This window comes from Pseudomonas sp. P9_2, assembly GCF_034008255.1.
Classification (GTDB): domain Bacteria; phylum Pseudomonadota; class Gammaproteobacteria; order Pseudomonadales; family Pseudomonadaceae; genus Aquipseudomonas; species Aquipseudomonas synxantha_A.
Genome location: NZ_CP125376.1, coordinates 5808690 through 5865749 on the forward strand (window position 1 = coordinate 5808690; position 57060 = coordinate 5865749).

At 60.5% G+C, this 57060-nt stretch carries 49 protein-coding genes, 4 tRNA genes and 2 pseudogenes (2 of these 55 running past the window's edge); 24 read left to right on the forward strand and 31 right to left on the reverse strand.

Annotated elements, in window-relative coordinates:
* The 4 genes from QMK52_RS25410 to QMK52_RS25425 all read right to left on the reverse strand — a co-directional run.
* Positions 1-499, reverse strand: partial view of an ABC transporter permease gene (locus QMK52_RS25410; protein WP_005786689.1) — the 5' portion only. It extends 281 nt beyond the left edge of the window; the window shows 499 of its 780 coding nt (coding positions 1-499); the start codon lies at positions 497-499; the stop codon falls past the left edge of the window.
* Complete coding sequence (locus QMK52_RS25415; RefSeq protein WP_005786687.1) at positions 496-1428, reverse strand: ABC transporter ATP-binding protein; 933 nt, start codon at positions 1426-1428, stop codon at positions 496-498. Before QMK52_RS25415 ends, QMK52_RS25410 begins: the two co-directional genes overlap by 4 nt.
* 135 nt (positions 1429-1563) lie before the next feature.
* Positions 1564-2181 (reverse strand): glutathione S-transferase family protein, encoded by a 618-nt coding sequence (locus tag QMK52_RS25420; RefSeq protein ID WP_005786686.1) that lies wholly within the window; start codon positions 2179-2181, stop codon positions 1564-1566.
* A 56-nt stretch (positions 2182-2237) separates the two neighbouring features.
* On the reverse strand, positions 2238-2897 hold the full coding sequence (locus QMK52_RS25425) for a transglutaminase family protein (protein ID WP_320403621.1): 660 nt from the start codon (positions 2895-2897) through the stop codon (positions 2238-2240).
* 191 nt (positions 2898-3088) lie between these two features.
* On the opposite strand from QMK52_RS25425, the gene QMK52_RS25430 reads away from it, so the two are divergent.
* Entirely contained in the window at positions 3089-5536 is a 2448-nt protein-coding gene (locus QMK52_RS25430) for an acyl-CoA dehydrogenase (protein ID WP_005786682.1), read from the forward strand.
* A 75-nt stretch (positions 5537-5611) separates the two neighbouring features.
* Positions 5612-6019, forward strand: coding sequence for a PA2817 family protein (locus tag QMK52_RS25435; protein ID WP_003190109.1), 408 nt, complete (start codon positions 5612-5614; stop codon positions 6017-6019).
* A gap of 86 nt (positions 6020-6105) precedes the next feature.
* On the opposite strand, the gene QMK52_RS25440 is transcribed toward QMK52_RS25435, so the two are convergent.
* Positions 6106-7053: a LysR family transcriptional regulator gene (locus tag QMK52_RS25440; RefSeq protein WP_194440382.1), complete on the reverse strand. Its 948-nt coding sequence runs from the start codon at positions 7051-7053 to the stop codon at positions 6106-6108.
* Positions 7054-7142: 89 nt separating this feature from the next.
* Here QMK52_RS25440 and QMK52_RS25445 point away from each other — a divergent pair, with 89 nt between their 5' ends.
* Positions 7143-7823 carry an alanyl-tRNA editing protein gene (locus tag QMK52_RS25445; RefSeq protein ID WP_194440381.1) on the forward strand — a complete coding sequence of 227 codons (681 nt, stop codon included), beginning with the start codon at positions 7143-7145 and terminating at the stop codon, positions 7821-7823.
* Between the two features lie 65 nt (positions 7824-7888).
* Here the strand turns inward: QMK52_RS25445 and QMK52_RS25450 are convergent, their stop codons facing one another.
* Both QMK52_RS25450 and QMK52_RS25455 read right to left on the reverse strand, forming a co-directional pair.
* Positions 7889-9463 carry an alkaline phosphatase D family protein gene (locus tag QMK52_RS25450; protein ID WP_194440380.1) on the reverse strand — a complete coding sequence of 525 codons (1575 nt, stop codon included), beginning with the start codon at positions 9461-9463 and terminating at the stop codon, positions 7889-7891.
* Positions 9460-10014, reverse strand: a complete 555-nt coding sequence (locus QMK52_RS25455) for a GNAT family N-acetyltransferase (RefSeq protein WP_005786672.1) — start codon at positions 10012-10014, stop codon at positions 9460-9462. The genes QMK52_RS25450 and QMK52_RS25455 overlap by 4 nt, the downstream gene beginning before the upstream one ends.
* A gap of 190 nt (positions 10015-10204) precedes the next feature.
* Between QMK52_RS25455 and QMK52_RS25460 the strand changes: the two genes are divergently transcribed.
* The 6 genes from QMK52_RS25460 (at position 10205) to QMK52_RS25485 (ending at position 17437) form a co-directional block, all read left to right on the forward strand.
* Positions 10205-10612 carry an ExbD/TolR family protein gene (locus QMK52_RS25460; RefSeq protein ID WP_005786670.1) on the forward strand — a complete coding sequence of 136 codons (408 nt, stop codon included), beginning with the start codon at positions 10205-10207 and terminating at the stop codon, positions 10610-10612.
* Positions 10613-10614: 2 nt separating this feature from the next.
* Positions 10615-11346 (forward strand): energy transducer TonB, encoded by a 732-nt coding sequence (locus tag QMK52_RS25465; protein ID WP_005786668.1) that lies wholly within the window; start codon positions 10615-10617, stop codon positions 11344-11346.
* Between the two features lie 24 nt (positions 11347-11370).
* Positions 11371-13656: a TonB-dependent receptor gene (locus tag QMK52_RS25470; protein ID WP_320403622.1), complete on the forward strand. Its 2286-nt coding sequence runs from the start codon at positions 11371-11373 to the stop codon at positions 13654-13656.
* A gap of 24 nt (positions 13657-13680) precedes the next feature.
* Positions 13681-14328: a MotA/TolQ/ExbB proton channel family protein gene (locus QMK52_RS25475; RefSeq protein ID WP_005786664.1), complete on the forward strand. Its 648-nt coding sequence runs from the start codon at positions 13681-13683 to the stop codon at positions 14326-14328.
* A gap of 56 nt (positions 14329-14384) precedes the next feature.
* Positions 14385-15602, forward strand: a complete 1218-nt coding sequence (locus tag QMK52_RS25480) for a phospholipase D-like domain-containing protein (RefSeq protein WP_320403623.1) — start codon at positions 14385-14387, stop codon at positions 15600-15602.
* 95 nt (positions 15603-15697) lie between these two features.
* Positions 15698-17437 (forward strand): dipeptidase, encoded by a 1740-nt coding sequence (locus tag QMK52_RS25485; protein WP_320403624.1) that lies wholly within the window; start codon positions 15698-15700, stop codon positions 17435-17437.
* A 177-nt stretch (positions 17438-17614) separates the two neighbouring features.
* On the opposite strand, the gene QMK52_RS25490 is transcribed toward QMK52_RS25485, so the two are convergent.
* A complete protein-coding gene (locus QMK52_RS25490) occupies positions 17615-19276 on the reverse strand; it encodes a M24 family metallopeptidase (protein ID WP_194440375.1) in 1662 nt (553 codons plus the stop codon).
* A 78-nt stretch (positions 19277-19354) separates the two neighbouring features.
* Here QMK52_RS25490 and QMK52_RS25495 point away from each other — a divergent pair, with 78 nt between their 5' ends.
* Both QMK52_RS25495 and QMK52_RS25500 read left to right on the forward strand, forming a co-directional pair.
* Positions 19355-20845, forward strand: coding sequence for a PLP-dependent aminotransferase family protein (locus QMK52_RS25495; RefSeq protein WP_005786658.1), 1491 nt, complete (start codon positions 19355-19357; stop codon positions 20843-20845).
* A 113-nt stretch (positions 20846-20958) separates the two neighbouring features.
* Complete coding sequence (locus tag QMK52_RS25500) at positions 20959-23139, forward strand: hypothetical protein (protein WP_194440374.1); 2181 nt, start codon at positions 20959-20961, stop codon at positions 23137-23139.
* A 60-nt stretch (positions 23140-23199) separates the two neighbouring features.
* On the opposite strand, the gene QMK52_RS25505 is transcribed toward QMK52_RS25500, so the two are convergent.
* Both QMK52_RS25505 and QMK52_RS25510 read right to left on the reverse strand, forming a co-directional pair.
* Positions 23200-23487, reverse strand: a complete 288-nt coding sequence (locus QMK52_RS25505) for a hypothetical protein (protein ID WP_005786654.1) — start codon at positions 23485-23487, stop codon at positions 23200-23202.
* Positions 23488-23535: 48 nt separating this feature from the next.
* The gene (locus QMK52_RS25510; protein ID WP_005786653.1) at positions 23536-24639 is read right to left on the reverse strand and encodes a polyamine ABC transporter substrate-binding protein; all 1104 of its coding nucleotides are present in this window, start codon (positions 24637-24639) and stop codon (positions 23536-23538) included.
* A gap of 136 nt (positions 24640-24775) precedes the next feature.
* Between QMK52_RS25510 and QMK52_RS25515 the strand changes: the two genes are divergently transcribed.
* The gene (locus QMK52_RS25515) at positions 24776-25567 is read left to right on the forward strand and encodes a helix-turn-helix transcriptional regulator (RefSeq protein WP_194440373.1); all 792 of its coding nucleotides are present in this window, start codon (positions 24776-24778) and stop codon (positions 25565-25567) included.
* A gap of 78 nt (positions 25568-25645) precedes the next feature.
* Here the strand turns inward: QMK52_RS25515 and QMK52_RS25520 are convergent.
* The 4 genes from QMK52_RS25520 to QMK52_RS25535 form a co-directional block, all read right to left on the reverse strand.
* Positions 25646-25721, reverse strand: a tRNA-Gly gene (locus QMK52_RS25520).
* A gap of 3 nt (positions 25722-25724) precedes the next feature.
* Positions 25725-25800: transfer RNA gene (locus QMK52_RS25525), tRNA-Glu, on the reverse strand.
* A gap of 105 nt (positions 25801-25905) precedes the next feature.
* A tRNA-Gly gene (locus QMK52_RS25530) sits at positions 25906-25981 on the reverse strand.
* Positions 25982-25984: 3 nt separating this feature from the next.
* A tRNA-Glu gene (locus QMK52_RS25535) sits at positions 25985-26060 on the reverse strand.
* 369 nt (positions 26061-26429) lie between these two features.
* Here QMK52_RS25535 and QMK52_RS25540 point away from each other — a divergent pair.
* Both QMK52_RS25540 and QMK52_RS25545 read left to right on the forward strand, forming a co-directional pair.
* Positions 26430-27188 carry a hypothetical protein gene (locus QMK52_RS25540; RefSeq protein WP_320403625.1) on the forward strand — a complete coding sequence of 253 codons (759 nt, stop codon included), beginning with the start codon at positions 26430-26432 and terminating at the stop codon, positions 27186-27188.
* A gap of 136 nt (positions 27189-27324) precedes the next feature.
* Positions 27325-28137 (forward strand): alpha/beta hydrolase, encoded by an 813-nt coding sequence (locus QMK52_RS25545; protein WP_320403626.1) that lies wholly within the window; start codon positions 27325-27327, stop codon positions 28135-28137.
* A gap of 36 nt (positions 28138-28173) precedes the next feature.
* Here the strand turns inward: QMK52_RS25545 and QMK52_RS27490 are convergent, their stop codons facing one another.
* The 4 genes and pseudogenes from QMK52_RS27490 to QMK52_RS25560 form a co-directional block, all read right to left on the reverse strand.
* Entirely contained in the window at positions 28174-29091 is a 918-nt protein-coding gene (locus QMK52_RS27490; RefSeq protein ID WP_413817854.1) for a methyl-accepting chemotaxis protein, read from the reverse strand.
* Positions 29080-30174 (reverse strand): annotated as a pseudogene (locus QMK52_RS27495) (HAMP domain-containing protein); the annotation flags it as partial. The gene QMK52_RS27490 and the pseudogene QMK52_RS27495, both read right to left, overlap by 12 nt.
* A gap of 80 nt (positions 30175-30254) precedes the next feature.
* The gene (locus tag QMK52_RS25555; RefSeq protein ID WP_320403628.1) at positions 30255-31667 is read right to left on the reverse strand and encodes a PLP-dependent aminotransferase family protein; all 1413 of its coding nucleotides are present in this window, start codon (positions 31665-31667) and stop codon (positions 30255-30257) included.
* A gap of 200 nt (positions 31668-31867) precedes the next feature.
* Positions 31868-32629 carry an SDR family oxidoreductase gene (locus tag QMK52_RS25560; RefSeq protein WP_194440372.1) on the reverse strand — a complete coding sequence of 254 codons (762 nt, stop codon included), beginning with the start codon at positions 32627-32629 and terminating at the stop codon, positions 31868-31870.
* Positions 32630-32857: 228 nt separating this feature from the next.
* On the opposite strand from QMK52_RS25560, the gene QMK52_RS25565 reads away from it, so the two are divergent.
* Entirely contained in the window at positions 32858-33865 is a 1008-nt protein-coding gene (locus QMK52_RS25565; RefSeq protein WP_005786638.1) for an NADP-dependent oxidoreductase, read from the forward strand.
* Between the two features lie 361 nt (positions 33866-34226).
* On the opposite strand, the gene pyrF is transcribed toward QMK52_RS25565, so the two are convergent.
* The gene (gene pyrF / locus QMK52_RS25570; RefSeq protein ID WP_005786636.1) at positions 34227-34925 is read right to left on the reverse strand and encodes an orotidine-5'-phosphate decarboxylase; all 699 of its coding nucleotides are present in this window, start codon (positions 34923-34925) and stop codon (positions 34227-34229) included.
* Positions 34926-35182: 257 nt separating this feature from the next.
* On the opposite strand from pyrF, the gene QMK52_RS25575 reads away from it, so the two are divergent.
* Together QMK52_RS25575 and QMK52_RS25580 are read left to right on the forward strand one after the other, a co-directional pair.
* Positions 35183-35947 carry a response regulator gene (locus QMK52_RS25575; RefSeq protein ID WP_320403629.1) on the forward strand — a complete coding sequence of 255 codons (765 nt, stop codon included), beginning with the start codon at positions 35183-35185 and terminating at the stop codon, positions 35945-35947.
* The gene (locus QMK52_RS25580; protein WP_005786632.1) at positions 35947-36981 is read left to right on the forward strand and encodes a sensor histidine kinase; all 1035 of its coding nucleotides are present in this window, start codon (positions 35947-35949) and stop codon (positions 36979-36981) included. Before QMK52_RS25575 ends, QMK52_RS25580 begins: the two co-directional genes overlap by 1 nt.
* Positions 36982-37492: 511 nt before the next feature.
* On the opposite strand, the gene QMK52_RS25585 is transcribed toward QMK52_RS25580, so the two are convergent.
* The 9 genes from QMK52_RS25585 to QMK52_RS25625 form a co-directional block, all read right to left on the reverse strand.
* Positions 37493-38557: an AI-2E family transporter gene (locus QMK52_RS25585; RefSeq protein WP_005786630.1), complete on the reverse strand. Its 1065-nt coding sequence runs from the start codon at positions 38555-38557 to the stop codon at positions 37493-37495.
* Positions 38558-38629: 72 nt separating this feature from the next.
* Positions 38630-39448, reverse strand: coding sequence for a DUF4892 domain-containing protein (locus QMK52_RS25590; protein ID WP_005786628.1), 819 nt, complete (start codon positions 39446-39448; stop codon positions 38630-38632).
* A 102-nt stretch (positions 39449-39550) separates the two neighbouring features.
* Complete coding sequence (locus QMK52_RS25595) at positions 39551-40405, reverse strand: alpha/beta hydrolase (RefSeq protein WP_122733908.1); 855 nt, start codon at positions 40403-40405, stop codon at positions 39551-39553.
* Positions 40402-41205 (reverse strand): alpha/beta fold hydrolase, encoded by an 804-nt coding sequence (locus QMK52_RS25600; RefSeq protein WP_122733907.1) that lies wholly within the window; start codon positions 41203-41205, stop codon positions 40402-40404. The genes QMK52_RS25595 and QMK52_RS25600 overlap by 4 nt, the downstream gene beginning before the upstream one ends.
* Before the next feature lie 97 nt (positions 41206-41302).
* Entirely contained in the window at positions 41303-41746 is a 444-nt protein-coding gene (locus QMK52_RS25605; RefSeq protein WP_078820736.1) for a hotdog fold thioesterase, read from the reverse strand.
* Positions 41747-41776: 30 nt separating this feature from the next.
* Positions 41777-43426: an AMP-binding protein gene (locus tag QMK52_RS25610; protein WP_320403630.1), complete on the reverse strand. Its 1650-nt coding sequence runs from the start codon at positions 43424-43426 to the stop codon at positions 41777-41779.
* A 496-nt stretch (positions 43427-43922) separates the two neighbouring features.
* Positions 43923-44378, reverse strand: coding sequence for a phosphohistidine phosphatase SixA (gene sixA / locus QMK52_RS25615; protein ID WP_005786617.1), 456 nt, complete (start codon positions 44376-44378; stop codon positions 43923-43925).
* On the reverse strand, positions 44375-44722 hold the full coding sequence (locus QMK52_RS25620; RefSeq protein WP_005786615.1) for a DUF4389 domain-containing protein: 348 nt from the start codon (positions 44720-44722) through the stop codon (positions 44375-44377). The genes sixA and QMK52_RS25620 overlap by 4 nt, the downstream gene beginning before the upstream one ends.
* A 10-nt stretch (positions 44723-44732) precedes the next feature.
* Positions 44733-45758, reverse strand: coding sequence for an NAD(P)H-dependent glycerol-3-phosphate dehydrogenase (locus QMK52_RS25625; protein ID WP_320403631.1), 1026 nt, complete (start codon positions 45756-45758; stop codon positions 44733-44735).
* A gap of 195 nt (positions 45759-45953) precedes the next feature.
* On the opposite strand from QMK52_RS25625, the gene QMK52_RS25630 reads away from it, so the two are divergent.
* The 5 genes from QMK52_RS25630 (at position 45954) to fabB (ending at position 52903) form a co-directional block, all read left to right on the forward strand.
* On the forward strand, positions 45954-48077 hold the full coding sequence (locus tag QMK52_RS25630; protein ID WP_320403632.1) for a TonB-dependent receptor plug domain-containing protein: 2124 nt from the start codon (positions 45954-45956) through the stop codon (positions 48075-48077).
* Between the two features lies 1 nt (position 48078).
* A complete protein-coding gene (locus tag QMK52_RS25635) occupies positions 48079-49008 on the forward strand; it encodes an ABC transporter substrate-binding protein (RefSeq protein ID WP_005786610.1) in 930 nt (309 codons plus the stop codon).
* Positions 49005-50906 carry an ATP-binding protein gene (locus QMK52_RS25640; protein ID WP_005786609.1) on the forward strand — a complete coding sequence of 634 codons (1902 nt, stop codon included), beginning with the start codon at positions 49005-49007 and terminating at the stop codon, positions 50904-50906. The genes QMK52_RS25635 and QMK52_RS25640 overlap by 4 nt, the downstream gene beginning before the upstream one ends.
* Positions 50907-51155: 249 nt before the next feature.
* Positions 51156-51671 (forward strand): 3-hydroxyacyl-[acyl-carrier-protein] dehydratase FabA, encoded by a 516-nt coding sequence (fabA, locus tag QMK52_RS25645; RefSeq protein WP_003210552.1) that lies wholly within the window; start codon positions 51156-51158, stop codon positions 51669-51671.
* An 11-nt stretch (positions 51672-51682) separates the two neighbouring features.
* Entirely contained in the window at positions 51683-52903 is a 1221-nt protein-coding gene (fabB, locus tag QMK52_RS25650; protein WP_005786601.1) for a beta-ketoacyl-ACP synthase I, read from the forward strand.
* A gap of 187 nt (positions 52904-53090) precedes the next feature.
* Here the strand turns inward: fabB and QMK52_RS27500 are convergent, their stop codons facing one another.
* From QMK52_RS27500 to QMK52_RS25660, 3 genes and pseudogenes are all read right to left on the reverse strand, one after another.
* Positions 53091-53954, reverse strand: coding sequence for a methyl-accepting chemotaxis protein (locus QMK52_RS27500; RefSeq protein ID WP_413817855.1), 864 nt, complete (start codon positions 53952-53954; stop codon positions 53091-53093).
* Positions 53946-54716 (reverse strand): annotated as a pseudogene (locus tag QMK52_RS27505) (MCP four helix bundle domain-containing protein); the annotation flags it as partial. The pseudogene QMK52_RS27505 and the gene QMK52_RS27500, both read right to left, overlap by 9 nt.
* A 96-nt stretch (positions 54717-54812) precedes the next feature.
* Complete coding sequence (locus tag QMK52_RS25660; protein WP_005786598.1) at positions 54813-55835, reverse strand: amidohydrolase family protein; 1023 nt, start codon at positions 55833-55835, stop codon at positions 54813-54815.
* Positions 55836-55972: 137 nt separating this feature from the next.
* Here QMK52_RS25660 and QMK52_RS25665 point away from each other — a divergent pair, with 137 nt between their 5' ends.
* Positions 55973-56389: an OsmC family protein gene (locus tag QMK52_RS25665; protein WP_005786596.1), complete on the forward strand. Its 417-nt coding sequence runs from the start codon at positions 55973-55975 to the stop codon at positions 56387-56389.
* 64 nt (positions 56390-56453) lie between these two features.
* A protein-coding gene (locus tag QMK52_RS25670) for a pirin family protein (protein WP_005786595.1) crosses the window boundary here: on the forward strand, positions 56454-57060 show its 5' portion. Its footprint extends 260 nt past the window's final position; the window shows 607 of its 867 coding nt (coding positions 1-607); it begins with the start codon at positions 56454-56456; the stop codon falls past the right edge of the window.

Here is a 57060-nt window from a genome sequence, read left to right on the forward strand (position 1 = left end):
CGAACACGGCGTTGATAAAGCCCAGCAGCGAGAAAATCGTCGCCGTGAGCACCACCACCAGAATGGTGACCCCAAGGTGATGCACTTGCAGGTGGGTAAAGAACAGTGACAGCAACGTCACGATCACCCCGACCATCAGGCCACGCAGCACACCGCCCAGCGTATAGCCGATCAGGATGGTGTGCGGTGACACCGGCGAGACCATCAGTTCTTCGATGGAACGCTGAAACTTGCTGCCGAAGAAACTGGAGACCACGTTGCCGTAGGAGTTGGTGATCACCGACATCATGATCAGGCCCGGCACGATGTACTCCATGTAGGTGAAACCGCCCATGTCGCCAATCTGCCGGCCAATCAGGTTACCGAAGATCACGAAATACAGAACCATGGTGATCGCCGGCGGCAGCAGGGTCTGCGGCCAGATCCGGGTAAAGCGTTTCACTTCGCGATAAACGATAGTTTGCAGCGCGACAAGGTTGGGTTGCAGTTCGGAACTCATACCGCCACCTTCGCCAGATTTTTCTCCACCAGGGACACAAACAACTCCTCAAGGCGATTGGTTTTGTTACGCAGGCTCAACACTTCGATGTTCTGAGTCGCCAACTGGGTGAACAGCGCGGTGATGCCCATGGCTTTGTCCACCTGCACCTCCAGGGTGTGGCTATCTACCAGGCGGCTTGGGTAACCCAGCAGGTGCGGCGCCACCGACAGATTGTTCTTCAGGTCGAGCAGGAAGGTTTCCACATGCAACTGGCCCAGCAGGTTGCGCATGCTGGTGTTCTCGACAATGGTGCCGTGGTCGATGATGCCGATGTTGCGGCACAACTGCTCAGCCTCTTCCAGGTAATGGGTGGTGAGGATGATGGTGATGCCCTTCTCGTTCAGCTCGGTGAGGAAGGCCCACATCGAGCGACGCAGTTCGATGTCTACACCTGCAGTGGGTTCGTCGAGGATCAGCAGGCGCGGCTCATGCACCAGCGCACGGGCGATCATCAGACGCCGCTTCATGCCACCGGACAGCGAGCGCGAAGGCACATCGCGCTTGTCCCACAGGCCCAGTTGGGTCAGGTACTGCTCGGCGCGTTCCTTGGCGATTTTCGCCGGGATGCCGTAATAGCCGGCCTGGGTCACGACAATGTCGAAGGTCTTTTCGAACTGGTTGAAATTGAATTCCTGGGGCACCACACCGATGGAGCGCTTGAGCGCCGCCGGGGACTTGTCCAGGTCGTGGCCGAAGATGTTCACCGTGCCGCTGGTCTTGTTGACCAGGGTGGAGAGAATGCCGATGGTGGTGGATTTGCCGGCGCCGTTGGGGCCGAGCAAGGCGAAGAAATCACCTTCGGCGACGTCCAGATCGATACCACTCAGGGCCTGGAAACCGTTGCCGTAGGTTTTGGTTAGCTGCCGGATGGACAGAGCGGAACTCATATCGGAATACGCACCAAAGAAGGGAATAGAAAGAATAGATGAGGGCGCAGCGCAGGTAGTTCAACCGGCGATGCAATGCAGGCATGGTGCTTGCCCATGCCGCACAAGTACAGTCACCCGTATTAATAGTGTGTATTAAGTCAACGCGGTCATCACCGCTTTGCGATACGCCGGGCGCTGTTGCAGGCGCTGGTACCAGGCCTCCAGATGGGGCATGGCCGGCCGCTCGATGGGCATCTCGAACCAGGCATAGATGAAGCAACCCAGAGGGATATCACCCATGCCGAACGCCTGACCGGACAGGTAGGGTTGCTCGGCAAGGGCCTGGTCGACGGTTTTGAGCGCGTCGATACAGGCTTGGCGCCCGGCATTGATACTGTCCCAGTTTTGCCTGTCAGCCGGGGTGCGCACGATCCCCCAGAACACCGCCTTGAACGGGTCGGCGAGCGTGGAGGTGGTCCAGTCCATCCACTTTTCGGCATTGGCCCGGGCTTGCAGGTCGCTGGGGTAGAAGTCCGATGCCTGTTTGGCGCACAGGTAGCGCACGATGGTGTTGGATTCCCACAGCACAAAATCGCCATCTTCGATCATCGGCACCCGGCCATTGGGGTTCAGCGCCCGGTATTGCGGGGTGTCGACCACACCAAAAGCCCCGCCCGCATCAATTGCCTCATAGTCCAGGCCGAGCTCCTCGGCGCACCACAGTGCTTTCCTGACGTTTGATGAATTTTTACGACCCCAGATTTTCAGCATGACCGCGCCTTATTGTGGATGAACTTGGCTGGATGAAGGCAGCAGCATACGCCGGATCAGCCACGGCTTAAATCGCCCTGCAGATCGCCCAGCAGGGTCGGCGCATTGTCGGCAAACAAGTGCGGGTAACACTGGCGGATATGCGCGAAAAAGAATGCCTCGGGGACGTCAGCAAATTGCCCGTGATCCACCACATATTCCATTGAGCGACGGCCCTGGCGATTGAACGCGTGGAAGACACTGTCATGCAAGCCATCGAATTCCAGTGGCGGCACATCAAACACGTCGCACAGTTGCTGATTGAACGCCGGAGTCGCTTTGACCCAGCGACCGTTCAGGTACAGCTCGGTATAACCGTGCATGGCGAACACGTCACTTTTGAGCAGGGCAAGCAGGCGCGGTGTGGACAGGTGGTTGCGCACGTCTGCCAAGCCAATGCGCGCGGGGATGCCACAGTGACGGGCGCAGGCGGCCAGCAAGGTGGCCTTGGGCACGCAATAACTTTCGCCGGCAGCCAGGGCGAAGCTGGCATTCAATGTATTGGGGTCGCGGCTGAAGGTGTAGGGGTGGTAGCGAATCGCCTCACGTACGGCGTAATAAAGACTGACTGCCTGGTCACTTAAATCCGTGCGGGTTCCGCGATGTTTTTCGGCGAACTCCACCACCGCAGGGTGGTCACTATCGATGAAGCGGCTGGGACTCAAGTACGCATTCATAAGCTTGATCTCCGAAGTGAGCCTGGAGTTTAACGACAGGCCTGCCACAGAGATAACGACGATTACGCCAAATGTCGGCGCCTGCTGATGGGTATCCCCAGTACAACTTGTAACACCCTGATCACCCGGCTTGTTCGGATGCGGACTAAGCTCCCTGGTGGTTTCGCCCCTGGTTTCACGGAGGATTGCATATGCTGTTGTTGTGGATACTGGTGCTGGTGGTCGGCATTGCCTACCTGGCACACCGCCGAACTGCCCCCCTTCCCGCCCTGGGCGTGGTCGCCGTCTACCTGCTGGCGATGGGCGCCTGGAGCCACGCGCCGGGCTGGCTGCTGCTGATCTTCTGGGTGCTCATCGCCGTGGTGGCCGCGCCGTTGCTGCTGCCTGACCTGCGCCGCCAATACTTCACCAAGCCGCTGTTCAGCTGGTTTCAGAAAGTACTGCCACCGATGTCCGAGACCGAACGCGATGCGATCGATGCCGGCACCGTCTGGTGGGACGGCGAACTGTTCAGCGGGCGCCCCGACTGGGATAAATTGCTGGCCTACCCCAAGGTTCAATTGACCGAAGAAGAACAGGCGTTCATCGACGGCCCCACCGAAGAACTCTGCGCCATGGTCAGCGACTGGGAGATCGGTCAAGCCATGGACCTGCCGCCAGCGGCCTGGGAGCACATCAAGACCCACGGATTCTTCGCCCTGATCATTCCCAAGGAGTATGGCGGCAAGGGCTTCTCTGCCTATGCGCACTCTCAGGTTGCGATGAAGCTTGCGACCCGCAGCGGTGACCTTGCGTCCACCGTGATGGTCCCCAATTCCCTGGGCCCGGCCGAGTTGCTGCTGCACTACGGCACCGAAGAACAACGCAACCACTACCTGCCGCGCCTGGCGCGTGGCGACGACATCCCGTGCTTTGCCCTCACCGGCCCGCTGGCCGGTTCCGATGCAGGCGCCATGCCCGACACCGGGGTGATCTGCAAAGGCGAATGGCAAGGCAAGGAAACCCTCGGCCTGCGTCTGAACTGGGAAAAACGCTACATCACCCTCGGCCCGGTCGCGACCTTGCTCGGCCTGGCGTTCAAGGCCCACGACCCGGACCACTTGCTGGGCGAAGAAGAAGACCTGGGCATCAGCCTCGCGCTGATTCCAACCGATACGCCCGGCGTAGAAATAGGCCGTCGTCACCTGCCGCTTGGCGCCGCCTTCATGAACGGCCCCAACTCCGGCAAGGACGTGTTCATTCCCCTGGAATACCTGATCGGTGGCCAGGAGATGCTCGGCAAAGGCTGGATGATGCTGATGAACTGCCTGTCGGTCGGCCGTTCGATCTCCCTGCCTGCCGTCGGCACCGGCGCCGCCAAGTTCACCAGCCTGGTGACCGGGCAATACGCGCAGGTGCGCGAGCAGTTCAATGTGCCACTGTCAGCCTTCGAAGGTATCCAGGAAGCCCTGGCGCGCATCGGCGGCAATGCCTGGCTGATGGACAGCGCGCGTATGCTCACCGCCAATGCCGTTGACCTGGGGGAGAAGCCCTCGGTGTTGTCGGCGATCCTCAAATATCACCTCACCGAGCGTGGCCGCGAGTGCATCAGCCACGCCATGGATGTGCACGGTGGCAAGGGCATCATCATGGGCCCTAACAACTACCTGGGCCGCAGCTGGCAAGGTGCGCCGATCTTCATCACCGTGGAAGGCGCGAATATTCTCTCGCGCAACCTGATGATCTTCGGCCAGGGTGCAATTCGCTGCCATCCTTTCGTGCTCAAGGAAATGGCCCTGGCCGGTCGCGAAGACCATGACCAGGCGTTGAAAGAGTTCGACGGCCTGCTGATGCAACACATCGGTTTTGCCGTGAGCAACGCCGCCAGCACCCTGGTGCTGAACCTGGGCTTCGGCCATTTCGAAAAAGCCCCCGGCAACCGTTTGAGCCAGGGCTACTTCCGTGCCCTGAACCGCCAGGCGGCTGCATTTGCCCTGCTGGCCGACCTGAGCATGATGCTGCTGGGTGGTGAGCTCAAGCGCCGCGAACGCTTGTCCGCCCGCCTGGGTGATGTACTGAGCCATATGTACCTGGCGTCCGCAGCGCTCAAGCGTTATCACGACCTGGATTCGCCAGACCATCTGGAGCCGCTGTTTGCCTGGGCCATGGAAGAGAGCCTGGGTGAATCGGAACGCGCACTGGATGAACTGCTGAGCAACTTCCCGAACAAGGTACTCGGCTGCCTGCTGCGGGTAATCGTATTCCCGTTCGGGCGTCGGCATACCGGGCCGTCCGATGCGCTGGATGCCGAAGTGGCGGCGGTGATCGGTCGGGCCAAGGGCGACCCGACCCTGGAAGAACTGCTGGCCGGGTGCTACCGCCCGCAAGCGGCGGAAGATCCAGTAGGCGCCCTGCAACATGCCTACGATTTGCTCGGCGCCAGCCATCCGTTGCAGAAAAAACTGCATACCGCGCTTAAAAGCGGGCAGGTCAAACCGACTGCCGGTGAGTCTGCCATCGATGCCGCGCTGCACGCCGGCGTGCTGCAACCGGGTGAAGCGCAAACCCTGCGCGATGCCGAAGCGGCACGGCGCAAGGTGATCGACGTGGATGATTTCAGCAAGGAAGAGCTGATGCAGGCTGAGGGTAAAGTCCGCTGATACCGGCGGTCATATAAAAACGGGCGCGAGAGGCATATACTCTCGCGCCCGTTTTTGCTTTAGAGGACTTATCTCGTGTCCAACGTCGTTGCCGATCATCTCGTCTTGCTCGACCACTTGCGCAGCATCCTGGTTGCCGTCGGCGAAGCCGAACAGGTACCCGAGGAAAGCCACTCGCTGTTCCTGGAGCGTTTCGACGAACTGCGCGCCCTGTTGCCGATCGATCCGATCGAAAGCCAGTACCTGGGCCAGGACCTGATGAGCCAGGTCATCCTGCGCTACCCGCAAATCGCACACTTGGTGCCACGCGACCTGCTGTGGTTCTTTGGCGGCGACTGCCTGCACTTCATGCCCGACGAAGAACTGGACCTGTACCAGGCCCTGGAAGAACGTCGCTATGAGGCCGAACAGAACGACGAACCGTTCGACTGGAACCAGGAAAAGCAACTGCTGGCCATGCCCCAGGACCAGAGCAAGCACTGACTTTTCAAGCACTGAGATTCAAATGTGGGAGGGGGCTTGCCCCCGATAGCAGTGGGTCAGTCAACGTAAGGGTGACTGACAGAGCGCTACCGGGGGCAAGCCCCTCCCACATTTAGCTTTGGCTCCTTGGCCATGCATTCCACCAGATAATCGATAAAGACCCGCAACTTCGGCGGCAGGTACCGCGTCGGCGAATGCAGCAACCACGCCTCGCCATGGTACGAGGCAATAAAATCCCACCCCGGCAACACCTGCACCAACTGCCCCGCCTCCATGGCATGCCGCGCCGTGAAATACGGCAAGCTGCCAATCCCCACATGCTGCAATACCGCATCCAACCGCACCCCAGTGTGGTTCGCTGCATAACGCCCGCGTACGCCAACCGTCACCGCCTTGCCGGCCTGGCGAAATTTCCAACGCGAATCGCCCGGGGTTTCCCCCAGGTAGATGCAACTGTGTTCAAGCAAATCGTGGGGATGGCATGGGGTGCCATGCTCGGCCAGGTACTGCGGCGTCGCGCACAGCAGGTGTTCGATGGGCAATAGCTGGCGCCCGACCAGGCCGGGAGGTGGACTGTCAGTGATACGAATGCTCAAGTCGACATTGTCGTCGATCAGATCCACATGCCGATCTTCAAGGATCAATTGCACATCCACCTTGGGGTAGCGCCGCAGAAATTCCGGCATATGCGGATGCACCACGAACCGCCCCACGGCCTTGGGCACGCTGACCCGCACCAGGCCCTCGGCTTCATGGTTGAACTGGCCACTGATTTCCATCACAGAGCGCGCCGCGTTGACCATCTCCTGGCAACGCTTGAACACCTCTTCACCGCCCTCGCTCAGGCGCAATTTGCGCGTGGTGCGTTGCAGCAAGCGCGTGGCCAGGGCCTGCTCCAGGCGTGAAATGCTGCGGCTTACAGCCGAAGGTGAAACGCTCAGTTGCCGCGCCGCTTCAGAGAAGCTGCCGGCTTCCACGACCTTGACGAAAATCGCCATTTCACCCAACAACGGCAAAGGAAGATTGATGCTCATGACGCACAGGTCCATTGATAATTGAGCGGATTATCACTCATCTGCGCACTATTTATACTGCCCACAGAACCCTGATGCGGATGTAGACCATGACCGAGCGCCTGTTTTTTACCCATGACCACCTGACAGCCGAGCTGGAAGTGCTCAGTTGCACCCCGCATGAAGAGCAATTCGCCGTGATTGCGCAGTCGACGATTTTTCATCCCCAAGGCGGCGGCCAGCCGTTCGACACCGGCTGGCTCGGCGATAGCCAGGTACTGCGGGTCGTGCAGGAAGCCGAACAGGTGGTGCATTACGTCGACAGACCTCTGGAACCTGGACCGGCCATTGCACGAGTCGACGCACAGCGTCGCGCCTTGCACAGCCGCCTGCATTCGGCGGGCCATTTGATCGGCAACGCCGGCGAACGTCTGGGCTGGATGCCGATCAAGGCCCACCACTGGCCAGGCGAAGGCAAGATCACCTTTATCCGTGGCCAAAGCGCGCAAGACATGGATGCGCAAACGCTCCAGCAATGGGTCAACCAGTGGATCGCCGCTGACTATCCACGGCATATGACGCTGGATGAAGGCACCCGCGAAGTCGGCTTCGGTGAATTGCCGGCTTACGCCTGTGGCGGCACTCATGTGCAAGCGTTGAGCGAGCTGGGCCAGGTGACGATCCTGGCGCTATCGGAGAAAAAGGGCGCATTGTCGGTGCGCTATGAAATTGAAACTAATGTGGGAGGGGGCTTGCTCCCGATAGCGGGGTGTCAGTCAGCTTACCTGTAACTGATCCACCGTTATCGGGAGCAAGCCCCCTCCCACAGTGGACCGATGCGCCACAGAGAAATAGGCTAGACGGCAATCGCCCCAGCCCTGCCCGGCTCGACCACGAACGACTTCAACGTCGACACCGTCGCCGCCGGGTCACGCGGGTCACTGATCGCCCGAAAATTCGTCAACATGCTGTCGGCCGCCAACTCCACCGACACATACCCGCGCTGGCGGCTGTCGAAGAACTTCACATGGGGGTTAAGCGGCATGATCTTCATGAACGCGTCATAGGGTGGGCCGTCGGAGGTCACCGACGAGCCAACGAACTCGGTGGCAACCACCGCCGAGTCCGGGTTGTCGGCGTTCGCATGCAGGTCAGTGGCCCAGAACGAATGAATGTCCCCGCCCCAGAACACCGGGTTCTTCACGCGATTGCGCACAATCGACGCCAGCATCCGTGAGCGGTTAGCCATGTAGCCATCCCACCCATCGGTCCAGCGCCCCGGCTTGTGGTTGGTGAGATCGCGCTGGATCAGCGGCGCCACCAGCAAATCCTGGGCGATCACATTCCATTGCGCCTTCGACTGGGCAAAACCCTGGTCCAGCCAGGCTTCTTGTTGCCAGCCGAGCAACGTGCGGGCGGGGTCGCGCAAGTTGCTGCAAGGGGTGGTGACAACATGCCCCTGGTGGCTGCCATTGGCTGCGATGCACGGTTGCTCGGAACGGTACTGACGCCCGTCGAGCACATGGAAACGTACAAGCCGGCCGTAGTCCAGACGTCGATAAATACGCATGTCCGCGCCCTTGGGCACGCTACTGGCGCGCAAGGGCATGTGTTCGTAAAACGCCTGGTAAGCCGCCGCCCGTTGCTGGAGAAACTGCGCCACCGCAACCTTGGGATCCTGGGACCAGCGGTTGGCATAGTCATTCTGCACTTCATGATCGTCCCAGGTCGCCACGCTGGGTGCGGCGGCGTGCAGGGCTTGCAGGTCCGGATCGGTCTTGTACAACGCGTAGCGGTTGCGATAGTCGCTCAGGCTTCGCGCATTGCCACTGCCGTGAGAACGAAAAACCTTGCCAGAATCCGCCGCGTAGGAGCTGTCGTAAATATAGTCGCCGAGGAAAAACACCAGGTCGGGCTGCTCCGCGGCGAGGTGTCGGTAGGCGCTGAAATAGCCGCGTTCCCAGTGCGAACAAGAGACAAACCCCAACCGGGCCGAGGCCATGGCGTGCGGCGCTGGCGTCGTGCGCGACTGGCCCACCGCGCTCTGCGCACCAAGCCCTTCAAACTGGTACCAATAGGGTCGGTCCGCCGCCAGCCCTGCCACTTCGACATGCACTGCGTGAGCGAAACGCTGCGTCGCCAGCACCTCCCCCTGCCTCACAATACGCGTCATCGCCGCATCGCTGGCCACCCGCCAACGCACTGGCACTGAGCGACTCAGGCCGCCACGGCCATCCGCGGCGTTGAACAACGGCGCCAGGCGCGTCCATATCACAAAGCCATCCGGCAACGGGTCGCCGGAAGCCACGCCGAGGGTGAACGGATAATCCACCCCGGCACTGCGCGCAAACGGGCTGAGGATCGAAAACGCGGTAGCGACCGCCAGCCCGCCAAGTATCCGGCGCCGGTCGTGGTCTACCCCGCCGCTCACAGACAGCGCTCCCAGTCGTCACGTACGGTGGCAAACCCGAGCAAATCCTCATACACGCCGTTCTTTAGAAACGCTTGGCGCATGCAGCCTTCATAGCGCAGGCCGATCTTTTCCATGACCCGCGCCGATTCCTTGTTGCGACCAAAGCACTGGCTGCCCACGCGCTGCAACCCCAGCTCGCCGAAGCCGAAGTCCATCACCGCGCTTGCCGCTTCTGCCGCATACCCCTGGTTACGGCAGTGCGCCGCCACCCAGCCACCCAAGTGCCCATAGTGATGCCGAGCATTGATGCGCAGGCTGACCATGCCAATCAACTCGTGTGTGCCCAGCACATGCATCCCCAGGTTCAGCAGTTCACCAGTGCGGTATTTATCGGCAATCCCTGCAATAAAATCCTCGGCGGTTTCCAGAGTGTAGGGCGATGGAATATTCGCCGTGTTGTCAGCAATTTTCGGGCCGTTGGCGAGCGTGAAAAGCAACTGGGCCTGGTGCATTTCCAATGCTCGCAACAGCATCCGCGGGGTAGTCAATTGAGGCAATGCTGTGTCCATGGACGCTGGTTCTCAAGATAAATTTCTCAAGCATGTCCGCCCCGAGTGTCAGTTTCATTACGTGCCATAACTGACCGGTAAGTTTTCTGAAATCCCCGTCCTAGAGCCTTTAAACCGTCAATTAAAGTTAACCATTCGGTCATTTTTGCTTGCTAGCGTGTTGCCCCTAATTCAATAACGGGGTAACGGAATGAGAACCTGGGACGAACCCAAGAAACGCAAGGCGCACATCGAACTGATCCCGATGATCGACGTGATGATGTTCCTGCTGGTGTTTTTCGTACTGGTGAGCCTGAACGTGATTCCCGCGCTCGGCATGAAGACCCAATTGCCCAGCGCCAGCAGCTCGCAGCAGCTCAAACCGCAAAACAAATTCATCCTCACCCTGGGCCTGGAAGGCCAGTTGCAACTGGACGGCAAGGACCTGACGGTGGATGCCCTGGTGCCGGCCTTGAAGGCGGCCGAGAAGCCCGACACCAAGTCGACGATCATCGTCAACAGCGACAAAGGCGTAGAGGTTTCGCGCCTGGTGGAAGTGATGGACACCCTGCGCCTGGGTGGCTTCACCTCCGTGTCCATTGCTACGCGTAAGTCTTGATCATGTACGTTCTGTTTCGTGCGCGTCAGCTGCTGGGCAGTGTCCCGGCCCTGATCGCCCTGGTGCTGATTGCACTGGGTATCCAGTCCCAGACCTTGAAGGTCGAGCCGGTGTATGACGAGTCGGCGGTCGAATTGGCCTTGGTCGAGCCGGAACCGGAAGTCATACCGGAACCGGTGGTGGAACAAGAACCGCCACCGCCGGTAATAGAAGAGGAAGAGGCCGCGCCGGCGCCACCGCCACCGCCCAAGCCGCTGCCTAAACCCGAACCCAAACCCAAACCCAAGCCAAAACCTGTGCCCAAGCCGGCGCCCGTGGTCGCCAAGCCCGCGCCAACGCCGCCACCGGTGGCCGCCAAGCCAGCCCCGGCCGCCGTCGCCCAAACGGCACCGACGCCCGCCCCACCGGCGCCACCGAAGGTCGATGGCCAGGCCCTGGAAGGCGGTTACCTCAAAGGCTTACGCAACGAGTTGGACACCTACAAGCAGTACCCCACCGGGCGCCAGGCGTCGCTCGAACGCCCCAGCGGCGAGGTGGTGGTGTGGTTGCTGGTGGACCGCCAGGGCCGTGTGCTCGATTCCGGCTTGCAGACTCAGGCCTCAAGCATGTTGCTCAACCGGGCCGCCACCAACAGCTTGCGTCGCATCAAGCAAGTCAAGCCGTTCCCCGAACAAGCCTTCGGGGGCCGCAATGAGCAGCGCTTCACCGCCACCTTCAACTACAGCGTGCAATAAGCACCCGACATCAGGACGACAGTGATGAAGTTCACCCGCATTCATCTGGCACTCGTTGCCGCGACCAGCATGAGCCAGGGACTGGTCATGGCAGAGACCAGCGACAGTGATGTCGGCACCATTGGGGTACAAGGCAAGGCGAGCGCAGGGGGCGGTTACATGGTCCCGGAAGAAAGCATCAAGGGCCGCTCCACGGTGACCAAGGAAGCACTGGACAAGCAGGCAGCAACGGGCAATGCCATCGATAAGCTCAAGTACACCCCAGGCTTGAACATCTCCAGTGAAGACAACACCGGCCTTTCGGGTTTTCGCTTCACCATGCGCGGCATGAACTCCGACCAGGTGGGCATGTCGGTGGACGGCATGCCGATCAACGACTCCGGTAACTACGCGCTGTACTCCAACCTGCTGGGCGACCCGGAAAACATCGACCAGATCTTCGTCACCCAGGGTGCCTCGGAGGCCGATGGCCCGCACATCGGTTCCAGTGGCGGCAACATCGGCATCGTGACCATTCGCCCGACCAAGGAAACCGGCGCGTTTGTCAAACAGGTGGTCGGCAGCAACGCCACGCGCAAGACCTTCGCCCGCCTCAATACCGGTGAAATCAACGGCCTGAGCAACTGGCTGTCGGTGTCCCATACCGAAGGGCAGATGTGGCGTGGCTCAGGCGCGGTGCGTGCAGACAAGGTGGAGTGGAACAGCTTCTTCGACGCCGGCAACGGCAACACCGCCAACCTGATCCTCAAGTACCACGAGCAGGACAACAACAGTTATAGCCAGTTGACCAAGGCGCAGTTCCAGCAGAACGGCCGCAAGTACGATCCCTACCCGGCCACGCCGAGCGTGGGCAGCAACGGCAAATACAACAGCTACTACGCCCTGGCGCAGAACCCGTTCCAGACCTTCACCGCCGTGCTCAACACCCAGTTCAAACTGGCCGACAACCTGGCGCTGTCGGTGATCCCGTATTACTACTGGGGCAACGGCAGCGGCGTCGGCTCGTCCGCCTACGCACTCAACCGTGGCTCCAACCAGGGTGGCGTGTTCGACCTCGGCAACCTACCCACCGCCGCCCAGTACAACGCCGATGGCACACCGAACAGCGGCGTGTACTACCGCCCTTCTCGCACGCAAACCTGGCGGCCGGGCATCACCACCAAACTGACCTGGGACCTGGGCGACCACAGCCTGCAATTCGGCTACTGGTACGAGCGCGCACGCCAGAGCCAGACCCAGCCGTTCATTCCCCTAAAGAGCAACGGCAAGCCGGTGGACACCTGGCCGGATTCCAACAGCGCCATCGTCGATGCCAACGGCAATCAGGTCCAGGGGCGCGACCGCTTCACCGTGACCCCGGCGCAAAAGGTCTGGGCCCAGGACACCTGGTACATCAACCCGGACTGGACCTTCATCGCCGGCCTTGCCTACATGAACGTCGAGCGGGACGGTACCAACCACGGCAGCCTCAACGAGCGTCCGGAAAAACGCAACCAGACCTATAACAAACTGCTGCCCAATGTCGGCCTCAAATACCAACTGGACGAGCGCGACCAACTGTTCTACAGCCTGTCGCGAAACATGCGCGTACCGCAGAACTATGCGCTCTACGACAAGGGCGTTGATTCGATCAACCTCGAGCCGGAAACCAGCTGGAACCATGAACTGGGCTGGCGCTACAGCGGCGACGACATGACCCTGGCCGCCACCCTGTTCTACATGGACTTCAAGAACCGCCAGGTCTCATCCAAAGACATCAACGGCGACGCCGCCGACATCAACGTCGGTGCCGTGACCAACAAAGGCCTGGAGCTGGAATGGAGCGGCCAACTGCCCCACCACTTCAACTACTACACCTCCTACACCTACACCAAGGCCGAGCAGCAAGACGACATGACCGTCTACAACGCCGGCAAGCCCATCGTGCTGCCCACCAGCGGCAAGCAGTTCGCCAACGTGCCCAAGAACATGCTGGCGGCCAACGTTGGTTACGACGACGGGCGCTTCTACGGCACCTTCGGCGGCAAGTACACCAGCAAGCTCTATGGCGACCTGACCAACGACGAAGCCATTTCCGGACGCACCGTGTTCAACCTTGGCGCCGGTATCTACCTGCCGGTGGACAAGAAAGTCGTCAAGGACGCGACCCTGCGCCTGAACGTCGACAACCTGTTCGACAAGAAGTACCTGGACGGCGTGTACACCACCAAGACCAACGCGGCCAGCTACAGCGGTTTTCGCGATGGCGACCCGGCCTACATCGTTGGCCTGGACCGCACCGTAACGGTTTCGCTGGAAGCGAATTTCTAAGACTGACCCAAGAGGAACACCAGCATGGATATGAACCTGCTCCACGACGTCACCTTCTATGTGATGTACGCGGCGATGGCCATTGCGATCTTCATCGCCATCGAACGCGGCATCTACTTTGCCTACGTGCGCCGCCAGGCTCGGGCGTTGATCGACGCCCTCGGCGCCCCCGTGCACAGCGAGCGTGACCTGCCGGAAAACCTGAGCCGTCGCGACAGCCTGCCGCTGAACATGATCCTGCCGGTGCTGGCGCAGAAAGCCTCCAACGGTTCACGCAAGGACCTGGACGACGAAATCGACACCCAATACCTCAAGACCCGTGCCCCGCTGGCCCGCAGCCTGTGGATCATCGAGACCATTACCACCGCCGCCCCGCTGCTGGGCTTGCTGGGTACCATCCTCGGCATTATCGACACCTTCAAGGCACTGGCCACGGCGGGTGTTTCCGACCCAGGGCAGATTTCCGGTGGTATCGGCACGGCCTTGTTCGCCACCGGCCTGGGTATCGCCATCGCGCTGTTCTGCGTGGTGTTCCACAACTTTTTCCAGGACAGCCTGGAACGCATCAACGACCAGTTGAAGATCCTGTTGATCCGCGCGGCCAGCGGAGCCCGCGTACAAGGCGAAGTGCCGCACCTTGTACCCACCTCCTTGCACAGCCGCACAGCGTGATCCGTCGGGCGGGCGCGTAATACGCCCGCCCCTTTGTTTTATCCGATGAGACGCCTATGTCCCTTTCGATGAAGTTGCGTATCGCCAGCCTCGCCGGCGTGTTGCTCAGTCCGCTGGCCCAGGCGGACTTTTCCATTCCGGGGTTTGAGCTGGTGCACACCGTGCCGGTGGATACCGCCCTGGGCACCGCCGATCTGCGCCAGACCGGCCCGGTATGGATCGAGCTGTTCGACAGTGCGAAGAGCCGCATTGATATCGGCCAGTTCTACGCCGTCGACCATCCCGGCTCGGTGATGGACACGGTCATCGAACGCCTTGAGGCTGCCGGCAAGCGCGGCGTGAAAATTCGTTTTTTGCTGGAAGAAAAAGGCATCAGGCTGTCGGAAGCTGCCACCCTGGAACGCCTGCGTGCGATCCCCAACCTGACCTTGCGGGTGCTGCCCTACGGGCAACTGAGCGGCGGCATCATCCACGCCAAATACCTGCTGGTGGATGGCACACAGGCGTTTATCGGCAGCCAGAATTTCGACTGGCGCTCCCTGGAACATATCCACGAAACCGGGCTGCGTATCAGTGATGCAGCCGTCGTGGGCCAGGTGCAGGCGATCTTCGATCAAGACTGGCAAGCCCAGGCTGCGCTCGCCGATAAGCAACCGGTGCCTCTGCCGGCCACCGGCCAGGCGCCCGCACGCACCGGCAACTACCTGGTGGCCAGCCCGCAACGCTACAACCCGCCAGGCGTAGGCGACTCACAGCTGGAACTGCCACGCCTGCTAAGCGAAGCCAAAAAAGAAGTGCGTGTGCAATTGCTCGATTACGCGCCACTGTCCTACGGGCCTGATCGAACCCGCCCGTACTACGCGGTGATCGACAACGCCGTGCGTGCCGCTGCTGCCCGCGGGGTGTCGATCAAACTGATGGTGTCCAACTGGAACACCGACAAGCTGGAACTGCCCTACCTCAAGAGCCTGGCGGTATTGCCCAACGTCGAAATCAAGATCGTCACCCTGCCCGAAGCCAGGCAAGGCTTTATCCCTTATGCCCGAGTGATCCACAGCAAGACCATGGAGATCGACGGGCAAGTGGCGTGGGTCGGCACCAGCAACTGGTTGGGCGGTTACCTGGATAACTCGCGCAATCTGGAGGTGGTGATGCGCAGTGAAGCGATGGCCAGGCGTGTAGGGCAATTGCATGAGCAACTGTGGGACGGGCCCTACGCCAGAGCCTTGAGCGTGACGGATGAATACCCTGAGCCCCATCCTGGCCAGCATTGACCTTGGGCACCTGAGTAGTGGTAGTGTGTGGAAATGTTTCCGACTTACCTGTCAGAAACACCCTACTCACTACCTGCAAAGGAATGCCTTAAACAATGCACTTTCCACTCAAGCAATTGGCAGTTGCCACCCTGTTCGCGGCTAGCCTTTCGGCCCTCTCCACCCCCGCTTTCGCCAACATCAGCGCAGACCAAAGCGCGGCGATTGTGAAGAGCTTCAGCGAGACATCGGTCACCGATTTCCGCAGTTTCCTCGGCAACCTGGCCAAGGGCGAGCTGGGTAAATCGGCTGACGTCGGCCCGGCTATCAGCGCCTTTCTCGACAACAAAACCCTGAACGCCGAGCAGCAGAACGAGATCAATCGGCTGCTCGGTATCTACACCCGTGTGAAGTACGGCAAGGCTGCCCTGGAAACCTTGCGCGAGCTGGTGGAGATTCCGACCTTCAACGTAGACGGGCTGCCACAGTACAAAAACCCGGAATTCCTCAAGATCGCCGACAAGATCCAGGCCCTGGCCAAATCTTTCAACCTGAACTTCCGTAACGTCGATAACCGTGTGTACGAAATCTCCCTGGAAGGCAGCGGTGATGAAGTCGTCGGCGTACATGCCCATGCCGATGTGGTGCCGGTCACGCCGGAAAACTGGGTGCTGCAAGACGGCACCAAGCTCGACCCATTCAAGGTCACGCTGATCGGTGATCGCATGTATGGCCGTGGGACCGAAGATGACAAGAACGGCATCGTCGTGGCGATGTATGCCATGAAGGTGATCAAGGAAGAAAAACTGCCGCTGGCGCGCACGTTCAAGCTGCTGGTGGACACCACCGAAGAAACCGCCGGTGACGCGATTCCCTACTACTTCGAACGCAACCCGGTGCCGCAATACAACCTGGCGCTGGATGGCGGCTACCCGGTGGTGATCGCAGAGAAAGGCTCGGGAACCGTTATGGCGACCTTTCCGGTGCGCAAAGGTGAAGGCACAGGCGCAGAAATCATCGCAATGACCGGCGGCAAGGCCACCAACCAGATTCCATCGGTTTCGGTGGCCACGCTGGTCAGCGATAAGCCTGCTGAGTTAGCGGCCAGCCTGCAGCAGGCCGGTAATGACTATGCCAAGCGCAACGGCGGCAATTTCCAGGTCAGCGCCAAGGTCGATGGCAAGGACGTCAAACTCACTGTCACCGGCGTATCCGCCCACTCCTCCGAACCCGAAACCGGGGTCAACCCGGTGGCTCGTATGCTGGAACTGATCCACGGCGTGGACGGCAAGATTGCCCTCAAGCACAATCACATCACTGATGCGGCGCGTTATGCAGCCGACAACTGGGGCCTGGATTACCTGGGCGGCAAATTGGGCGTGGGCTTCGCCGATGACTTCATGGGGCCGCTGACCACCTCGCCGACCTTTGTCGGCCTGGATGACAAAGCCTTCAAGCTGGCGGTGAACCTGCGGGCGCCGAAGGGTAAAACCCCGGAGGCACTCAAGGCACAGATCGAACAGAAACTGAATGCCTGGAACCAGCAAGCCAAGGTCAACGTGAGCTTCGCCTATTCGCTGGATACACCGATGTACCGCAACCCTGAAGGTGAGTGGGTCAAAGCCTTGCTGGCGGTCGCCACGGAAAACCTGGGCATGCCGCACAAGTTCGGCACCTCGGCCGGTGCAACCTCGGTGCACGACTTGCCCAATGGGGTGCAATTTGGCCTGGCCCGTCCGGAAGAGAAGTACACCGGGCACACCGACAGTGAGTTCAAAACGGTTGAGCAGTTCCTGCTGGACCTGCAGATCGTCACTGAAATGATGGGCCGCGTCGGGCAGTTGCCGAAGCTCTGACCCATGTGAAACCCAAGCGAGGCTGCGATGGCGGCGGCACAGGCAACATTTTCATCGCCTGAACCACCGTTTTCGCAGCCTCGCTGAAGCTCGACAGCTCCCACAGGAGATCGGCAGTGCTGGGTTGATCTCGGTTCATCGCGACAAGCGCACTTCTCGGCAGCAATGGCAGGCTCTTCAGGCTTGCAACATCAGCATGTCTTCAAAGAACCCACCCACTGGCTCAGTGGGATGGCACAACTGGATCTCCAGCACCCAGGCCATTTCGCTCGGTGGGATCTCCAGGTCAGCCAACTCCTTGCTTTCGAACAAGGCATGGGGGAAATCCGCAAGGCGATGCCCCGCCAGATTGCGTGCCAGCCTCCAGCCCTTCGACACGGCGCTCTGTTCGGCGAAGTCGTAGAGCTCGCGCCCGGTCAGCCCACGCAGCCACGCTTGGCGGGTCTCATCGAACACCTCATGCAACGCAGTCCTGCACGCCAGATGCAGCGGTAACTCACCGAAGATGAACGTGTCGCCGTAGTCCCCTTCATAGCCGTCCCATACCGGCCCCAGGTCGACCACGACGATATCGCTGGCACGCAGTTTGCGCTGACGATCAACACCCTCGCGGGAGGGCCGGATGGTGTCGGGGCCAAAGCGAATGTAGGTCGGATGCCAGGTGTGCGAGGCGCCCATGGCCGTGAGTTGCTGGGCGGCCATCTCCAGGGCTTCGCCGGTGGTCATGCCGACCGTCAACCGGCTGGCGATGGCCGCCAGGGCGCGTATGGATTTTTCTCGCGCCGCCAACATGCCGTCCAGGGAATACCGTGGGCCGACTTTTTCCCAGATCGGGTCGAACGACAGCAACACCGTTTGCGCGCTTGACCGGCCACTGGCGACAAACGCCTCCGCGACAAACCGATGGCTCGGCAACCCCGCCTCGACGCAATGGGCACGCACCTGGCTAAGCATGGTGCCGTTACCACACGCATAGACCTGCGCCGCCTCCCAATGATGCCCGTGGCTCAATGCAACCTCCTGCACCCGCCCCTCGGATGATCGCACCGAGTGCCAGCGAAAACGGGGGTGCTCAAGCATCGATTCATCCAGAAAGGCGCCGTCATAAAAGTCGGTTGACTGCGCGCCGCCCCAATACAACGTCACCTGGACATTACGTTTGAGCGCGGTCAACAGGATCGGCTTGATGCCCGCGTAACCGGTACCCGTGGCAAACAGCACGACGGGCGCTGCGTCATCGTCCTGCCAGGTGCAGGCGCCAAACGGTCCTTCCAATTGCATGCGCGCCCCCACGACCAAGCCATCCAGAACGCCTTCGGAAAAGTATCCGCCGCTCACCCGACGAACCTGGAAGACCAAACGCCCCTCGTTCTCGGCTGGCAGGTTGGCAACCGAGAAGCAACGCGTGTCGCCGTCTGCCAGGTAGAACTTGAGGTATTGACCAGCTCGCACCTTCAAAAGTGTATCGGGCTTGAGTATCAACTCAATGACATCGGGCCCGAGCGCGCGCTTGCCAATGACCTGAGCGCCAACGACCAACGCAGGTGTATCCAGGGACCAGCCGGGAATCTCCAGGCGCATGTCGGTGCAGGCATGGCTCTGGCAAAGCAACATTTCATTGGCGGCCAGGGGGTAACACGGCGCCGGCGCATCCGGCGCCAGGCGCTTGGCCCGGTACTCACCTGCGGCGACCACCACCTTGCACGAGCCGCACGCACCACGGCGGCACGAGAACGGCACAGCCAGGCCGCTGGCAAGCATGGCGTCGAGCAACAGTTCGTCGCCGATCTCCAAGGTTTTTCCCGAGGGAGACAGTTCGATGACATGGCGTGTGTTCATAAAGACCTCGGGGTAAGTGAGGCCTGGATTGTTACGCTAGACTAGGACCATTAAAACCTCCAGATTTGGATACTTCAGATGGTCCAGTTGCGTAAATGGCACCCCCTGCTCAAACTCGACGAAGACACCCGCCAGGCGTCCTATCGCAAGATTGCCGAAGGCTTGGTCACCGCGATTGTCGAAGGGCGCCTGCCGCCAGGGACGTTGCTGCCGGGCACACGAGAGATGGCACAACTGCTCGACGTCAACCGCAAGACAGTGATCCTGGCTTATGAGGAAGCGATGACCAAAGGCTGGCTGATCAGCGAGCCGCGCCGTGGCACATTCGTCAATGCGCAATTGGCCCCAAAGCCCCTGCCCTGTGCGGCGCAACCGTCTTTCGCCCCACTGCTGCTGGACCAGCCGGTGGTACCGTATTTCACCCATAACGCCCAGGTGGTCGCGCTTCAGCATCGGCACAGTGCGCTGTTCTTCGACAATGGCACCAGCGACCATCGCCTGCTGCCCCAGGCCGTTTTGCATCGCTACTATCGCCATGCGCTGCGCAACAGCTTTGCCTCCAACACGGTGCGCTACGGCAGTGAGGGCACCGGCTATCAGTTGCGCTGCGCCCTGGCCGAGATGCTGCGCAATAACCGCGGGCTGACAGTGACTGCCGAGAATATTTGCCTGACCCAAGGCACGCAGATGTCCCTGTATCTGAGCGCCAGCCTGCTGATCAAGCCTGGCGACGTGGTACTGGTGGAGCGTTTGAGCTACCCGCCGGCGTGGGAAATTTTCCGCAAGCTCGGCGCGCAGTTGGTCACGGTCGACATCGACGATGAAGGTTGCCGCACCGACCAGGTCGAGCGCTTATGCCGCGAGCATAACGTGCGCATGATCTACCTCACGCCCCACCACCAATTTCCCACCACCGTGAGCCTGCATGCCGCACGTCGACAACACTTGCTGGCATTGGCCGCGCAACATGACTTTTGCGTGATCGAAGAAGACTACGACCACGAATATCACTTCAGCGGCCGCCCTTACCTGCCGCTGGCCAGTGACCGTGCCCAGCGCCATGTGATCTATATCGGCTCGTTATCCAAGGTGCTGGGCTCGACGTTTCGTTGCAGTTACATCGTGGCCCCCACGCAGGTGATTGAAGCCCTGCAGCGCAATGCCGCACTGATGCTGGGCGACGCCGATGCGGTCGCACAGACCATGCTGGCGGACTTGATCAATCACGGTGAGTTGAAAAAACACCTGCGCCGCGTCTCCAAAGAGTACCTGGCGCGCCGGACCGTGTTGCGCGAATGTCTGGACCAGGCATTCGGTGAGCGCATACAGGTGCGCGAGCCCGAAGGTGGCTTGGCGCTCTGGGTACGTTTCGAGGATAGCGTGAACGTGGATCGCTTGGTGCACACCGCCCTGGAGCATGGGCTGGTGGTACGCAGCGGTCGTCAGTTTTCACCCGACGACCAAGCGGAAAACGCCCTGCGCCTGGGCTTTGCCTCCCTGGACCGGGATGAGATCCATCACGCAACACAACGGCTGGCCCAGGCTATGAAAGCGATAGATAGGCGCTGAACGCGTGATGGCCCGGTGCAACGGTTCCTTTCCCGCTTACCTAGCCGTTCGGTCAGTTACCACACCGCCCCCTTTAACGTACCTTGGCCTCTGAACCTGTCGGAGCACTCGGGATGTCGCTGATCAACGCTGTCGAACGCGCCTGCACACGCCTGGCTCCCACCGGCTGGCGTGATCTGTTGCTGCACCATGGCTTGGACATAACCTCGACAACCCTGCGCGATGAACTCGCCAAACCCCTGCTCATCGATCGTACCCAGCCCGGCTTTGAGGACTTTTCGGCCGATGGCATACGTGGCGTTGAGCCTGGGCACCCAGCCGCCAGCCTGCTGTTTCATGCATTCGCCTCGCCGAATGTGAACCTCGGAATCAACGGCAGTACACTCACAGCCTTCCCTACCCCTGCTGAAACCGAACACATCCTTAATTATGTCTACGGTGCCAATCCTCCCAGCATGGAGGTTTTGCAACTGGCCGCCGGTGATGCAGAGCTGGCGATTGCCGTGTTTGCCTATGAATACCGCCCCCGCCCCGAGACCGTGCATGGGCGCCAGGCCGACCTGTGCTTTTCCCGCACCGGAATCGCCCGGGTCGGTACGGCGCCAGCGCTGTATGACCCGCAACGCAGGGGCTTTTTGCCCTTTGTCGAGGACCAGCCCAATCAGATGCGCGTTATCCCGGCGCGCTACGGCGCGTTCATAGCGGCACGGCATGTGGGTCAGCCCGAGCGGTTCGGCCCGATGAATGCTCAATCCATCGACCATGATCTTGAGTTCTGGGTGCCCTTGCATAAGGTATTCGATGGCGATGAGTGCGTGGCGGGGATGGACCTGAGCGTTCAGTTGGTCAATCACCAGGTCAATGAAAAGATCGGTCAAATCCACAGACGCTTTCGCAATACCGGTTGGCAAGAGCCTGACATTCTCAACGCACCTTTCGTCATTACCGAGGGGTTATGTCATTGGGCGGATATCGATGGCTTTGCACCTGGCTTGCTGGTGCCCGACGCCAAGGAGCGGCTGGTGCAGCTGGCTCACTACCAAGGTCGTCCGCTGTCCTTCATGATGCCCCCGGGCACCGGCGGCCTGGTGCATGGGCGCCATCATGTGCGTGACGACGGCTCGATTGAAGACCTGAATCAACGTGAGGATGTCGATGCCATCGTCAAGGCCGGAGGCTACCGAGCCCTGCACTATCAGGACGCAATGGCCGATGGCTGGGTGCGCGCACTCTGTCCAGCACTGCAACTGCAGAGCATCGCCGCCTATTCGATTATCGGAGCACCGGATTTTTACCCGTTGTGTGGACAACGGGAACTCAAGCAATGGTCCAGCGACCCGCAGGTTTTTCCTTGCCCTACCCCACCCTGTCCGCAGGTATGGCACACGCGAGTCAACCCACTGTCCGATGTGCGTTTTTTCATCAATCAGTCGCTCAGGGGAGGTTATTTTTCCGCTGAAGACCGCGGCGCCACTGCGATCGTCTCGCACCCCCAAACGTCCACGACTCCAAGCCCCGGACATCCGGCGGCCTATGCCCAGCGACAATCCTGGCTGCCGGATTTCGCCAGCGGGGTCTTCGGGCCTGGCTGGGAAGTCGGCCGTGGCTTGGTAGATGCCCCATTCACCAATATGCTGTGTGGCTATCAGTTGGCCAGCCCGTTCACGGAAGATGCACGCATCTGTGCTGCGCTGGGTTCGTACTGGCCAGGGGTGGCGCCTGATTCAACCCGTACGTTCGAACCGCGCAATGTCTCTGCTACGGTCATCCCGCTGACTGACAACGAAATCGGCCTGCTAGACCAGCCTGCCTGGGATGGGCGTAGCGGCCCCTCACTGATCGAACTGGAGGGGCGCACGCTGGTTCAATACCAGGCTTATGAATACGGCGACTACACCCAGGCCGCGCTGGATGGCCGGATCTCACTGGCCGCGACCGGGCAGACCAGCACCAAGCAGTACCATCAGCGCGTCCTGGGCATGCGCCGCGCATATCAAGCAGTCGGTGCGGGCTCAGACACCGAGCAACGAAAACGCTGGCCGCTGCTGTCGTTTTTTCAGGTGCAATTACCGGACGAAGCTTTCGAAGTCGCACAGCAAGAGGCCGGTTTGCGACTGGAAGGCGAGGTGGCGTACTACAGGCTTTACAAACACGGCGCGATCAGCACCCCAGCGCACGACTTCAAACTTCGTCATGTGGAAATAGAGCAAGAGATCGAACTGTATATGAGCCAGGACGCGCTGCTTATCCGCCGGGACGGGGAACCCTGGCGACACCTCGATGAGTCACTTTGACGTCGTTGTTGTCGGCGGCGGCCCGGCTGGCTGCGCTGCCGCAATCCACTGCGCAGGGAGTTATCCACGATGCCTGCGCAACAAAGGCCAGTTGGACGCGAGTGCTCCGGGCTCATAGTCTCGGCCCCTGACCCGTACCAGGTCGGGGAATTCAAGCAACAAGGCGCGATTCCCCCTGCCGATGTGCTCCATCACCGCCAGGGTGATGTTTTCTCGCACCATGCCCGTCGAGACGTAATACATGGCCCAGGCTTGTTCCGGCGTGCAGAGGCCGATCTGCTCTTCAATCTCTTTGTACGCTTTGTAGTCGTCTGACTCCAAATAGCACTGATCACCGCCTTGGCGCATGCTGTTGCCCTCCCCGGCCCCTGGGTCAACCGCCCAATAGGCCTACACTCACGTACCGCTCTTGACCTTGGTCCAGACCCGGGTGCGAATACGCTCCGCCTTCAACGGCAACGGCTCAAGCGGAACCAGCGTGGCCATGGTCTTTTTATCGGGATAAATCCACGGGTTATCGCGCAACTTCTGCTCGACGAACTGCGTGGCATCTTTATTGGCGTTGGGATAGAGCATGTAGTTGGAAGTCTTGGCAATCACCTGGGGGCGCAGCATGTAATTAATGAACTCCAGCGCGGCCTTGGGGTGTCGAGCGTCTTTGAGCAGTACCCAGTTTTCAGACCAGACCAATGCGCCTTCTCGAGGCAGGCTGTAGGCAATCTTGCGTCCGCTGTTGGATTTTTCATTGATCGCCTGCGCAGCCAGCGCACCATTGGCCCAGCCTACAACTGCGCAAATATTGCCGTCAGCCAAATCGGTGTCGATTCGCGAGGAATCGAAATAGAGCACGTAGGGACGGATTTTTAGCAACAGGGCCTGGGCCTTCTGGTAGTCCAAAGGGTTGGTACTGTTGCTGGGCAGCCCCAGGTAGTGCAAGGCGATCGAAATGATTTCGCTGGGCGAATCGAGCATGGCCACGCCACAGGCCTTGAGCTTGCTGATATTTTCTTCTTTGAAGATCAGGTCCCAGCTGTCCACCGGGGCGTCATCACCCAGGGCGGCCTTGACCTTGTCCACATCGTAGCCAATGCCGGTGGTGCCCCAGACGTAGGGTACGGCGTAGCGATTGCCGGGGTCATTGACCGCCAGCAGAGACAGGATATCGGGATCGATATGCGACAGATTACTCAGTTGCGAGCGGTCCAGCTCTTGCAACACCCCCGCCTTGATCAGGCCGGGCAGCACATTGGAAGTAGCCACGACCAGGTCATAACCGGTGCGCCCGGCCATGACTTTGCTCTGCATGGTTTCGGCGCTGTCGAAGGCATCCATATGCAGCTTGATCCCGCTTTCCTGCTGGAACTCCTTCGGGGTTTGCGGCTCGAGAAACCCGAACCAGTTATACAGATACACCGAAGATTGCGCGGCGCTGGCCGGCGTGCTGATGGCGGCGCCAAGCAGCGAGGCTAAAAAAATAGCTCGCAAGTGTGATCGACTCATATGACTATCCCTGTTACCCGAAGCGCCTTCATGGCTATCGTAAGCTCGGGGTGAATATACCGGGCGTTGTCGAATAGTAAATACCTACAAGTACTTAGCCCTGGCCTGCAAATCCCTAACCCTAAAGGGGTAGAACATGTCGCTTGACCTTCACAACCTGGCTTGGCACCGATCGGTTGGCAAACTGATCATGCAGCTTGATCGACCAGAGTTCTGGAGCTCATTGATTCGCGTATTGAATGAATATGTGCAGATAGACAACTGGGTTGTGCTGGTTTTCAGCGATCACGCCGTGCGGGTGATCAGCCTGCCGGAGGTGGCAGACAGCGAAGAAGTGGATGCCTTTATTCATCGGTATGTGAAAGGTCTTTACCTGCTGGACCCGTTTTATATCGCTAATCGGGAAAACCCGCAGAGCGGGTTCTTCCATCTGCTCGATATTGCGCCGGAACACTTTCTTGAAACCGAGTACTACCAGCAATATTTCGCGCAATACATCTCGGTCGATGAGGCGCAGTACAACGTGCAACTCGATGCCGACAGAACCCTGTGCATGTCGTTCGGCAGTAACGTGCGCTTCACCCAGGCGCAAGTCACGCTACTGGACATGATCAAGCCATGGGTGACGGCAATGATGCATCAACGCATGTGCTTTGAAATTGACCCGCAAAAGAACTTCGCCGAACCGGCCTCATGGACTGAGGCGCTGACCCAGTTGGACACACAAATAACAGCACGCGAGAAAGACGTGCTGAAGTTGCTGCTCAGCGGTTTTTCCAACAAGGAAATCGCCGGGAAGCTGGCGCTGTCGACTGAAACCATCAAAGTCCACCGCCGCAACCTCTACAACAAGCTCAATATAAAATCGCAGTCCGAACTGTTTGCCCGGTTTTTTATGCCAAGGCCGCAAGCCCATGCGGCCATTTGAACGCGGCAAAACCGTATCGGGCCAAATTCAGCACAAACAAAAACGCCGATCATTGCTGATCGGCGTTTTCGTTAAATATGGAGCGGGAAACGAGACTCGAACTCGCGACCCCGACCTTGGCAAGGTCGTGCTCTACCAACTGAGCTATTCCCGCAAATGGCGTCCCCTAGGGGACTCGAACCCCTGTTACCGCCGTGAAAGGGCGGTGTCCTAGGCCACTAGACGAAGGGGACACGCTACTGAAACACATGGTGTGTATTTCAGTGCCCAGAGGCCTCGTCCGAAGACTTGGTCCTGGTTTCACTCAATGCCGCCCGAGGGCCACACTGCTTGTAAATTGGAGCGGGAAACGAGACTCGAACTCGCGACCCCGACCTTGGCAAGGTCGTGCTCTACCAACTGAGCTATTCCCGCATATGGCGTCCCCTAGGGGACTCGAACCCCTGTTACCGCCGTGAAAGGGCGGTGTCCTAGGCCACTAGACGAAGGGGACACACGTACAACATTCACTCCCTACCGCGTTTCGCTGTGTGCTTTACGCTGTAAGTGGCGCGCATTCTATGGATGGATTGAAAGGTCGTCAACCCCCAAGGATAAATTTATTTAAATCAATGACTTCGCCATGGTTTGCCGGCCCGTGCGGGCATTGTCGCCGCTGGAGCCTTGGCGCCTATATTCTGGCGTTCAACAAGGCGTTATAGTCTGCCTGGGCAAATGATGGCAATGTGCACCCATTCGGAAGCGCTTACCTATACAGAAGAAACTACCCGGGCAACTGGTCGATCGGTCCTATCCGCCGGATGCCTCAGTCACTACACTCCACAGCAAACCCTATAAAGAGGTCACACCGGTGACACCACTCATGATCACCCTGCTGGTAATAGCCGGGATCGTAATACTGATCGCCATTGGCTACATGAACCACGTGGTGGAAAACAACAAGCTGGAAAAGAAGCGTACCGAGATCGAGCTTAATGATCGGCTGCGTCGCTGCGGTGAAATCACCGAGACTTTCCCCGGCCAACTGATGACCCCGGCGCTCAAACTGTTGCTGGCTCGCCTGGAACTGAACGTCAACCAGCGCCTGTTGAACCTCAATAAGTCCAGCGCGCCAATCAAGGCACGTATCAGCGAACTGAATGCGCTGATCGCCCAGGGCGAATCGATTCCGGTGGCCAACCCACCTGCGCCGATCCAGACCGAAGCCAAGGCCAAGGACGTGCGCTTTTTGCTCGAAGCCCTGCACGGCCAAGTCACCCGTGCAGCCCAGGACGGTTTCCTGCCATCCAATGAAGCCAAGCACTGGATCAAGGAAATCCGTCATATCCTGGTACTGCTGCATATCGAGTTCTTCAACAACCTCGGCCAACATGCCCTGCTGCAAGGCCAGCCCGGCCAGGCGCGCCTGGCGTTCGAACGCGGCGTGCAGTACTTGCGCAAGCAACCGGAACCGGTGCTCTACAGCGCACAGCTGCAACTGCTGGAGTCACAACTGGCCCGCGCCAACTCCACGGTGCTGACCAACAGCCAACCGGCAGAAGACGAAGTCAATGAGCTGACCGAAGGTTTGAAGGTCGTCGATGCCGACGCCGAGTGGAAAAAGAAAGCTATCTACGACTGACAGCCCAGACAATAACGTGGGAGGGGTGTCAGTTGGATGGCAACCCTCACACCATATGCCATCACTTTGCATCTATCCCCCCGCCCCCGACTAGCGTAAAAAAGTGCCCCTCACTCCGTGAAGTTAGAGGCCTGCTATGCCTGTTGCCGTGATTGATGGACAACCGCTGCATTACCTCGACCAGGGCAGCGGCCCGGTCGTATTGCTCGGTTCAAGTTACCTGTGGTCTGGCGACATGTGGACGCCGCAGATTGAAGCGCTGTCCCAGCAATACCGGGTAATCGTCCCCGAGCTGTGGGGCCATGGCGAGTCGGGCCCGCTGCCCACGCAAACCCGGTCCCTGGATGATCTGGCTCGCCAGGCCCTGGCGCTGCTGGATCACCTGGACGTCGAGCAGATCAACCTGGTGGGCCTGTCGGTCGGTGGTATGTGGGGTGCGCGCCTGGCACTGCTGGCACCCGAGCGCATCAACAGCGTGGTGCTGATGGACACCTACCTCGGCGCCGAACCCGAAGCAACGCGCCAGTATTATTTCTCGCTGTTCAAGATGATCGAAGACGCTGGCGCCATCCCCGAGCCGCTACTGGATGTGATCGCACCGATCTTCTTTCGCCCGGGCATCGACCGTGAATCGGCGCTGTATCAGGACTTTCGCAAATCCCTGCAGGGCTTCCCCCGCGAACGCCTGCTCGATAGCATCGTACCGCTGGGCCGCTTGATCTTCAGCCGTGAAGATATCCTGGAGCAATTGCCGCGCCTGGACGCCGACACCACCCTGATATTGTGCGGCGAGCAAGACAAACCCCGCCCACCTGCCGAATCCGAGGAAATGGCCGGGCTGATTGGTTGCGACCTGATCCTGATCCCGGAGGCCGGGCATATCTCAAGCCGCGAAAACCCGGACTTCGTCAACGAAGCGCTGCTGACCTTCCTCGCCAACAACGCCTGACCACCCTTCGCCTTGCTCGCCGCACCCCAGCGGCGATCACAGGCGGAAATGCCCCACCATCCCCTTGAGCTCCACGCCCAACTGCGCCAGTTGGACGCTCGATGCGGCATTGCCTTGCATACTCAACGCCGAATGATCGGCACTTGCCCGAATACTGGTGACGCTGCGGTTGATCTCTTCGGCCACCGAGCTTTGTTCCTCGGCGGCGGCGGCGATCTGTTGGTTCATTTGCTGGATCAGTGACACGGCGGCCGCAATGCTGCCCAAGGCACTTTCGGTTTGCAGGGCATCACCGACCGCCAGTTTCACCAGTTCGCCACTTTGCTGGATCTGCTGCACCGACGACTGCGCCGCACTGCGCAAGGTGCTGACCAGCCGTTCGATCTCCTCAGTCGATTGCTGGGTGCGCTTGGCCAGGGCCCGTACCTCGTCGGCCACCACGGCAAAGCCACGCCCCTGCTCACCGGCGCGCGCCGCTTCGATGGCGGCGTTCAAGGCCAGCAGATTAGTCTGCTCCGCCACGCTGTTGATCACACTCAGCACGGTGCCAATGTTCTGGATCTCTGCGCTGAGGCTTTCGATGCTCGCGCTGGCACTGTTGCTTGACGTGGCCAGCAATTCGATACGCTGCAAGCTCATGCGCACCACCTGCTGGCCGCTGTCGACCTTGGCATCCGCCGTCTGTGCAGCTTGCGCCGCTTGCTCGGCATTGCGCGCCACATCGTGCACCGTGGCGGTCATCTGGTTCATCGCCGTGGCAACCTGTTCGGTTTCTTCCTTCTGGCTGTTGACCTCGTGGTTGGTCTGTTCGGTAACGCTGGACAGCAAATGCGCGGAACTGGCCAGTTGTTCAATGCCGGCCTGCAACCCGCTGACCATCTGGCTCAAACCGCTGCTCATCTGCTGCATGGCTTGCATCAATTGGCCAATTTCATCGCGGCGGCTGACCTCCATGCGCCCGCTCAGGTCACCCGAGGCAATCTGCTGGGCCACAGCGATCACGCTGCGCAACGGCGCAACGATCAAACGGGTAATCAGCCAAGCAGCAATCAAGCCCACCAGCAACGCCAAGGCCGAGGAAGCGATGATCAGCAGCGTGCTGTGCTGCAACTGCGCCTGCATGGACTGATCTTCAGCGGCGTATGCCTGATTGACCTGGCTGACCACTTGCTCGGCGCGATCATGCAGTTGCGTATAGACCAGCTTTTCCTGGGCCAGCAGCCCGGTGTACTCGCCGAGCTTTTCACTGAATGATGCGATATGCCCGCTGACTTCGTTGAGTACGGTCTGGTAGCCCGCGTCCTTGACGCTGGTTTTCAGCTTCTCGACCTCGGCCAGGGCCTGGTCGGCCTGCTCGATCTTGCCCTGGCCGACGTCGTCTGCCTCAGCCTTGCGGCTCTGGTCCAGGCGCACTCGCGCTTCGTTCATGGCTTGCAGCATCAGGCGCGACACCTGGCTGACCTGCCCCGCCTGCTCGATAAACTCGGCGCCCTCCTTGCCCTGGCTTTCCTTGAGGCCATAAGCGCCGTCGTCGGCGAGGCCGGCTTGCAACACGTCCAGGTTATTCGCCACGCTGGATACAGACCAACTGGCCATTTCCAGCGCCAGGTCCTTGGCCTGGGTCAAGTCGACGAACTCATCGAACGCCTTGCGATAGGCAATCAAAGCTTGCTCGACATCACTCATCACCCGCTCGTTGACAGCGGACCGGGCCTTGAGGCTGATGGCCTGGGCCAGCAATGCGTCAACACTGTTATGCAGGGCGTCAACGGCCTGGGGGTCGGCGTGCAGCGCGTAGTTTTGCTCGATCACACGCACCTTGAGCAACTCGCTATTGAGCGAAGACATCTGCTTGAGGCCATCAAAGCGCTGGCCGACGGTGTGCAGGGCCCCCACACCGATCGCCGCTACCAGGGCCGTCAGAAGGAGTACCAAGGTAAAACCCAAGCCCAGTTTTTTTGCCATGCCAAGGTTGGCGAATTGTCGTTGCACGCCCCAAATCATTGCACTTGATCCTCTTGCAATGGCAGATGCCATAAGCCAGGTTTACAAGCAGCGAGAGTGGCAACCCCAGGGCACTGAGCACAAGCCGCTGGCGCCGCAATAATGGCAAAAAGCTACATGCTCGTCGTTTTCAGAATGGTCGAGGTCGATCTGGTCGGCCCCATGGCACGGAACAACGCCAGTGCGCGCTGATCCGCCGCGTAGGCCACGTTGATGCGTAGCCAGTCGCTACGCTCTCCGGTGGGACTGAACAGCGCCCCGGGCGACAGCAGCACGCCGAGCCGCCGGGCACAGGCTTGCAGTCGCGACGGGTCCGGGATGCCCGGTCGCGCCCACAGGAACATGCCCCCAGCGGGAACGGCAAAGACCTGCCACTCTTCATCCTCAAGCACCTGCAACGTTGCAGCCATCTGCGCATTCAGGTGCTTGCGCAGGCGCTGCACCCACTTACGGTAAGTGCCGTTGCTCAACAACGTTGCCACCATTGCTTCGGCAAAGCGCGAGGTGCCGATGCCCGTCAGAGTCTTGAGATGGGCCAATTGCTCAATGAGCGTGGCACTGGCACAGAGGTAGCCCACGCGCAGGGCGCTGCTCAGGGTCTTGGAAAAACTCGACACATAGATCACCCGGTCACCGTGGTCCAGCGCCGACAAGCGCGTGCAACTGGCATGTTGCAGGTCGCCGTAGACATCCTCTTCGATGATCAGGAAATCCCACTCTCGCGCCAGTTCCAACAACCGCTGCGCCACCGAACGGCACAGGCTGGTGCCGGTGGGGTTGTGATAGAGGCTATTGATGAACAGGCACTTGGGCCGATGGGTTTGCAGCAGCGTTTCCAAGGCAGGGATATCCGGGCCGCCACGGGCGCGCGGGACCTCCAGCAGGGTCACACCCTGAAAGGCCAACTGGCGATAGAGGTTGCCATACCCGGGTGTTTCCACCACGACCTCATCACCGGCCTTGAGCAAGGTGCGTATCAGCAGGTCCTGGGCATGACTGGCGCCATGGGTGGTGAGAATACAGTCCAGGCGGGTGGCTATGTGAATCTGGGTCAGACGCTTGAACAGTTGTTCACGCAGCGTCGGCAGCCCCAAGGGCGTACTGTAGCTGAACAAAGCCCCGGTATCGGTACGACTGAGTTCGCGAATTGCATAGCTGATGTCATCGCTTTCGCGCCAGTCGTCCGGCAGCCAGCCACACCCCAGTTTCAACTCGCCGACGGGACTGTCGGTAAAAGCGCCCCATCCCTGCTCCGCGCCTTCATACCAGTGGTGTTCGTGGGTCGCTGCAGGTTGCGCCACCACGAAGCCCGAGCCGTGCCTGGAGGCCAGCAGCCCCTGGGCCACCAGCCGTTCGAACGCCTCAATCACGCTGGACTGGCTCAGCAGGTTGTCGAGGGCCAATTGCCGAATGGACGGCAAGCGCGTTCCGGGGCTCACCCCTTCCTTGCGAATCCAATGCGCCACCGCGCTGACGATTTGCTGAACAACCGGTACCAGGGCTTGTCGATCGATCCCTAAATCCATGAGCCACTCACTTCAACTGTCTGTTAACCCAAAACAGTTAAGCACAGAAGCTCACCAAAATTTGCCGGGAAGATTTATTAAAGTATTGATTTTATTAGATTATTTACCTACTGATACATATTCGGGCACGGCCCACTGCCCGCTATGGAAACGCCCCACAGCACCTCGCCCTGTTTTCGAACGCGGTGCGACTTGCCGTCCTAGATGGCTGTCGCGCCGCCATCCACCGCCAGGGACTGGCCGGTGGTAAAGGCGGCACCATCACTGCACAGGTACAACACGGCGCTGGCAATTTCCTCCACCTTACCGATGCGCCCGACCGGGTGCATGGCCGCCGCGAATTCGGCTTTGCGCGGGTCGGCCTCGTAGGCGCGGCGAAACATGTCGGTATCGATCACGGCAGGGCAGACCGCGTTCACGCGGATCTTCTTTTTCGCATACTCAATGGCTGCCGACTTGGTCAGGCCGATCACTGCGTGTTTGGACGCCGCATAGATGCTCATCTTCGGCGCCGCCCCCAGCCCGGCCACCGATGCCGTGTTGACGATTGCTCCGCCGCCCTGGGCCAACAACAGCGGCAACTGATACTTCATGCACAACCAGACGCCTTTGACGTTAACCCCCATGATGGCATCGAACTCATCCAGGCTGCCGTCGGCCAGCTTGCCTTTCTCGATCTCAATCCCGGCGTTGTTGAAGGCATAGTCCAGTCGTCCATAGATGGCGACCGTCTGCGCCATCAATTGCTGTACGTCCGTTTCGAGCGTGACGTTGCAACGCACAAACACCCCTTCGCCGCCGGCCTGGCGGATCAGCGCAACAGTGCCCTCGCCCCCCGCCACATCGAGGTCGGCAACGACCACCTTCAAGCCTTCGGCCGCGAACGCCAGCGCAGTGGCGCGACCAATACCCGCGGCGGCGCCGGTTACCAGGGCGACCTGGCCAGAAAATGTCATGCTCATGGGAACTGTCCTATGGGAGTGGTAACGGTGGCGCGAGTCTAGCCAACACAGGGATTAGCGCGTCAGCACTATCAGACGGCGGGTTAGCGCTGCATGAATCGCAGTGATAAGTCTACCGGGATGGTTATCAGCGATGCCTATCGACGGGCATTCGCCTCCCGCAGGCAACCTTGCCCTGGCGTCACTGAAGGGCTATCACTCATGATTCATTTCCAAAGAGTCCTTGCCATGACCGCCCAGACCAACCGCCAATTCCTGCTCGCCAAACGCCCGGTCGGTGCGGCCACGCGAGAGACCTTCACCTACCAGGAAGTGCCGGTGGGCACGCCTGCCGACGGCCAGGTCCTGGTACGCAATGAATACCTGTCCCTCGACCCGGCCATGCGTGGCTGGATGAATGAGGGCAAGTCCTATATCCCGCCGGTCGGCATCGGCGAAGTGATGCGGGCGCTGGGCGTCGGCAAGGTGATTGCCTCGAACCATCCGAACTTCGCGGTGGGGGACTACGTGAATGGCGCCCTGGGCGTGCAGGACTACTTCCTCGGCGAGCCCCGTGGTTTCTACAAGGTCGACCCCAAGCTTGCGCCCCTGCCCCGTTACCTGTCTGCCCTGGGCATGACCGGCATGACGGCTTACTTCGCCCTGCTGGAGACCGGTGCGCCGAGAGCCGGTGACACCGTGGTCATTTCCGGCGCCGCGGGTGCCGTGGGCAGCATCGCCGGGCAGATCGCCAAGATCAAAGGCTGCCGCGTGGTGGGGATTGCCGGCGGTGCCGACAAGTGCAAGTTCCTGCTCGATGAGCTGGGCTTTGACGCCGCCATCGACTACAAAAGCGAAGACGTACCTGCCGCCCTCAAGCGCGAATGCCCGAAGGGCGTGGACGTCTATTTCGATAACGTCGGCGGCGATATTCTCGACGCCGTGCTCAGCCGCCTGGCACTCAAAGCCCGCGTGGTGATTTGCGGCGCGATCAGCCAATACAACAACAAGGAAGCCGTCAAAGGCCCGGCCAACTATTTGTCATTGCTGGTCAATCGCGCGCGCATGGAAGGGTTTGTGGTGATGGACCACGCGGCGAACTTCGCGGCGGCCGGGCAGGAAATGGCCGGCTGGATGGCCCAGGGCAAGCTCAAGAGCAAGGAGGATATTGTCGAGGGGCTGGAGACATTCCCGGAAACGCTGATGAAGCTGTTCAGCGGCGAGAACTTCGGGAAGTTGATACTAAAAGTCAGCTGACACACGGCAGATCTAAATGTGGGAGGGGGCTTGCCCTAGGCTTTTGTAGGAGTGAGCTTGCTCGCGAAAAACTCACAGGCACCGCGTTCATTCAGACAACACGCGTTATCGTCGACGTTTTTCGCGAGCAAGCTCGCTCCTACAGAGGGCGATGTACGCTTGACTGACTGGCATTAGGGCTTGCCCACGATGACCATGCTGACTCGCTGCTTGCTCTTGCTCTTGCTCTTGCTCTTGCTCTTGCTCTTGCTCTTGCTCTGCTTTTGATCTTAGGCGCCCCGTTAAACCACGCTGGCCGGAATTCGACAGGGATTTGGGGGGTAAGCCCCCTCACACATTTTTTACCGTGTTCCCCTGAGAATCAGGCGATTTCGGCAACCACCGCGGCCAACGCTTTGGCCGGATCCGCCGCCTGGCTGATCGGACGGCCGATCACCAGGTAGTCCGAACCGGCATCCAGGGCCTGGCGCGGGGTCAGGATACGGCGTTGGTCATCCTGCGCGCTGCCCGCCGGGCGAATACCCGGCGTCACCAGTTGCAACGACGGGTGGGCGTTTTTCAGGGCCTGGGCTTCCAGGGCCGAGCATACCAGGCCATCGAGGCCGGCTTTCTGCGCCAGAGCCGCCAGGCGCAATACCTGCGTCTGAGGCTCGATATCCAGGCCAATACCGGCCAGGTCTTCGCGCTCCATGCTGGTCAGCACGGTCACGCCGATCAGCAGCGGTTTGGGGCCGCTGCGCTGTTCCAGCACTTCGCGGCACGCGCTCATCATGCGCAAGCCGCCGGAGCAGTGCACATTGACCATCCACACGCCCATTTCGGCCGCAGCCTTCACGGCCATTGCCGTGGTGTTGGGGATGTCATGGAATTTCAGGTCCAGGAACACTTCGAAGCCTTTGTCCCGCAGGGTGCCGACGATTTCCGCCGCGCAACTGGTGAACAGTTCCTTGCCGACCTTGACCCGGCATAGCGTGGGGTCCAACTGGTCAGCCAGCTTCAGTGCGGCGTCACGAGTGGGGTAATCCAGGGCGACGATGATAGGAGTCTGGCAGACGGACATTGGAATGGGCTCTCAGGCAAGTCGAAATCGGCGCGGATTGTAGCGCAAGCAGCGCCGTTGCGGGATCCGATGATCGGTAAATACTGATCAAGTGCCCGATACACGCGATTTCGAGCACTTGTTTCAAAGTCGATACATTCACGACACGCCCTCAACACGCCGCCCGGCTAGCCTCGCACACTATCGCACGCCCAGCATTTCCAGCCACGGCGCTGGGCGCCTATGCTGACAGCACTACTCAGGCAGATGATCGCACTATGCAGACCCCTTCCGTCCCCGTAAACGAAGAGCCTAAAGGCACGACGATCGCCGAAGACAAGCGCTGGACCACCCGTGCGCTGATCGTCGACGACGACGTGCCGATCCGCGAACTGCTGATCGACTACCTGGCGCGCTTCAATATTCTGGCCTTGGGCGTCACCGACGGCGCCGCCATGCGCCAAGCCATGCAAGCGGAAACCTTCGATGTGGTGGTACTGGACCTGATGCTGCCGGGCGAGGACGGGTTGTCGCTGTGCCGCTGGCTGCGTGCCGAGTCGGACATTCCGATACTGATGCTCACGGCCCGCTGCGAACCCACCGACCGCATCATCGGCCTGGAACTGGGCGCTGATGACTATATGTCCAAACCGTTCGAGCCCCGGGAGCTGGTGGCCCGTATCCAGACCATCCTGCGCCGGGTGCGCGATGACCGCACCGAGCAACGGGCCAACATCCGCTTCGACACATGGCGCCTCAACAGCGTACTGCGCCAGTTGGTGGCCGATGACGGCCTGGTGGTGCCGCTGTCCAACGCCGAGTTTCGCTTGCTGTGGGTGTTCATCGAACGCCCGCGCCGCGTATTGAGCCGCGAGCAACTGCTGGATGCGGCCCGTGGTCGCTCCATCGAAGCCTTTGATCGCAGCATCGACTTGCTGGTATCACGCCTGCGCCAGAAACTGGGGGATGACCCCAAGGCCCCGCAGTTGATCAAGACCGTACGCGGCGAAGGCTACCTGTTCGACGCCCGGGATATCGGTTGATGCGCGCCACCTTCAATACGCTGTTCGGGCGACTGTTCGGCCTATTGCTGGTGGCCATTGTACTGGCCCACGTGCTGGCGCTCTTCTGGTTCCACCACTACGGCCGGCCACCGCCTCCGCCTCCCCAGGCATTCGTCGAACAACCGGACGGCACCCTCAAACCGCTGCGCAAGGAACCTCGCCCTTGGTTTGGTGGCCCGCTGGTACCGCTGACGTTTCAATTCATCTCGCTGATCATTGCCGCCTGGTACGGCGCCAAGCTGCTGAGCCGGCCGATCCAGCGCCTGAGTGCCGCAGCCGAGCGTTTGAGCGTCGACCTCGACAGCCCGCCGCTGGTGGAATCCGGCCCGCGCGAGGCAAGGCAAGCAGCCTCGACCTTCAACCTGATGCAAAAGCGCATCCGCGAACAAGTCAGCCAGCGAGCACGTATGCTCGGTGCGGTCTCTCACGACCTGCGCACCCCGTTATCACGCCTCAAACTGCGCCTGGAACAGATCGAAGACACCAAGCTGCAAGGCCAGATGCGTCAGGACCTGAACGACATGATCGATATGCTCGACGCCACCCTGAGCTACCTGCACGAACAACGCACCAGCGAGACGCGGCATTGGCTCGACGTGCAGGCGCTGGTGGAGTCCCTCAGCGAGAACGCCCAGGACCAGGGCTGCGACGTGCAATTTTCAGGCACCTGCGCGCCCTTGCAAGTGCAGCCCATGGCCCTGCGCTCATGCCTCAACAACCTGATCGACAACGCGCTGCGCTATGCCGGTATGGCCCGGGTAGAACTGGCCGACAGCCGTGGCGCATTGGTGATCAGGGTGATCGATAACGGCCCGGGGATCGCCGCCGATAAACGCGAAGCAGTGTTCGAACCATTCTTCCGGCTGGAGGGCTCGCGCAACCGCAACTCCGGAGGGGTCGGTTTGGGGATGACCATTGCCAGAGAGGCCGTCGAGCGGCTAGGCGGGCACTTGAGCCTGGAGGACACGCCGGGTGGTGGGTTGACTGCCGTGATGTGGTTGCCGAGGGGCTGAGGCTTCTCCCTTCTATACAACTGTGCAGCTTGCCGCACCCACGGTAACCACGATGCGAAGCGAGCCGCTCTTGATCTTGATCTTGATCTTGATCTTGATCTTGATCTTGATCTTGATCTTGATCTTGATCTTGATCTGCTTTTGATCTCAGGCGCCCCGTCAAACCACGCTGGCCGGAATTCGACAGGGATTTGGGGGGTAAACCGGCAGGGATGCCGGTTTAGCCGCCCCGCGCCATGGATGGCGCGTGGCGGCGGCCCCCCAAATCCATGGCGGATTACGGGCACACCGAGCCTAGGCGAGGTGCCGAGTGGTGGGGCAAGAGCGTTTGGGTTACTTTTGCGCTTTTCAAAAGTGACCCGCTGTAAAAGCGGAACCAATATCAGCCGTTACCCAAATAACGGATATGTACTCAGTCGGATCCAACATCCTGGCCGGCCCTGAGGCCGCCATCGGGAGCAAGCCCCCTCCCACAGGTGCCGCGTCACATCACATCCTGATGCCTAGCCCCTCAATTACACGGCTTGTCGTCACGACGCACTTGCGCCTGGGTAGCGCTCCAGTCCGTCAACAGGCTGTACGCCACCGCCAGCAGCGTCGGCCCGATAAACAGCCCGATAAAGCCAAAGGCGATCAACCCCCCAAACACCCCCAGCAGCACAATCACCAACGGCAGGTTACCGCCACGACTGATCAGATACGGCTTGAGCACGTTGTCCACACCGCTGATCACAAACGTACCCCATACCCCCAGGAACACCGCATAGGTGTAGTCACCCTTCCACGCCAGCCAGGCCGTGGCCGGAATCCACACCAGCGGCGGGCCCATGGGGATCAGGCTGAGCAGGAAGGTAACAATACCCAGCACCAGCGCACCCGGCACGCCGGCGATCAGAAAGCCGATCAGCGCCAGCAAGGCCTGGGCCGCCGCTGTGCCGATCACACCATTGACCACCCGCTGCACCGTACCGGCCACCAGCTCGATGTAATAGCCGGCACGTTCACCGATCAGCCGCTCCAGCAGACGGTGCACAAACATCGCCAGGCGCGGCCCATCACGGTAGAAAAAGAACACGAAGACCAGGCTCAGGGTCAGCTCAAGAATACCGCCGCCAATTTGCGCACTGCGTGCCAGCAACCAGTTGCCGACCTGGCCGAGGTACGGCTTGATGCTGACCATCAACGCCGCGCCTTGTTGGTCAATGCTGTCCCACATCGCCACCAGACGCTCGCCGACGAACGGGATCGAGCCCAACCAGGTCGGCGCCTCGGGCAAGCCGTCGACCTGAATGTCTTTGATCAGCGCCACCGCATCGCGCACATGGTCGGCCAGGTTGAACCCCAGCCACACCAGCGGCACCGCCACCAGCAGCATCCAGCCCAAGGTCAGGATGCCAGCAGCCAGGGACTCCCGTCCGCCCAGCCAGCGAGTGAGCAAACGCATCAGCGGCCAACTGGCAAACGCCAGCACCGCGCCCCAGAACAGCGCCGACCAGAACGGCGCCATGACCCAGAAGCTGGCACCAAACAGCACCAGCAGCAGGATTTGCACCAGCAGGCGATCGTTATTGAGCATCGGGTATCTCGAGAATATGGCTGTAGGAAGAGAGCTTAGGCGAACGGCACGGGTCCGTTCGCCTTGTAACGGTCAGCGTATCAGATGCAGGTGCAAACCCTTAGCGTCACCGCTGCCGGTTTCCAGGCGTGCGGCGCGCACGCCCTTGTCGACCAGGGCCTGGCGCCAGGCCTCGGCTTTCGGGCCGGTCAGGCTCACGCGCAAGGTGGTATCAAGGTTCAACCCACGGGAAATCAAGGTCAGCCAGGTGTCATCAGGCTCGGCGGCCAATGCAGGGAGATCCAACTCGCCCGTGCTTTTGAGCTCTCGCAGCAGGGTGGCCGAGGTGGGTAGCAGATCGCCCAAAGGCGCGCTGGCATCGAGTTGCTCCACATGCAGGTAAGCGCGTCGGTTGCCGCGAGTAATGCCGTACAGCGCGACCAGCGAGTTGTTCTGCGGGGCGGCCAGGCGCAGCAGCAGGTATTCCTGCTGGCCGTCGGCCCCCACCAGCTTGGCGTTGCCGAACACTTCATTGGCCCACAGACTGCTCTCGCCGCAATCGCGGGCCTGGCACCAGAACAACAGCTGCGCGCCCTTGGCCTGCAAAGCTTCACGCGTTGCAGTAAAGGCGGCGCTGGAGCTGTGCTCCGCGGGCAATTCATAGGTGATTGCAGTGGCCTGGCCGCGCGCGGTGGCCTGGCCTTCGTAACGCAACTGGCCGCTGATCTTGCGGATCGCGCCCATGGGGTAGATGCGTTCCTTCTCTTCAGCGGGGCGATAGTCGACAATTTGCGCGTCGACCTGGCGGGATACGGTAGGTAAATCCTGGCTGCCTGGCACATCGGCGGCAAACACCAGGGGGCTGAAACAGCAAAGGCCAAGGGCACGGATACATCCTTTACCCAGGCTCATCGGATCGATAGGCCCTGGCCAATGGAGGTCACAGCGATGTTGAGTGTGTTCATGGTTGACTCCCTTTCAATCCGCCCAGCCTCGGCAGTTGACCCCGCCAAGTCAAGGCGTGGAGAAGAACCGATTGAAACAGTCTGCAACAAGAGCGGCGCCGGACTCATCATTCAGGTGCAAATGATGGCCACCTGGCAGCGTGGTAACGCTGAAGGGTAGCTGAGAAAGCAATTCGGCATGTTTCGCCAACATGCCGTCAGCCGCCACCACCAACTGCGCCGGGCAACTGACGCGACGCACAAAAGCCATGGCCTGTTCATCGGTCAGACGCATCGGCGATGCCAGGGTCAGGCGACTGTCGCTGCGCCAGGTGTAACCGCCAGGCACCGGCATCAAACCGCGCTGGGCCAGCAGTTGCGCCGCTTCACGACTGACCGCCACCACGCCCTTCATTCGCGCTTCAACCGCTTTTTCGAGGGTGTTGTAGACCGGCTTGCGCTTGTCCTGCAGGTTCAGTTGCGCCTGCAAGGCCATGCCCAGACGCTCGGCTGCATTCTCGCCGCTGGCGGTCGGCGGGATCACACCGTCGATCAAACCCAGGTGCGTCACTCGCTCCGGCAACGCCCCGGCCAACACCAGCGAGACGATGGCGCCCAGGGAGTGGCCAAGTAATGCAAAACGTTTCAACCCCAATTGTTCGGCCACCTGCAGCACGTCGTAGACGTAATCCCACAAGGCATAACCCGCGCCTGCCGGGCGATGGGCCGAATGCCCGTGCCCGGCCATATCCAGAGCAATGATGCGCAACCCGTGCAGCTTCGGCGCAAGGCGCGCAAAACTGTTGGCGTTGTCCAGCCAGCCATGCAGGGCGATCACCGGCAGGCCATCCTCGGGCCCGAACAGGTGCGCGGCCAATTCGATATGCGCCAGGCTCAGGCGAACTTCTTCGACCGGCGTACTCATGCGCAACTGCGCTCGCGGGCTTGCCAGCGGGCGAACAGGTTCTTGATCAAGGCAGCCGTGTCCTGGGGGCGTTCGAGGGGGAACATATGACCGCCCGGCATAGTGAGCATTTCGCCCATGGGCAAGCGGCCGACGCCGCTGGCATGGTGACGCATGACCACTCGGCTCTGGCGACCGCGCACCACGGCCAGTGGCACTTTCAACTGGCGTACCTGGCCCGGGCTGGTGTGCGGCACGCCGCGATAGATGCTGATTTCGGTGGCCGGGTCGAAGCGCAGGCGCAGGCGGTCGCCGACTTGCTGCAAGCCATGCTGCAAATACGCGTCGAAGCACTCGGGGTCGAAGCCACGAAACAGGGTTTTGCCGGCGAAGTAGCTGCGCGCGGTGTCCAGGTCGGTGAATTCTTCACGCCGGCCAAGGGTACGCCCGGCCGGTGTCAGTCGATCAATAAAACCAAAGCGCTTGGCGGCGCGGATCACCCAGCGGTCGGCACGGGTGAGCACCGGCGAATCCAGCATCACCACGCCACGGTACAACTGCGGGCAACGCATGGCCGCGTGCAAATGCAGCACGCCACCGAGGGAATGGCCGACGCCCCACACGGGTTCCGGCTGTTGCTCAAGGTGGTGGATCAACTCGTCCACCAGGTTCTGCCAGTTATCATCCACCGGGAACCTGGGGTCGTGACCGTGCTGCGGCAGATGCGCCACCGTATATTCCGGGGCCAGCGCGGCAAACAGCTTGCCGTAGGTGGCCGAAGGGAAGCCATTGGCGTGGGTAAAAAACACGTGCTGCGACATACAGGTTCCATCGATAAAAACAGAGGTTGATTGTCACCATGCCGGCCGCCTGCAGCAATGACTGTAACTGCCAGGAATGATGACACTCACGCCACGCCTATCGTGCCGGCGGGTTTTCGCCCAGCGGCACCACGGCCATGGTCAGGCGCGAGACGCAACTGGCCTTGCCATCATCGCTGCTCAGGCGGATATCCCATACCTGTGTGGTGCGCCCGATATGAATGGCCTTGGCCACCGCCGTCACCCGCCCGCTGCGCACGCCACGCAGGTGGTTGGCATTGACCTCAAGGCCCACGCAATAAAACTTGCTGGCATCGATGCACAGGTAAGCAGCCATGGAGCCGACGCTCTCGGCCAGCACCACCGAGGCGCCACCGTGCAGCAGGCCGTAGGGCTGATGGGTGCGGTGATCGACCACCATGCTGGCAGTGAGGGAGTGCTCGTCGAAGCTTTCGAAACGAATATCGAGCAACTCACCGATGGTGTTTTTCTGAATCGCGTTGAGTTGTTCGATATTCGGTTGGGTGCGCCACAGGCTCATAGGGTTGTCCTTGTTGGTTTTATTACGATCCTAATCCTGCCACAGAACGGTTTCAGCGCGCTCGCTCCAAGTGTGCAAATGTGGCCCGTACGTCGACTCGATCACGTTGCGTTTGATCTTCAAGGTCGGCGTGAGAAAGCCGTTTTCCACCGCCCAGTTGTCTTTCACCACCACCAATTGGCGCAAGCGCTCATGTCTATCCAGCCCGGCGTTGACCTGTGCCAGCCAGTGGTCAAGGTGGGTTCCAAGCGTTTGGCGGTCTTGGCCCTGTGCCGACAACACGCATAGCCCGATCGGTGCGCCAAGCCCCTCGCCGACTACACACACCTGTTCGATGCGTGCATGTTCGGCCAGACGATTTTCAATCGGCGCCGGGGCCACGTATTTGCCTTTACTGGTCTTGAAAATCTCCTTGAGGCGCCCGGTCAAGCGCAGACGGCCGTCTGCGTCCTGCTCACCCTTGTCGCCGGTACGCAGGAAGCCATCTTCGGTAAGGGTCTCAGCGGTTTTTTGCGGGTCCTTGAAGTAGCCCAGCATGGTCGCGCCGCTGCGTACCTGCACTTCGCCTGATGGGTCGATACGCACTTCTACACCTGGGCAGGGCAGGCCGATCCAACCCAGCGTCTGTGCACCGGGGCGGCACACATGGGAATAGCCGCAGTTTTCGCTCATGCCGTACACCTCCAGCACGTCCAGGCCCAGGCGCTGATACCAACCCAGCAAGGCCTCGGGCACGGGTGCCGCACCGGACAGGGCAATACGCAGTGCATCCAGCCCCAGTCCCGCGAGCACTTTATGACCGACGCGCTTGCCGATAAAAGGCAGGCGTAACAGGGTGTCGAGACGTTTTTCCGGGACCTTGGCGTAGACACCCAACTGGAATTTGGTCCAGATACGTGGCACGCCAAACAAGGCCGTCGGCCGGGCCCTGCGCAAATCTTGCAGGAAGGTGTCCAGGCTTTGCGCAAAAAAAACGGTTTGCCCGGTGTAGATCGCCGCCATTTCCACAAACATGCGTTCGGCGACGTGGCACAGCGGCAGGTAGGACAGCAACCGATCGCCCTCCCCCAGGCCGAACAACTCGGTGCCGCGAGTGGCAGCGAAACCCAGTGCCCCGAACGTTTGCATCACACCCTTCGGCAAACCGGTCGTCCCGGAGGTATAGACGATGGTGGCCAGTGTCGAGCCAAGGGGTTCGGGATGGTCCTGGATCGGTGAGCAGGCTTGCAGGTCCGCCCAGCTGAAATCGAACGTCCCCGCCGGGCAGAGCGGCAGGCTAATGGTTGGCACACCCGCTGGCACACCCGGCGCCATTGCCGGCCAGTCATCGAGCTTGCCGATCAACGCCAACGCCGCCTCGGAATGGGTCAGCACATGGGCGACAGAGTCAGCGGTGAGGTTGGGATAAAGCGGCACCGAAACGTGCCCGGCCATCCAGATCGCCAGGTCGGCGATGATCCAGTGCGCGCAGTTTTTCGAGATCAGGGCGATGTGCGAACCTTGGGGCAAGTCTCGTGCACGCAACCAATGAGCGGCGCACCGGGCCTGGTGGCCGACATCGCCCCAGGTGAGGGTCTGCACCTCGCCACCGTCAATGGGCTGCACCAGAAAAACCTTACGCGGGTGCCGCGCTTCACGCTCGAAGAAGACCTGCAACGGCAAACGAAAAGCGACAGGCATGGGACGCGCTCCTTTGTGATCCGAGATACAGCCAACCAAGCACTTGCTTGGCTGACTGTATAGCACACACAAAGCCAACGGCCTGCTGGCGAAGTACACGAGCCCCCCCCGTAACCACGATGCGAAGCGAGCCGCTCTTGATCTGCTTTTGATCTTGATCTTAGGCGCCCCGTCAAACCACGCTGGCCGGAATTCGACAGGGATTTGGGGGGTAAACCTGCAGGGATGCCGGTTTAGCCGCCCCGCGCCATGGATGGCGCGTGGCGGCGGCCCCCCAAATCCATGGCGGATTACGGGCACACCGAGCCTGAGCGAGGTGCCGAGTGGTGGGGCAAGAGCGTTTGGGTTACTTTTGCGCTTTTCAAAAGTGACCCGCTGTAAAAGCGGAACCAATATCAGCCGTTATCACAGGAATGGATATGTACTCGGTATAGCTGTGTCGGCTGGCAGGTCGTCACGGGAGCAAGCTCCCTCGCCACAGGCCCAGCCTCGCCCCTTATGCCCAGGGATTCTTCACCCCCACCAGACGCATCAAACCCGCCAGCGGAAAATCCCCCTCAAGCTCCGCCAGACTGGCCGTATACATCGGCTGTGGCTGACGCTGATGCCCATGCTGCAAAAAGCTGATCAAACTGCCCACCAAAGGCTGATGGCTGACCAGCAACACGTCGTCATCAGTATCAAGTTCCCTCAGCACCTGCTGAACATCACCATCGGGCGTCAACCACGGCACCGTGCGCACATCCGGCTCGAACCCCAAAACTCCGCGCACCAATTGAGCCGTCTGCTGCGCCCGCACATAAGGGCTGGCGATGATGGCACTGAGCGGCTGCCCGATCAGGTGCGCAGCGCTGCGCAATACTTCGGCACGGCCATGCTCGGTAAGATTGCGTTCAGCGTCCGTGCGGGCGTGCACCTGGGCCTCCCCGTGGCGCAAAACCCACAACTTCATAGCTTTGGCTCTTCATCACGCACCGGGTGCGGTGCTGGCGGCACGCTGTGGGCGACTTCGCCTTCGGGTGCACGCGGGGCTGGCCAATCGGCAAACGGCCAAGGCTTTTGGTCGGTGTGGAAGCTACCGAAGCGGCCGATCTGCGCCAGGAACTGGCTGAGGCTATCGCCAAAATTCATCAGGCCCAGGTTCGGCGCACCGTAGACAAGCCGGTAAATCAATTGCACCACCACCAACGCGCCGAGCAGCAATTGCGCCACCTGCCACACCAGCGCAAACGCCAGCATCCACAGGATGCGCAAGGCAATCGACTCATATTTGGGGGCTGCTTTCGGATCGTTCATGGCGCGTTCCTCAGTTGAAACCACTGGTAGAAATAAAGTCGACATCGGTCTTGGGCTCGGCCCGCATCAGCAACTCGATGACCTGCTCCAAGGTGCGCCCTTCGAACAGGATCGCGTGCAAACCGGCGACCAGCGGCATATACACCCCCACTTCCTGGGCCTTGGCCTTCAATACCTTGAGGGTGTTGACCCCTTCGGCCACTTCACCCAGACGCGTCACAGCGTCTTCCAGGCTCAGCCCTTGGCCCAGGGCAAAACCTACCTGATAGTTGCGGCTTTTGGGCGATGAGCAGGTGACGATCAAGTCACCCACGCCCGCAAGGCCCAGGAACGTCATCGGGTTGGCGCCCTGGTTCACCGCAAAGCGGGTCATCTCGGCCAGCGCACGGGTGATCAGCATACTCTTGGTGTTTTCACCCATGCCCAAGGCGACGGCCATGCCGGCAATGATCGCGTAGACGTTTTTCAGCGCCCCGCCCAACTCGACACCAAAGCGATCGGCGCTGGCGTAGACCCGGAAGGTGCGGCCATGCAGCACGGCCTGTACCTGCTCACACAAGGCGTCGTCTTCACTGGCAACCACCGTGGCGGTCAAGGCGTGTTCGGCCACCTCCCGTGCCAGGTTCGGCCCGGACAGCACGCCAATGCGGGCCAGTGGGGCAATCTCGGTGAGGATTTCACTCATCAGTTTGAAGGTCTGGGCCTCAATGCCTTTGGTCAGGCTGACCAGCAACTTGCCTGCCAGGCGCTCGGCGTGCGGCGCCAGCACTGAGCGCAACGCACTGGAGGGCAGCGCGACGAAGCACAGGTCGCACGCAGTGAGCGTTTCCAGCAGGTCGGTAACCGGTTCGACAGCTGGATGAATCTTGATGCCTTTAAGGTAACGGGGGTTTTCCCGGCGCACGCGAATGGCTTCAGCCTGCTCGGGGTCGCGCATCCACTGACGCACGGCGTGGCCGTTCTCGGCCAGCAGGTTAGCCACGGCGGTGCCAAAACTTCCGCCTCCCAGGACCGCAATAGGGCGCTGTTGAGTCATATGCAATCCGTTAATCCATACCAATGGCGATGGCGGCATTATACGGAGCGCCCGGCTTGCGGCCAGCCCCCGTATCAATTCGCGCACTTGTCGGAAAATGCCACGTTTGTACGAAGTAATTGCAAGTCCGACGACTGGCAAATAGCCCCACCTCAGTTAACATGGGCGGCTATCCGTCATTAACAAGGCCGTGCCGTGTACCTGGGCCCTCCTCCTCGCTCATCTCTATGGTTGATGCTGTTGTGCAGCCTACCTGCACTGGCTGACGATCTGTTTCTCGACAGCCAGCCGCTGCCGCAGGTGTTGACCGCCACGCGCCTCAAGCAATCGGCCGCCGCCGTACCCGGCAGCATGACGGTGATCGACAGTGAGCTGATCAAGGCCAGCGGCGCACGGGACATCGCCGAACTGCTGCGCCTGGTGCCCGGGATGATGGTCGGCTATACCACCGGCAACCAGGCGTCGGTCAACTACCACGGCACCAGCGCCAGTGATGCGCGGCGGATGCAGGTGCTGATCGACGGGCGTTCGGTGTACCGTGCCGGCCTGGCCACGGTGGACTGGAGCGATATCCCGGTGGCCATGGAAGATATCGAGCGCATCGAGGTATTTCGCGGCCCCAACACCGTCAGCTATGGCGCCAATGCACTGATGGCGGTGGTCAATATCCTCACCCGTTCCCCCGCCAACAGCCAAGGCTCGCGGGTGAAGGTCACCCGCGGCGAACGGGGGATCAACGACTTCTATGCCAGCCAGGGCGTGGGTTGGGAAACCGGCGATTTGCGCTTATCCCTGTCCGGGCAACAGGACGATGGTTTTGACAGCGACGCGGTCGGCGCCGACCGCCGTGACGGTCGCCGTCTCAACCGTTTCAGCCTGGCGGTGAGCCAGACGCTGAACGCGCAACAAAGTATCGACTGGCAACTCAATGCCAAGGAAGGCACCAATCAGCGCCCTTATACCTACACCCCGGTGTTTGACGGGATCAGCGAAGGCGGCAGCAATTCCGATGTTGTCGCCAAGGACTACGCTGGCTCTTTGCGCTGGAATTTCGACTTCAATCCCGATCACAGTCTGTATATCCAGGGTTCAGCCCAGCAATGGGACCGCCGACAGGTCTGGAAAGCCTGTGATGCCAAGGTCTCGTTCAGCCCGCAGTTAACCCAGTTGTGGCAACTGAACCCCAACTATGCCGAACTGTTGGCGCGGCACATGGACACCTACAGCCAAGGCTCCCCACCCCCGGGAAGCGCCGCCGAGCAGGCATTGGCCAACCAGGTGCTGGATCAATGGAAAAACCACGGCGGCAAGGACACCGTCTGCGGCGATATCGACCAAAGCACCCGCGAAAGCCGCTACGACGTGGAGATCCAGGACACCTTCAGCCTCTCCGACAGCTTGCGCCTGGTCAGCGGCATCAACTATCGCTATGACCGCGCCGACTCGGACACCTACTTCAATGGAACCCTGGACGACACCACCTGGCGCCTGTTCGGGCACCTGGAATGGCGGGCCAGCGAACACTGGCTGCTGCAGGGTGGCGCCATGTACGAAGACAGTCACCTGAGCGGCGACTCACTGACGCCGCGTGTGGCGGTCAATTACCTGATCAACCCCCGTCACGGGTTGCGGGCGGTTTACTCCGAGGCGATCCGCTCGCCGGACATGTTCGAGAACAACGTCAATTGGAGCTACCGCGTCAACAACCTCAGCTCCCCGGCCTACGGACAAAACTCCGGGCAATATTTTGTCGTGACGCGCGGCCCTGGCGACCTCGACAAAGAGTTGATGCGCTCCCGGGAACTGGGCTACAACGGGTTCTTTGCCGACCTGGGGCTGAATGTCGACGTGAAGCTGTTCTATGACGAAATCACCGACATGATCAGCTCGCCGCTGCGCAACAACCAATACATCGCCAGCAACGCCAACAGCTCGCGCTTTACCGGTGCCGAATCACAGTTCGACTGGCGCATGAGCAACACCGACCGCCTGCGCCTGACCTACGCTTATGTCGACGCTACTTCCAGCAACCCGCGGGACAAGGCGCAAACCGCGCGCAACAGCGGCTCGGCCGGTTGGCTGCGAGAGTGGGGCCAGGGGTGGTCCAGCGCCCTGTTCTACTATGGCGACGACGCCCTTAACCAGTATCGCTTCCAACGGGTCGACCTGCGGGTAGCCAAACGCATTGCCGTGGGCAAAACCAATGTGGAGCTGGCCGGCATGTTGCAGCAACGCCTTGATGACCAGCCCACCACCTGGGCCGACAATAATTACGACCATCGTCACGTTCTCTACTTCAGCGCCGAGCTGGACTTCTGACATGGCCGATCAGTCACGGATGACCCTCTTGCTGCTTTCACGATTGTGGCGCCGTGGCGTGCTGCTCGCGTGCCTGCTGCTGGCGGTGCCGGCGTGGAGTGCCGATATCCTGCTGACGGCTGCCGAAGACGGCGCCGGGGTGCAAGCCTTCACCCAGGCCCTTGCCCAGCAGCGCCCCGACGACCGGGTCAGCTTCACCCCGCTCAAGAACTTGCCGGCACCAAGCCAGTTGCCCGCCGGCACTCGCTTGATCCTCCTCGACCTGCCCAGCCTCGATTGGCGCCTGCTGGATACCCAGGGACCGCCGACCCTGGTGCTGCGCATCAGCCGTCTGCAGGCTCGGCAACGCCTGGGCAATACGCACCCGGCCAAAATCAGCCTGCTATGGAGCGACCCGCCGCTGGAGCGTCAGTTGCGCCTGATCGCCGACACCCTGCCGCAGGCACGACGTATCGGCGTGCTTTACGGTGCCGACAGTGAATTCCTGCTGCGCGAGCTGATCCGGTTTGCCACCCCCCTGGGCCTGGAAATCGTGCCTCAGCTCTGGGACAACACCAGTGACAGCCGTCCGCTGCAAACCCTGTTCAAGAACAGCGATGTGCTGCTCGGCCTTGACGACCCGCAACTGTACAACCCCAAAACAGTAAAGAACCTGTTGCTGAGCAGCTACGCCCAGCAACTGCCCCTGATAGGGCCCAATGCCGGGTTTGTCCGGGCCGGCAGCCTGGCCAGCACCTACAGCGATCAGCCCGACTGGCTTGCCGTGCTCGACCGCCTGCTGGATCACCCGCCGGCCAATTGGCCGCACACGTTGTACCCGCAACACTTCAAAGTCGTGGGCAACCCGCAAGTCGCGCGCTCACTGGGCATCGAACAGGTTGATGAAACCGCCGTCGCCGCCCGCTTGGCCGAAGGAGAGAAACGCCCATGACCTTGCGTCGCCGTTGGGATATCAACACCCGCACCCAGCTCATTACCCTGGGCCCCGCGTTATTGTTGACCCTGCTGTTGATCAGCTTCTTTACCTTCGTACGGATCCAGGATTTGCGCCAGGAGCTGGACCACACCGGCCAATTGATCGCCAACCAACTGGCGCCCGCGACTGAGTATGGAGTGATTTCCGGCAACAACGATGTGCTTGAAGCGCTGCTGCGTGCGACCTTGGCCACGCCTCACGTGCGCTTCCTGGAGATTCAGAACAGTGCCGAAAACATTCTGGTGTATGTCGAGCAGCCGTCGGAAAGACGCGACCGCTCGCTGTCCGTGAAGGTGTTCCAGGCGCCAATCCGCCTGCAACACATCCAGCTCAACAATGACTTTTTCCAAGACAACCTCAACGAACCCAAGGCACCCCGAGCCGACTACCTGGGGCGGGTGATTGTCGGCATGTCCAACGACGCGTTCAGCCAGCGTCAGCAGGAAATCCTGTTCAAGGCCGGGATCCTGGCGCTGTTCGCCTTGCTGTTTACCTTCCTGTTGGCACGACGCCTGGCGGCAAGCCTGTCGCAACCAATAAGCGCGATGGGCCATGCGGTCAAGGCTATCCAGCAAGGCGATTACAAAACCCCGCTACCGATTGTCGATGATTCGGAGCTGGGTGACCTTTCGCGGCATATCAACAACCTGGCCGAAGGCCTGAACCAGGCCAGTCGCGAGCAGCAACAAGCCATGGCCCAGTTGATCCAGACCCGCGAGGAGGCCGAGCGTGCGAACAATGCCAAATCGGATTTCCTGGCGATGATGAGCCATGAACTGCGCACGCCCATGAACGGCGTGCTGGGCATGTTGCAACTGCTGGAAACCACCGACATGACTGCCGAACAGACCGAGTACGCGGCGCTGGCCTCCGAGTCCACCGAGCACCTGCTCAAGGTGATCAACGACATCCTCGACTTCTCACGCATTGAGCGCGCCGCCCTGGAACTGGAACATATTGCGTTCAACCTTGCCGACCTGATCAACAGTTGCGCCCAAGCGTTCCAGCACAGTGCCCAGCAACGCGGGCTGAGCCTGGAGCTGCCGATTCCTGCGGGCATGGAGGCCCTACGGGTGCGAGGCGATCCGACGCGGATCCGGCAGATCCTGGTAAACCTGATCGGTAATGCGTTGAAATTTACCGAACGCGGCAGCGTGACCGTCGAGCCCCATTGGCAAACCCTGGACCACGAACTGGTGTGGTTCACCTGCACCGTGCGCGACAGCGGTATCGGTATTTGCGCCGAACGCCTGGAGCTGATGTTCGATGCGTTCCAGCAGGCCGACAGCTCCATTTCCAGACGTTACGGCGGGACTGGCCTGGGCTTGCCCATCGCCCGCACCCTGGCCGAACGCATGGGTGGCACCTTGCGGGCTCAAAGCGAAGAAGGCCGGGGCTCGGTGTTTACCCTGGAAATCCCGCTGGCCATCGATCAGCAACAAGTACAGGCCATTACGCCCGACGCCCTCGGCAAGGCCAGTGCCGGCGAAGGACGCCACGTATTGCTGGTGGAAGACAACCCGGTCAACCGTACCGTGGTCGAAGCAATGCTGCGCAGCCTGGGCTTTGAAGTCAGCCTGGCCACCGACGGCGCCGAGGCGATCCGCAGCGCCGAGAGCCTGATCTTCACTGCTATCCTGATGGATTGCCGGCTGCCATTGATCGACGGCTACGAAGCCACTCGCCAGATTCGCCAACTGCCTGGCTGCGCCGATCTGCCGATCATTGCCCTGACGGCCAATGCCTTGCAGGGCGACCGCGAAGCCTGTCTGGCAGCCGGAATGAACGATTACCTGGCCAAGCCGTTCAAACGCACGGATTTGCAGCAAATCCTGCAACGCTGGGTGCAATAGCGCCGCGCCATCAACCAACTGCGACTGGCGTGAAAGACGAAAGTGCGGCAGTCTTAGGCACCCGAACGGGCCGATAAACAGGTCCGGTTTAAAATTTCAGTGAACAAGTGTACATTGAGTACCTTGCCGCTGTGACTTTCACTACAACGCAATAGTCTATGTGTAGGCTGCCGCTATGAGGCATGAACGCTTCATTCGGTTCGGGAAGATTTGCCCAACCCAGCCGCATGGGATTATTGAGGAGCTCGCATGACCAAACAAAACGCCTTTACTCGGGAAGACCTGCTGCGCTGCAGTCGCGGTGAGCTGTTCGGCCCAGGTAACGCGCAACTGCCCGCCCCGAACATGCTGATGGTGGATCGCATCACCCATATCAGCGAAGAAGGTGGCAAGTACGGCAAAGGTGAATTGGTCGCCGAGCTGGATATCACCCCGGACCTCTGGTTCTTCGCCTGCCATTTCGAAGGCGACCCTGTGATGCCAGGCTGCCTGGGCCTCGACGCCATGTGGCAACTGGTCGGCTTCTACCTGGGCTGGCAAGGCCTGCCGGGCCGCGGTCGCGCCCTGGGTTCGGGCGAAGTGAAGTTCTTTGGCCAAGTCCTGCCGACCGCCAAGAAAGTCACCTACAACATTCAAATCAAGCGCGTCCTCAAGGGCAAGCTGAACCTGGCCATCGCCGACGGTTCGGTGACTGTCGACGGTCGCGAGATCTATACTGCCGAAGGCCTTCGGGTCGGCGTATTCACTTCCACTGACAACTTTTAAGGGTTATCCGCATGCGCCGCGTCGTTATCACTGGTCTGGGCATCGTTTCTTGCCTGGGCAATGACAAAGAGACCGTCACCGCTAACCTGCGTGCAAGTCGCCCTGGCATCCGCTTCAACCCGGAATATGCCGAAATGGGTCTGCGTAGCCAGGTTTCCGGCTCCATCGACCTGCCCCTCGAAGAACTGATCGATCGCAAGATCTATCGCTTCGTCGGCCACGCTGCCGCCTACGCCTACCTGGCCATGAAAGACGCGATCGCCGATTCGGGCCTGAGCGAAGACCAGGTTTCGAACGTACGCACCGGCCTGATTGCCGGCTCCGGCGGCGCATCGACCCTCAACCAGATGGAAGCGCTGGATATCCTGCGCGAAAAAGGCGTGAAGCGCGTTGGCCCGTACCGTGTAACGCGGACCATGGGCAGCACCGTTTCCGCCTGCCTGGCGACGCCGTTCGCCATCAAGGGTGTGAACTACTCGATCTCCTCCGCGTGCGCCACCAGCGCCCACTGCATCGGGACTGCCGTTGAGCAGATCCAGCTGGGCAAGCAGGACATCGTATTCGCCGGCGGCGGTGAAGAAGAGCATTGGAGCCAGTCGTTCCTGTTCGACGCCATGGGCGCACTGTCCACCCAGTACAACGAAACCCCAGAGAAAGCCTCTCGCGCCTACGACGCCAAGCGTGACGGTTTCGTCATCGCCGGCGGTGGCGGCATGGTCGTGGTTGAAGAGCTGGAACACGCTCTGGCCCGCGGCGCCAAGATCTACGCGGAAATCGTCGGCTACGGCGCAACATCCGACGGCTACGACATGGTTGCCCCAAGCGGCGAAGGCGCGATCCGCTGCATGCAGATGGCCATGTCCACCGTTGATACCCCAATCGACTACCTGAACACCCACGGCACCTCGACTCCGGTCGGCGACGCCAAGGAAATGGAAGGCGTACGTGCGGTATTCGGCGACAAGGCTCCGGCCATCAGCTCTACCAAGAGCCTGTCGGGTCACTCCCTGGGCGCCGCCGGCGTTCACGAAGCGATCTACTGCCTGCTGATGATGGAAGGCAACTTCATGGCCGGCTCGGCCAACATCGACGAGCTGGACCCAGCCGTTGCTGATATGCCGATCCTGACCAAGACCCGTGAAGATGCAAAAATCGACACCGTGATGAGCAACAGCTTCGGCTTCGGTGGCACCAACGCCACCCTGGTGCTGAAACGCTGGCAGGGCAAGTAAGCCTCGCAGGTTGATCACATGAAAAAGCCCCGACTGGTTCGGGGCTTTTTTTTGCGCTTTGATTTGAAACCGCGTCGCCTTCATCGCAGGCAAGCCAGCTCCCACCTTCGACCGCGCTCATCCTGAAGGAATGCAGTCCAGTGTGGGAGCTGGCTTGCCTGCGAATGGGCCAACCCGGTTCCACGCCCTACACCGAAAACCGCGCCACCATCGAATTCAGATCCACCGCCAACCGCGACAGCTCCTGGCTCGCGGCGCTGGTCTGGTTGGCGCCGGTCGACGTCTGGTGCGCCAGGTCGCGGATATTCGTCAAGTTACGATCTACCTCCCGCGCCACTGCTGCCTGCTGCTCCGAAGCACTGGCAATCAACAGGTTGCGCTCGTTGATCAGGGTGAATGCCGAGGCGATCTCTTCCAGCGCCGTGCCGGCAGACTTGGCGATATCCAGCGTGGAACGCGCCCGCGTATTGCTCTGCTGCATGGAGCTGACAGCCTGGTCGGTGCCCTGCTGAATCCCACTGATCATCTGCTCGATTTCCTGGGTCGACTGTTGCGTGCGATGGGCCAAGGCACGCACTTCATCGGCCACCACCGCAAAACCGCGCCCGGCATCCCCGGCTCGCGCCGCTTCAATGGCCGCGTTCAGTGCCAGCAGGTTGGTTTGCTCGGCAATCGAGCGAATCACGTCCAGGACTTTACTGATGCCATAGACCTTTTGCGCCAGCGCCTCGACCTGGGTCACATTGGCGGTCACATCCGTGGCCAGGGCCTCAATCGACACCACCGTTTGCTGCACCTGTTCGCGGCCCTGCTGGGCAATGCGGTCAGAATCGCGTGAAGCATGGGACGTGGCCACCGCGTTGCTCGCCACCTCTTCCACCGCCGCCGTCATCTGGTTGACCGCCGTGGCCGCCTGTTCGATCTCCTGGTTCTGCTGATGCAGGCCGCGCGTGGCATCCTCCGTCACGCAACTGAGTTCTTCGGAAGCAGAAGCCAATTGGTTGGACGATTCAGCAATGCGCCGGATAGTATCGCGCAGATTCTCCTGCATGCCCTTGAGAGCCTGCTGCAAACGCGCCGGCTCATCGCTGCCGCTCACGCGGATCTCGCCGGTCAGGTCGCCACTGGCCACGCCCTGGGCCACTTTCAGCGACTGCGCCAGCGGCAACACGATGCTGCGGGTCAGCCAGACCGCCAGGCCAACGGTGATCAGTGCCGTGAGGATGATCATGCCAATCACCCCGGTACGCGACTGACTGAAAACGCTTTGCGCGAGGCTGGCCGCCTGGTTGGCACTGGTTTTATTGAGGTTGACCAGATCGCGCAAGGTAACCGCAATTTGGTCGGCGAGCTGATTCATCTCGCCATTGACCACTGTGATCGCCTCGTCGAGCCGGTTGCCCTTGGAAAACGCCATGACCTGATCCTGACGTTGCAGGTATTGCTGCTCCTGGGCCTTGAAACGATCGAATAGCGTGCGCTCTTCAGGGAGCACGATCAGCGCTTCGTAGAGGGCTTGCGCATGGGGCATGCCATTCTTGAGGTCGGTCAGTTTCTGCTCGTTTTGTGCCAGCGCCTGCGGATCGCGGTTAACCAACAGGCGCAGGGTCAGCGCACGCACGCGCAGCAGGTCCTGATTCATCTCCCCCACCGCCATGACGCTGGGCAACCAGTTGTTCTCCACCTGGTCCGACTGCTGGCGCATATTGGCCATCTGCAACAGGGCAAAGCCGCCCAACGCGAATACCATCAAGGCCAGCACGCCAAAGCCCAAGCCGGCGCGAGGCGCGATATTCAAACTACGGATATTCATGCCTGGATTCCTTCCAAAAAGTACTGCATCCACCTGCAGTATGGTCTTGGAAGTTATCGGCCCCCTCCGACATTTATGTAATACGAAAACGCGATATCAATGCACCTGACCATTGCCAGGCGGCTTGGGCAGGATGGCAAGGAAATTATCCCGCGCCACCTTGTGCGCCACCTCCTCGGGCAATGCATCGAGGAAGGGCTCGAAGCGACGCATCTCCTTACCTAACTTATTGAAACGCCCTACCACGTCAGATCCCAGCATAAAGCGCTCAGGGAAGCGCTCCACCAGCTTCACCCACTCCTGCCGAGGCTGACCCGCCTCATCCAGCAGATAGGGCGTGAGCATGCTCCAGGACAGGTCGATATACAGGTTGGGGTACGCCTCAAGCATACGGCTCAAGGTTGGCAGCAAAAAATCCATCTGCACCTGGTGCCGATGGATTTCCTTGCTGGTACCACCATGGGCCCAGATAAAGCGCGTATGCGGGTGGTTACGCAACGGCTCTTCGACTTCCGCCAGGTACAGCGGGTTGCGCTCGCGCTTTGATGTGATATTGGAGTGCAGCAGCACCGGCAAGTCATTTTCAGCGGCCAGGTGATAGATACGCGTCATGGCTTCGTTGTTGGCGCGGGGCGTGTCGCCTGAGGTCAGGGCGGTAAGGTCGTCGTGGCGGGTAAACACTTCACCGATGCCCTGCCACAGCCCGGGGTTGAGGTCGATCATGCGCTGGATATGAGCAGCGGAGTTCTTGTCGTTGGGGTTGAAGCCGGCCAGGAACGGGTGAAAGTGCTGGCGCTGCTCAGGGGTCAGCTTATTGACCGCTGCCGCCACAATCACATCGGTGGCGCTGTACCAATAGGCATCGGCGTCATCACCAGCGTAGTAGCGGGGGCGCTTGGGCTCGTCTTCGTGCCACTTCTTGGCCACGGGGATGCCGGAAATCATTACATGTTCGATGCGGTTCTCGGACATCGCCTTGAGCAGTTTGTCCATGCCTGCCGTTTCCTGGAAAAAATCCACGTAATGCATGTGCGCGTCACTGTAGGCATAGTCGCGGGCCTGCGCGGCAAGGCTGCTGGCAGCGAGCAACAAGGCAAGACTCAGGCGGGTCCGAAGCACGGTGAAACCTCAATCAGGGCTGATACGGGTAGACCTTGCGCCTACCTTCGAGGTTCAGCGCGGAAAAACTGGAACACTTGAGCGCCAGCATGCTCTATAACTGCATGATCTTCATCCTGCCCCTTGAGAGGTTCGCCATGCCTGTTACCGTTAATACATTGAACGCTGAAAACTTCCGTCACAGCGTCAATATCAATCACCACGAACTGTTTACCGACCTGCCAAAGAGCCTGGGTGGCGACGACTCGGCGCCCTCTCCCCACGACTATTTCGATGCTGCGCTGGCGTCATGCAAAGCCTTGACGGTCAAGCTCTATGCGCAGAAGAAAGATATCCCGCTCACCGGCGTGACCGTTGAAGTGACCCACGACGCCGCCGAAGAGCAGAAAGGCAAATACAAACTCAGCGTCAAATTGACCCTCAAGGGTGTGCTGAGCGATGAGCAGCGCGAGGAGTTGCATCGCGTTGCGGACAAGTGCCCGGTACACAAGCTGATGACCACCGCCGAAATCAGCATCGAGACGAAATTATCGGAAGGTGCCTTCAGCGCATAGCGCCAACTTCCCATCGGGCGGGTTATGCTCAGACGCATCCAACCCGCTCAGACAGGGATGCACCATGACCACCCTTACCGTGATCCGCCCCCGCGCCGAAGATGTCGAAGGGCAGCCGATCCTGCGCCCGCTGCCTTCCCGTGAATGCCGTAGCGTCGGGCCCTTTGTGTTTTTCGACCATATGCTGCCCACCGCCTATGCGCCGGGTACCGGCATGAATATCCGCCAACATCCGCATATCGGCCTGTCTACCCTCACCTACCTGTTTGAAGGCGCCTTGCAGCACAAGGACAGCCTCGGCTCGGATCAGGTGGTGCAGGCCGGCGATGTCAGCTGGATGACCGCTGGCAGCGCGATTGCCCATGTCGAGCGTACCCCTGAAGCGCTCAAGGCCAGTGGTTTCAACCTGCATGGCCTGCAAGTATGGCTCGCCTCCCCCAAAGACCACGAGACCGGCCCTGGCCATTACAGCCATCACCCGGCGGCGAGCTTGCCGGTGAACGATAACCTGGGCGTGCAGGTGCGCCTGATTGCCGGTGATGGTTTCTGTCTCAAGTCACCAGTGCCGGTGCTCTCGCCGACGTTGTATGCCGAAGTGCAGATGCAAACAGCCACCACCTTGCTGATCCCCGATGAGCATGAGGAGCGCGCGGTGTATGTGCTGGAAGGTG

Excerpts from the sequence above, each read along its gene's own strand:
- QMK52_RS25500 (WP_194440374.1), top strand. The coding sequence starts at position 20,959 with ATGTCGCTGATCAACGCTGTCGAACGCGCCTGCACACGCCTGGCTCCC.
- QMK52_RS25430 (WP_005786682.1), top strand. The coding sequence starts at position 3,089 with ATGCTGTTGTTGTGGATACTGGTGCTGGTGGTCGGCATTGCCTACCTG.
- QMK52_RS25565 (WP_005786638.1), top strand. The coding sequence starts at position 32,858 with ATGACCGCCCAGACCAACCGCCAATTCCTGCTCGCCAAACGCCCGGTC.
- QMK52_RS25575 (WP_320403629.1), top strand. The coding sequence starts at position 35,183 with ATGCAGACCCCTTCCGTCCCCGTAAACGAAGAGCCTAAAGGCACGACG.
- QMK52_RS25665 (WP_005786596.1), top strand. The coding sequence starts at position 55,973 with ATGCCTGTTACCGTTAATACATTGAACGCTGAAAACTTCCGTCACAGC.
- QMK52_RS25590 (WP_005786628.1), bottom strand. The coding sequence starts at position 39,448 with ATGAGCCTGGGTAAAGGATGTATCCGTGCCCTTGGCCTTTGCTGTTTC.
- QMK52_RS25580 (WP_005786632.1), top strand. The coding sequence starts at position 35,947 with ATGCGCGCCACCTTCAATACGCTGTTCGGGCGACTGTTCGGCCTATTG.
- QMK52_RS25510 (WP_005786653.1), bottom strand. The coding sequence starts at position 24,639 with ATGAGTCGATCACACTTGCGAGCTATTTTTTTAGCCTCGCTGCTTGGC.
- QMK52_RS25620 (WP_005786615.1), bottom strand. The coding sequence starts at position 44,722 with ATGAACGATCCGAAAGCAGCCCCCAAATATGAGTCGATTGCCTTGCGC.
- QMK52_RS25415 (WP_005786687.1), bottom strand. The coding sequence starts at position 1,428 with ATGAGTTCCGCTCTGTCCATCCGGCAGCTAACCAAAACCTACGGCAAC.
- QMK52_RS27490 (WP_413817854.1), bottom strand. The coding sequence starts at position 29,091 with ATGGAGGTCAGCCGCCGCGATGAAATTGGCCAATTGATGCAAGCCATG.
- fabA (WP_003210552.1), top strand. The coding sequence starts at position 51,156 with ATGACCAAACAAAACGCCTTTACTCGGGAAGACCTGCTGCGCTGCAGT.
- QMK52_RS25605 (WP_078820736.1), bottom strand. The coding sequence starts at position 41,746 with ATGAGCCTGTGGCGCACCCAACCGAATATCGAACAACTCAACGCGATT.
- QMK52_RS25465 (WP_005786668.1), top strand. The coding sequence starts at position 10,615 with ATGTACGTTCTGTTTCGTGCGCGTCAGCTGCTGGGCAGTGTCCCGGCC.
- fabB (WP_005786601.1), top strand. The coding sequence starts at position 51,683 with ATGCGCCGCGTCGTTATCACTGGTCTGGGCATCGTTTCTTGCCTGGGC.
- QMK52_RS25420 (WP_005786686.1), bottom strand. The coding sequence starts at position 2,181 with ATGCTGAAAATCTGGGGTCGTAAAAATTCATCAAACGTCAGGAAAGCA.
- QMK52_RS25595 (WP_122733908.1), bottom strand. The coding sequence starts at position 40,405 with ATGAGTACGCCGGTCGAAGAAGTTCGCCTGAGCCTGGCGCATATCGAA.
- QMK52_RS25470 (WP_320403622.1), top strand. The coding sequence starts at position 11,371 with ATGAAGTTCACCCGCATTCATCTGGCACTCGTTGCCGCGACCAGCATG.
- QMK52_RS25610 (WP_320403630.1), bottom strand. The coding sequence starts at position 43,426 with ATGCCTGTCGCTTTTCGTTTGCCGTTGCAGGTCTTCTTCGAGCGTGAA.
- QMK52_RS25635 (WP_005786610.1), top strand. The coding sequence starts at position 48,079 with ATGGCCGATCAGTCACGGATGACCCTCTTGCTGCTTTCACGATTGTGG.
- QMK52_RS25475 (WP_005786664.1), top strand. The coding sequence starts at position 13,681 with ATGGATATGAACCTGCTCCACGACGTCACCTTCTATGTGATGTACGCG.
- QMK52_RS25425 (WP_320403621.1), bottom strand. The coding sequence starts at position 2,897 with ATGAATGCGTACTTGAGTCCCAGCCGCTTCATCGATAGTGACCACCCT.
- QMK52_RS25480 (WP_320403623.1), top strand. The coding sequence starts at position 14,385 with ATGTCCCTTTCGATGAAGTTGCGTATCGCCAGCCTCGCCGGCGTGTTG.
- pyrF (WP_005786636.1), bottom strand. The coding sequence starts at position 34,925 with ATGTCCGTCTGCCAGACTCCTATCATCGTCGCCCTGGATTACCCCACT.
- QMK52_RS25640 (WP_005786609.1), top strand. The coding sequence starts at position 49,005 with ATGACCTTGCGTCGCCGTTGGGATATCAACACCCGCACCCAGCTCATT.
- QMK52_RS25440 (WP_194440382.1), bottom strand. The coding sequence starts at position 7,053 with ATGAGCATCAATCTTCCTTTGCCGTTGTTGGGTGAAATGGCGATTTTC.
- QMK52_RS25460 (WP_005786670.1), top strand. The coding sequence starts at position 10,205 with ATGAGAACCTGGGACGAACCCAAGAAACGCAAGGCGCACATCGAACTG.
- QMK52_RS25445 (WP_194440381.1), top strand. The coding sequence starts at position 7,143 with ATGACCGAGCGCCTGTTTTTTACCCATGACCACCTGACAGCCGAGCTG.
- QMK52_RS25560 (WP_194440372.1), bottom strand. The coding sequence starts at position 32,629 with ATGAGCATGACATTTTCTGGCCAGGTCGCCCTGGTAACCGGCGCCGCC.
- QMK52_RS27500 (WP_413817855.1), bottom strand. The coding sequence starts at position 53,954 with ATGCAGGAGAATCTGCGCGATACTATCCGGCGCATTGCTGAATCGTCC.
- QMK52_RS25625 (WP_320403631.1), bottom strand. The coding sequence starts at position 45,758 with ATGACTCAACAGCGCCCTATTGCGGTCCTGGGAGGCGGAAGTTTTGGC.
- QMK52_RS25555 (WP_320403628.1), bottom strand. The coding sequence starts at position 31,667 with ATGGATTTAGGGATCGATCGACAAGCCCTGGTACCGGTTGTTCAGCAA.
- QMK52_RS25585 (WP_005786630.1), bottom strand. The coding sequence starts at position 38,557 with ATGCTCAATAACGATCGCCTGCTGGTGCAAATCCTGCTGCTGGTGCTG.
- QMK52_RS25600 (WP_122733907.1), bottom strand. The coding sequence starts at position 41,205 with ATGTCGCAGCACGTGTTTTTTACCCACGCCAATGGCTTCCCTTCGGCC.
- QMK52_RS25490 (WP_194440375.1), bottom strand. The coding sequence starts at position 19,276 with ATGAACACACGCCATGTCATCGAACTGTCTCCCTCGGGAAAAACCTTG.
- QMK52_RS25455 (WP_005786672.1), bottom strand. The coding sequence starts at position 10,014 with ATGGACACAGCATTGCCTCAATTGACTACCCCGCGGATGCTGTTGCGA.
- QMK52_RS25485 (WP_320403624.1), top strand. The coding sequence starts at position 15,698 with ATGCACTTTCCACTCAAGCAATTGGCAGTTGCCACCCTGTTCGCGGCT.
- QMK52_RS25505 (WP_005786654.1), bottom strand. The coding sequence starts at position 23,487 with ATGCGCCAAGGCGGTGATCAGTGCTATTTGGAGTCAGACGACTACAAA.
- QMK52_RS25540 (WP_320403625.1), top strand. The coding sequence starts at position 26,430 with ATGATCACCCTGCTGGTAATAGCCGGGATCGTAATACTGATCGCCATT.
- sixA (WP_005786617.1), bottom strand. The coding sequence starts at position 44,378 with ATGAAGTTGTGGGTTTTGCGCCACGGGGAGGCCCAGGTGCACGCCCGC.
- QMK52_RS25495 (WP_005786658.1), top strand. The coding sequence starts at position 19,355 with ATGGTCCAGTTGCGTAAATGGCACCCCCTGCTCAAACTCGACGAAGAC.
- QMK52_RS25515 (WP_194440373.1), top strand. The coding sequence starts at position 24,776 with ATGTCGCTTGACCTTCACAACCTGGCTTGGCACCGATCGGTTGGCAAA.
- QMK52_RS25545 (WP_320403626.1), top strand. The coding sequence starts at position 27,325 with ATGCCTGTTGCCGTGATTGATGGACAACCGCTGCATTACCTCGACCAG.